Origin of the sequence: Nitrospina sp. P1_D6 (genome assembly GCF_052156615.1) — a bacterium.
Taxonomy (GTDB): Bacteria; Nitrospinota; Nitrospinia; order Nitrospinales; family Nitrospinaceae; genus Nitrospina.
The window spans coordinates 1-57,671 of record NZ_JBQKUN010000006.1 but is presented as its reverse complement, the minus strand read 5'-3'; the positions used below and the strand labels follow the sequence as shown (position 1 = coordinate 57,671).

Genomic DNA, 57,671 nt, shown 5'->3' with positions numbered 1-57,671 from the left:
CTTTAACTTATTCATTAAGGATTCAAGCCCCATGCTAAGACGAACGAATCTTATATCCGCCGCTCTGGCGACCGCCTTGATTTTGTTAACACAAGTCAACTCTTCCTGGGCAGGAGGCGAAGCGAAGTCGAACCAGTTCTGGTGGCCGGAGAAGTTGAACCTGCAGCCTCTTCGCCAGAATGCGACTCTGTCCAATCCCATGGGCGAGAACTTCAACTATGCGAAGGAGTTCAACAACCTTGACTTGAATGCGCTCAAGCGGGACATAGATGCGTTGCTCACCAACTCCCAGGACTGGTGGCCGGCGGACTACGGTCACTACGGACCGTTTTTCATTCGGATGGCCTGGCACAGCGCCGGCACGTACCGCCAGGCTGACGGCCGTGGCGGCGCGGGCGGGGGTCAACAGCGCTTCGAACCGACCAACAGCTGGCCGGACAACGCCAACCTGGACAAGGCGCGGCGGCTGCTTTGGCCGATCAAGCAAAAATACGGCCGGAAGATTTCATGGGCGGACCTGATGATCCTGTCCGGGAATGTTGCGCTGGAATCAATGGGCTTCAAGACCTACGGCTTCGCCGGGGGGCGTGTGGACGACTGGGAGCCGGAACTGATTTACTGGGGACCGGAAACCAAGTGGCTTGCGGACAAACGTTATAGCGGAGACCGGAAACTGGAGCAACCCCTTGCTGCGGTTCAGATGGGTCTGATCTACGTCAACCCCGAGGGGCCGAATGGAAAACCGGATCCGGTCGCCGCCGCCAAAGACATTCGCGATACGTTTGGCCGAATGGGGATGAACGATGAAGAGACGGTCGCCCTGATCGCAGGCGGACACACCTTCGGCAAAACCCATGGCGCTGCCGATCCGTCCAAATGCCTGGGTCCCGAACCCGCGGCCGCCGGCATCGAGATGCAGGGCCTCGGCTGGAAAAACAGCTGTGGACGCGGCAACGCCGGGGATACCATCACCAGCGGGCTGGAAGGTGCATGGTCCGTCAACCCGATCCAATGGACGACCCAGTACCTGGACAACCTGTTCTCCTTCGACTGGGTGCAGACGAAAAGCCCTGCCGGTGCGGTTCAGTGGATTCCCAAGGATGATTCCGTATCGGGTCTCGTGCCGGATGCCCACGATCCATCAAAAAGGCATGCTCCGATTATGTTCACGACAGACCTTTCCCTGAAATTCGATCCGGCTTACCGCCGTATCGCAAAACGTTTCCAGGAAAACCCCAAGGAATTTGAGGTTGCCTTTGCCAAGGCCTGGTACAAGCTGACCCATCGGGATATGGGACCGCGGGGACGCTATCTCGGTGAGCTGGTTCCGAAGGAGCAGCAAATATGGCAGGATCCCATTCCTGCGGTGGATCATGAATTGATCGACGCAGGGGATATTTCCAGACTGAAGGCCCGGATTCTCGAGTCGGGGTTGTCGATACCTGAACTGGTCAGGACCGCCTGGGCATCGGCCTCCACCTTCCGCGACACCGACAAACGCGGTGGGGCAAACGGGGCGCGCATTCGTCTTGTGCCGCAAAAGACTTGGGAAGTGAACAACCCGGAGGAACTGGCGAAAGTTTTGCAGGCCTTCGAGAAGATTCAACAGGATTTCAATGGTTCGCAAAAGGGAGGCAAACGGGTGTCCCTTGCGGACCTGATCGTGCTGGGCGGGGCGGCGGCCATCGAAAAGGCTGCAGGAAAGGCAGGTCACCCTGTGCAGGTTCCTTTCAAGCCGGGGCGGGCGGACGCCTTGCAGGCGCAGACGGATGTGAATGCGTTTGCGGTGCTTGAGCCGACCGCCGACGGGTTTCGCAATTTCTATGGTGAGGGCAACCCTTTATCGCCGGCAGAAATGCTGGTGGACCGGGCGGACCTGCTGAATTTGAGCGTTCCTGAAATGACCGTTCTGGTGGGCGGCATGCGGGGCCTCAATGCCAATGCCGGGCAATCGCGGCATGGTGTGTTTACCGACCGGCCCGGAACGTTGAACAACGATTTTTTCGTGAACCTGCTCGACATGTCCACCAAGTGGACCAAGTCGACCGGCTCCGAAGGAGTTTATGAAGGACGCGATCGCAAAACGGGCAAGCTCAAATGGACCGCCACTCCTGTTGATCTTGTTTTCGGATCGAATTCCGAGTTGCGGGCGGTAGCGGAATATTATGCATTCGAAGATTCGAATGCGGCGTTTGTGCTCGACTTTGTTGCTGCATGGACGAAGGTGATGAACCTCGATCGTTTTGACAAAAATGGACCCTTGAGGATCAGTCTTCGCAACTAGCCAGGTTTGGCATGAAACTAAAGTCGATCAATGAACCGGTGAAATCGAATGAACTCCGGACCTTCTACCGGCCAGCAAACCGGGTGTGATCTATATCCAGGGGCTACGGGGTTCAAACTCTCCCGATTTCACTGATGACTGGAAGGGCGGCATGTTTTGGCGATGATCCGATCATCTGCCGGAACCGCCGCCCTTTTTGTTTACGTTTTTTTACAAAGTGGGTTGAGATGCTCTCGTTTAAAATCTGATTGTCCGTTTGCCCGGCAAAGCCATTTTTAAATCATGTCTCAATGTCATTCGCCTGGTGAAGGTGTTTTCGTCCTTTCTCCTACAACTCAAATCAGAAAAAACGAATTGAAAATAATTTTTTGAATTAGGTGTTGACTAACGAATTCGATTTCGTGTATCGTGCTTCCTCTATTAAAAAATCGAAATTTTTCTAGCTAATGGTCACAGGTTAAATTATTAGAAAATTTGATTATTTCTAAGATGAGCACAAGAAAAATAGCTACCCCGTCGTGGACGTTCTTAACGAATCATGCGCACGTTCTTTTGTGCCTTGCCAAAAACCCGTCTGAACGCATACGGGACCTGGCGGATGAAGTTGGAATCACGGAACGTGCAGTTCAACGCATTATCGTAGAGCTGGAGGCGGACGGATACCTGGAGCACCATCGAGATGGAAGAAGAAACGTGTACAAGGTTTTCAGCCGCAAGCCTTTGCGGCATTCAATAGAAAAGCACCGGAAGGTCCAGGACCTGATCCGGTTGATCAATAAATAACATGACGCGAATTATCAATCCGGTAGTCGATCATTTTAGTGAGGTAGGCAAGAGCCGAATCCTGCTCAAATAATATTAATTATTGAACCTGAAAAGTTTTTCATAATTTGAAGGCTTTACCGGGCTAAGGACAATAATTACCCAATGACAATTCCAATACTTATTATTATCTTCCCGCTTCTGGCGGCAGTCCTCATCGGTTTCTTCGGCGAGCGCATGAAATCCAATGTGGCCAGGGTGGGGGTTGTCGCAACAACGAGCGCGTTTTTTATTTCAGTTTGGACTCTTTACCAGGTGAGCACCCAGGGGCCTGTTAATATCGCATTGTGGCCTTTGGATTCCGGTGGAGCCTCGGTATTCAAATTGGGTCTGCTGATCGATCGCCTCACGGCTGTCATGATGGTCTTGATCACCAGTGTCAGTACCGTCATTCATGTTTACTCGATCCGTTATCTGGAAGGCGACCCCGGTTATGTCCGGTTTTTCGCCCTGTTGAGTTTTATAACTTTTGTAATCCTTTCCCTTGTTTCCAGTTCAAACCTGTTCATGTTGTTTGTGTTCTGGTCTCTGTTGAGCTGGGCACTCTACCTTATTCTCGTATTTAATTATTCTCATCCGGATGCGAGGAAAAACGCGTTTAAGACTTTTATCGTGCATCGAGTCGGCGACGTATGCTTTCTATTCGGGATTTTCCTTGCTTACAGGTATTTCGGGACTCTTGAGTTTTCCGAGTTGTTCCGGGCGGCCAGGCAGACCCAAACGATTTCCCTGCTACCCGGAAACGTTCTTGATGTCAACGCGGTCTCTGTAATCAGTTTGCTCATTTTTGTGGGCGCTATGGCGAAGTCGGCGCAGTTTCCCCTGCATGTATGGTTGCCGGATACCATGGATTCACCCACGCCGGTTTCCGCCCTCATGCATGCGGGAATCGTAAACGCGGGCGGATTTCTATTGAACCGGCTTGCCCCTTTTTACGCTCTCTCGCCAACAACGCTTCATGTGGTTTTCCTGGTTGGGGTTTTGACGGTGCTGCTCGGGGCTTCCATGATGCTGGTCCAGAATGATATCAAGAAGACCCTGGGTTTTTCGACCATGGGGCAAATGGGCTACATGATCATGGAATGCGGGCTGGGCGCCTTTGCGCTGGCAATCTTTCATTTGATCGCCCATGGGCTCTTCAAGGCGACCCTGTTTTTACGGGCAGGGCAGGGCATTCATGATGCGCGGGAAGAACCCGAGTTTCCGCATGAGTCGGAGCACGAGCCGGTGAGGGCTCCCAACCAGTTGTCCTGGTATACGGGGTTGATCCTTACCCTGATCATGCCGCTTATCATTCTGATGCTGGCCCACGACGTTTTGAATGTCCCGTTGGAGGATGCCAATGGGACCGTCATCTTCCTCTTTTTCGCCTGGGTGACGGCCTCTCAGGCCATGTTCAGTTTGTACCGCATTTACCCGGTGGGTTCATGGGCTGTTGTCAGTGCGATGGTCGGCTCCCTGTTTTTCATTGTGTTCATATACCTATGGGCCGGTGAGGCGTTCACGCATTTTATTTATCATGAGCCGGGTATGGCTGCCGGGTTCTTCAAGGCGGCGGCATTCAATCCCAAAGTTTTTGACACAGTCGTATTGCTGGCCACGCTCCTCATCATTTTTGGTTGGGTTGTCATTTATACCAATTCCCGCGGCCAGTCCATTTTCGTCAAGAACTGGGTGCTCTCTATTCGCAACCATATGTACATCCTTTTGGTCAATCGGGTTTACCTGGACCTTTTCTATGCGCGGTGTGGCAGTCACCTGTTGCGATGGGCTCAAAAGGTAGCTCACCGTTTTTAAAATACAATCGGAAATCAAAATGATTTTAGATAATTTCATTTCAATAATACTGGTGCTGATCCCAGTGGTTCTGGGGGTGGTGTGGCAGGCTTCGCGCATTTCACCTGGCAGGCTCAAGATCATGGGGCTGGCAGTGGTTGTTTTTCTGGCTGGCGGAATGGTCTTGATGCAGTCTGCATTTGGCATGGAACCGCCGGTCCTCCTTTTGACAGGTGCGGTGCTGCTCTCCGGATTTTGTTCCATTCTGGGTCAGGGTGATACGGTCGAGCCTGCCAACGTGAGTGCTTCGATCCTGATTGTTTTGGGTCTGGGCCTGGGTGTCCTGTGTCACCAGGGGCTGGTGGGCAGGCTATTTCTAATCGGCCTTTTGGGATACGTCCTCACCACATTCAATCGTGGAAAAAGCAATTCGATCAGGGAAAAACTGGTCTTTCCCCATCTTGTGGTTGCGATCATCCTGGCCATCAGTTCCATTTTAATTGGGAACCTCCTGGGTTTGTTTGCGGGTCTTTTCCTTGCCGTGACCTTCCTGCCGCTGGCCCCATTTCATCTTCCCTTCGTGGCAGTGATTGAGAATGCGAAAGGGACTCTGTCCAGCTTTTGGATTGTCTTGTGGCTGGCCATCGGACTTTCAGAATTGAACGGGATCCATTCCCTCCTCACTCCTGAAATGCTTTCCGGGGTGAGCCTGCTTGCTTTGGCAAGCGCGGTTTATGCTTCCATGGCCTGTCTTGGCCAGCCGAAAAGCAACTTGTTTGTGGCCTCCGCCACTGTGGCTCATGTGGCCCTGGTCTGGGGGTTGCTGGACGTGTTTTCCAGTTTCCCTGAATGGGGAGTCTCCTTTGGGGTGGCCGTGGCCCTTTTGATGGGGGGCGTCATCCTCGCGTTTTCCTTTGTCCGCCAGCGTTATGGATGGAACATCCTGGGGAAACTTCCAGGTCTGGCCTCCCCCATGCCCCGGTTTGGCATGGTCATGGTTTTTCTCGTGAGTTTCGCCATGTTTCTCCCGCTGTTTTCAACTTTTTCCGGATTGAGGTTCATGGAAACAACGGCAACGCAGGGTGGGGGAATCGCCGTGCTGTTGATCACATTTCTTGTGGTCTGGTTGGGAGGGGGATGGTATTTCTCGCGGATGCTTCATCAAACTGCTTTTGGCAAGGTACGCCCGGACGTGCCCTATACGGACCTGCGAAAAGGAGAGTTTTTTGCGGTATCGGCTTTGTTAATTTTTGCAGCGTACAGTGGGATGATCCACTAGCACGCTGTTTTCAATAAATAATTTTTTGGAGGTCAGCTAGCCCAAGCCATGAATCGCCTTGAAGTCAAAGAAAAGGTTGCGCCAAGTGAATTGCAGCGGATGGAATTGCGTTCACTCGTTAATTTGGCGGGTGAAACGATCTCGTATTTCTGGCCGATGAAAACCTTCATCCACCACAATCCGCTTCATGGATTGGAGGAATTGTCCTTTGAAAAGGCGATCAAGGAGGGTGAACGGGTTTTTGGAGGCCGTGGTTATCTGTGCAATACAGAGTACCGGAATTACTTCAAAGAGGGCCGGATATCTGAAAAGGCGGTTAAGGATGCCTTGAAAGACGTGTCGCAGGATACGGTGATCGCAATTGGCGACCGGAAACTTTCCCATCAGGAAGTTTTAAAAACCCTCCTCATTCACGGCACCGGAAAAATCGCTCCGGATGTGAGTTCGGCGGTATTGAAGACCTCCCTGGACCAGCCAGGGGTGAGGAACCTCGTTGAAAAAATTCAGGAGTTAACAAAAAAGCGGCAGCAGGGATCGTTCCTGACCGAGCACGGATGCCAGGAGCAGGAGGATATTGGAACAAAGTACACCATGGGAGAATGGTGCGATCATTCCCTGGGGACCACCGTACAGGACCAGATAAACAATGAGTTCATCAAATGGTGTGCGGGGTTTCTCGATGAAGGGCATGCTTCTTGGCACATGCCGTGCCGCGAAAAAACTTTTTATAATGGATGGAAAGAATTAGCCCAGGATGAATCAACGGGTGCCATTCTGGGAATTTCAAATTGGCAGGCCAAAATCCGGGGGTTGCCGGACCGGCCTGAGGACTCCATTTTGGAAAGCTTGAATTTGATGAAGCTTCCCAAGGAATTGTGGAGTAACTATTTCACGTTGAAGTTGACCCGCATGTCCGGCTGGACCGGGTTCATCAAATGGCGGGCGGACCAGACGGACTATGAATGGCAGCAGTCTTTTCCCATCGACTTGGTCCAGTATATGGCTGTCCGCATGTTTTATGAGCGGGAATTTGTGGCACTGGCGTGTGAAGATAAACTGGGGATCCCCGGAAACTATGAAGCGATACAATCCTACCTGAAAAATCATTCCATTGGGTACGGCCTCTATAAGGAATTCCAATTGCGCGGCCTGCCGGATGAACTGGAAGGTAGCCTGAATGCGTCCCTGTTCATTCAGAATCCGTTGAGAATCGACGTTCTTGACCGGTGTGATCCGGAATTGATTGCAAAATGGGAACGAATCCGGCAACAGCAGGAAACGGATGTTCAAGCCCTCGTCATTTTGCACCTGGCCCGATCTCTGGCCCTTCCGGTTCAGGAATTTCTGAAAAGCACACCGGAGGCATTGACCACGTTGTTTGATTGGATCGAGGAGTTCCCGGAATCCCGGCACGGACCCATCTGGCTCGAGGCATTTGAATCCAGCTATCTCAAAGAATTTGTCAAACAGATTTCGCCCAATTTTAAAAAACTGGGCAAGGACGATTCGGCGGAGGAAAAAGCCCAGGAATCGAGGCCACTGGCCCAGGCGGTTTTTTGTATTGATGTTCGTTCCGAGGGTTTCAGGAGGCATCTTGAAGAAGTGGGTGGGAATGAAACGTTTGGATTCGCCGGTTTCTTTGGGGTCCCGATTTGTTATCAGGGATTTTCCAGCGAACAGCAAACGGATCAATGCCCGGTCCTTCTAAAACCAAAACACATCGTCAGGGAAATCCCCCGCGCCTACCAGGGCTGGGATGCAGAAAAAGCCCTGGTCCGGCAGAAACTCGCCAAGACCGGCAATGCGCTGCTTGAAGAACTCAAGGAGAACGTGATCACGCCCTATGTCATGGTGGAAGCGATTGGCTGGTTTTATGGTTTCAAGCTTTTCGGCCAAACCCTGCATCCCAAACTGTACAAGTCTTTTATATCGATGGTAAAAGACCCGTTTGACGTTCCCTTAAACACAACGCTGACCGTGGACAAGATCAGCCGCGAAGAAGCCCAGGAAATGGTCGCGTCCCAGCACCGGGCGGCCATTTATAAATTATTGATAGAGCGGTATGGCCGGAGAGGTGCCGCCGTTCCCCATGACCAGATTGAACGATTGCGGCAACTGGCAATGCAGGAAAATTCCGGCGAATCCAACGGAAATTCCGAATTGCTTCGGTTGTTGCGCTGGACAGAATACGACCTGGAGAAATTTATTCAGGTGCTCAGAAATGATTTCAATATTACCGAGCGGGACGTGGCCCATCGGATGCACCGAATCACACAGACCGGGTTTACGGTAACGGAGCAGGCCCATTTTGTGGAAACGGCCCTTAGAATCATGGGATTCACGAAAACATTTGCCCGGCTCGTCCTGCTCTGTGCGCATGGCAGCACATCCGACAACAATCCCTACGAATCCGCCCTGGATTGCGGGGCCTGCGGCGGCAACCACGGGGTCTCCAACGCCAGAACCCTGGCGGTCATGGCGAACAAGCCCCAGGTCCGGCAGATGCTGGCCGAAAAGGGCCTAGTGATTCCCCCGGATACGCATTTTCTTCCAGGTCAGCACGACACGACCACGGATGCGGTTAAACTGTTTGACTTGGAAGACGTTCCGGCAACCCATCGAAAGGATTTGCTCAGGCTTCAGAAAGACCTCAGGCAAGCAGGTGAAAACAACAGCCGGGAACGGCTGGGCCGCTTCCCGGACGAGCCCAAAAGGACAGGGGAGTTCCGAGCGCTGGATCTGACAAAGAAACGGAGCGTGGACTGGTCGCAGGTCCGGCCGGAATGGGGGCTTTCCGGGCATACGGCCTTCATTGCGGGGCGTCGCCTGTTGACCCAGGGGATCAATCTGGAAGGCCGGGCTTTTCTGCATTCCTATGACCACAGTCAGGACCCCAATGGAAAGTATCTGGAGATCATCATGACCGCCCCGATGATCGTCGGCAACTGGATCAACATGGAGCATTATTTTTCCACCGTGGATCCCGAGGTGTACGGGAGCGGCAGCAAGGTTTACCACAACGTGGTGGGCCGCCTGGGAGTCATGTATGGAACCCAAAGCGATCTATGTATTGGACTTCCCATCCAAACGGTTTATGATGGGGACAAACCCTATCATGAGCCCATGCGGCTATTCGCTGTGATTGAGGCTCCCCCGAAAAAAATCACGGACGTCATGGCGCGACATGAATTTCTTCAGGAAATGTTACGAAATCAATGGATTCATCTCGTTGCTCTGGATCCCGATAGCATGGAGTTTTTTCTCTTTCAATCGCCTGACGATTGGGAGCCAGTTCAATAAAAACCAATTTGTTTGGGAGGATTGAGGCATCATGAGTGGTATTGAACTTCATCCAATGAAAGAAATAAAAATCATTGTCGAGGGAGAGCATCTTCATTTTGTGACAGATGTCCTGGATCGCATTAAAGCCAGTGGTTATACGATTTTCAGCAACATTTCAGGAAAAGGGCATCACGGCTTTCATGAAGGCCATCTGATGTTCAATGACACCAGCAGTTTGCAGATGGTCCTCACCATCGTGCCGGAAGAGAAACTGGATCCCATTCTCTCTGCCCTCAAACCGTTTCTGGAGCGTCACTCAGGAGGGGTTTTCGTGCTGGAGGCCAGTGTGCTTCGAAGGGATCATTTTGCGCCCAAGGATTCATAGCGAATTTTGTGGACAACAACGAGAATATCCAGTCCCACCCGGGAATGAGTTCGAGCCGTTGCTTGTAGCCGGGAATCCGACTTTCCCGATGATGGCCTTCTGAGGCCTTTCCACAGAGAGACACCCTGCCCCCCTGTCCCCTCTTTTTCAGTCGCGAGTTTGCATGGACACATAGGTTGGTGGTTTATAGTAGCTGGAGTTCCGGAAGAGACATTTGATTTTCAGTGAAGTCCTTGATGTTGGGATCGGCGGTAACGATAACGAGCGTCCAAGGATGGTCTGGAGAGCAAAGGTTTTCGAGGATGAGCTTCCGGTTTTGATTCGGTACTTCATGCAATGCCCCTTCCAAAATCAACAGGGGCGGGCGTGTGATAATGGCTCTCGCGAGTAAAATCTGTACCCGGAGGCTGGGAGGAATGTCCTGACCCTCATCATAAACGGGGGTTTCCAGGCCATGGGGCAGTCTGTCCAGTTCACTCCTCAATTGCGTAACTTGTAAAGCCCATACCAAATCCTGGGAACTGATCCCGGGCCGTCCCATAGTGATGTTGTCCGTAATCGTCCCTTCAAACAGCGTAAAATACATATGGAACATTACGCTGCGGTGGGCGTAAACCTGACTTGGCGCAAGGCTTCTCACATCCATTTTGTTATACAAAACCGTACCATGTGAAACCGGTGCCAGGCCGGCCAGAATCCGGGAAACGCGATGACAGACGAATTCAGTGGGACAAATGACGGCCCACTTTTCTCCCGGCTGTGCTTCAAATGGAATGCTTTTGATATTGTTTTCCGTGCCAATAGCCCAACTCAAATCGTTGCATTGAAGGTGCAGCTGCTTGACGCTCGATTTCGGAATGATGAGCTCGGATCCGCCTTCAAGTTCATCCTGGGGTGAGGAGAACAGGTGCTCCAGTTCATGCAGTGCGGTAAAAAAATAAAAGATGACATAAAACCGCTTTATCACCTGCTCCATGTTGAGCAGCAGGCTGGCCACCACCACTTCCGCTGCAACCAGTTGCCCCACCGTCAGTTCATCCTGACTCAACAACCAACCCGCTGTTCCAAGCAATCCTGTATGGATCACAACCTGGAGTATGATGGAACCGATATATTGTCTCAGCAATGCGCGGAACCGGCTTTTTCGGGACTGTACGTACGCCGATGCCAAATGATCAGCGCGTTTCTGGATAATGGATGAGCAATCGATGGATTTGCAATGGAGAAGGTTTTCCGCAATATTTTGAAACCAGCGGAAGGTGGCGTATTTGGCGTCCGACATTTCCAGAGTGTCGCGCAGGCCGCCCTTGCCCAGCACCGCGATCACGACGATGGCTAAAACCAGGAAAATGTCGAAGATGATGAAATAGGGATGATACAGGACAAGAAGGATCATTCCGATGATTCCACTGACGAAAACGTTCGTGAGGTCCACGAATAAACTGGAAAAAGCCCGTTGGAGAAATACCAGTTCGAAAAACTGATTGATGTTGTAAGCGCGGAAATCATCCATCTTGAAGCGCGGCAATACCCTGGCGAGAGCCAGCGTCACACGGACAAACAATCGACGTTCGACAATATCCGTTGCATAAAACTGGAGGACACGGAAAACTCCGGCAAAAAGCAGGATCCCCGCCATGATGCCGACCAGTGTGGCGACCATGAAAGGGGTGACTGCGAAGGCAAATGTGTTGACCATTTCCTGGACGGTTAAAGGAATGATCAGGGAAAATACACCGACCGCCCCGGCATAAATGATCATGAACCAGAAAATTTTCCGGTCCTGTCTCAAAAACAGGCCGAGGCGATCCAGGTTTTCCCTCAGAGTTGGGACCCGATTGAGCATCTATTCGTTTTCCTCCGGTTCCTGAGTTTCATCAGGGTTCAAACCCTTTGCCCATTTTCCGGTAGCCCAATGGTAAAGCGCCAGGGCCTTCTGGTAATCGGACATCGCATTGATCCATTCTTTCTGTGCATTGAGGACGTTGCGCTCCCGGATATTCACGACAAGCAGGCTTGCCGTACCCAGTTCGAAACGCGTGCGCTCGCCCTTCTCCAGTTCCAGAGCGTAATCCAGGGATTGGCGTAGAACTTCCACTCTTTCACGTGCGCGGAGAAGGGAAGAGCGGGCATTGTCCACATCCATCTTGATTTTCTGAATCTGGTATCGTTGAAGCATTCTGAGACGCTCTCCTTCCCCCCGGACTTTGAGGAGGTCACCCCGGGCCTCGCGTTGCCGGAAAGGAATTGAAAGCTGGATTCCGAACCGGTATCCCAGACCCAGCACAAATTCACCGGGTTTTCTGGTGGGTGAGGCTTCCAATAGCAGTTCCGGCAGCATTTTGTTCTCGGCTACCTTCAAGTCGATCTGGTTGAATTCGGCCTCAAGGTCCACCTGTTTCACTTCAGGACGTTTGGAGAGGGCATCGGCACGATCCACTTCATACGATACCAATGCCAGGTCCGGATGCGCGGGAGGAAATTCGGGAGCGCTGAGATTATCGGGGACCACTACATCGTCATCCTTCCACATGAAAAGTGCCAGCTTGAACTGCTCCTTTTCCACACTTCGGCTGGCCTTGATCAGGTTGTTTTTTCTCTGCTGTGCTTCCTGGCGGGCATCAATGACGTCAAAAGGAGCCCTGGCTCCGGATTCCACCTGATCCATCAACTGGGTCACGCGTTCTTCGGCGACCTGCACCGCCTTTTTATTTATTGCCCGGATTTTCATAGCGGCCACCCAGTTCCAGTACTGGGTGGCGGCACCGAGGTACAGCTCCTGCCGGGTTTGCTGGATATCCAGCGTTGCCTGTCGGTCCGCCAGTGAGGTTTTTTCTATCTGCGCATTTTCAGGATTGTTGATGAAACCGCGAAGGAGCGGAATCACGATGCCCATCAAGGGTTGGTTGGTGGTATCGATCCCAAGGTCAGCGACCTCCACATCTCCGATTCCAGCGCGAAATCCAACAAACCCCTTAATGCCCCAGCGGTGCTGGAGTTCCAGAAAGGTATCATTGAACCCCACGCTTTTGGTGGTGCCATCCTTGGCAAGGCGTTCCAGTTCCCAGTCATTTACCAGTTTGGGTTCCACCTTCCCGAGGGCTTCCAGCAGTTTACCGCTGGCAATCATTCGCTTGGCCCGGGCTCTTTTCAGAAGAGGGTGTTCTTCTTCCAAACCTTCAAATATCGCCTCCATGGTCAAAATTGACCCGGATTCCAATTTCGGGGAAGTCAGTATGATATCGTCTGCCCACAAGGGGGAGACCGGAACCGCCGCCCCCAACATCCATATCAAAACCATCAGTTTCAGGTTTACGGGTTTACCAGCAAACGGGTTTTTAATGGTTCTGGAAATAAACCGGGATTGCCGTAATTCCATAACATTATTTCCTTGGCCTTCCTGCCTTGGGAAGGATGGTTTCTAAAAAGCGTTTGTTGTTTTGGACTTTATAATCGGGTGGAAAGAGATTGATTCTGCGCCAGATTTCGTACCACAGAGGCACACGATTCAACATGACCCAGCCTTTAACGTTGGTGCCGGGGCGCACCTGCCATTGTGGCGGCCAACGGCGCCGGTCGGTATCAGGCACCACCCACAAGCGGAAATCGCCATTGGAACTGACCGCCTTGTCAACCACCTTGATGCGCCCGTCATAGGTTCCCGCCATCAGTTCGGGCCAGGCTGGAAGCGGGATGGCCGGCACTCCCTGAAAGAGCAGACGGACATTGTGCCCCGCCCGGAGCAGGGGCGCATCGATGGAATTGGCCCACATTTCCACTGCGGGCGAATTGCTTTTGGGAACCAATGTGAACAACAGGTCACCTTCCTGGACGATTTCCCCCGGACCCAAAGCGGAAAGGCGGACAATGGTTCCCTCAAACGGAGCCACCACGTGTCCGGCCTGGTTTCTCTGGAAGGCGTTGGATCGTTTCAATTCAAGATCCGCAAGATCACTGGCGATCTTGGAAACGTGGCTCAGCACATACGCCCGTTTTGACCGGATATCCAGCAAGGTCTGGGTAAGCTCGGCCTGGATTTTTTCCCGGTCGAAAACAAGAGCCTGCCGGGCATTCCGGGCTTCCTTCAATACCGCCTCCGCCGCTTTCAGCTCCGCTTCCGTTTCCGTCATTTTCTGGATAGCAAGTTCGAGTTCCCGCCGCGACAGCAGACCCTTCTCCTCCAGTTTTCGGGACCGTGCCAGGTTCAGCCTGGCGGTTTCAACTGCGCCCCTGGCGGGTGGGATCAATTGTTCGATATTCTGGATTTTGTTCTCCGCTTCCGAGATTCTGGCTTCTGCTTTGGAAAGGGCGGCTTCGACGAGCAGGGCCATTTCTTCCGCTCGCCCCTCCAGGTGCCGGGCCTGCTCAAGGGAAGCGTTCCTTTGCTCTTCCAGTGCCCGGCGGGACTGGTCCAGGCGCTTGATGAGGTCCGGCGCCATGAAATTGGGATTGATGTCACCAAGTTTGAGGACAATCTGTCCTTTGGCCACATGGACCCCCTCGTTCGCTTTCCATTCCAGAATTCTTCCATTGATCCTGGAATGAATTTTCTGAGGACGTTGCTCCGGGAGGTAGGCGGAAAGTTGGCCTTGAACGGTAATGGTCTGGGTCCAGGGAACGAAAATGACAAAAGCGGCAAAAATAAGAAAGACCAATACGGTCACCCGGGCCCATCCCGCCAGCCGTTTGGGAACTTTGACTAAGGAAGGGGATTGCCTCTGGCCATCTTCCACCAGAATTTGCGGAGAAAAAGGTCCTGTTTCCAGACCCAGTCCTTCCGGGGAGCGGCGTGAATTCGTTCCAGAATTGCTCATGGCCATTCCTGACGAATAAGAAAACGGTTGGTTCTATACCAATAAAACCTCCGAATAAAAAGGAGGTTTTGCTTGAGTGTGATCGCTCCAGAAAGCAGGTGGGTTAAGTGCCAATGCTTTTATCCAAACCCGTTTAATTGAGGCCGGGGGATGAACAGGAAGCACCCTCTGCTGCGAAGCGATTCAAATAATGTGCCTTCAGTCGAATGCGTCTATTATAGTCCAATTGGATTAAGTAGTAAAAACTCAATATACAAAAAAATAATTCATATGTCCGGGTCCTTTCTTCTTTAGAGAGAAATCCTGTTTTGAGAACGCCCTTATAGATTTGTGGATGGCGATTTTCACAATTATGAAACATGTTTTCTTAAGTACCGCGACCAAAATTTGATTCGCCTTCAAGGGCTTTCAGAAAGTTGTGGGTTGGGACGATTATTTTGGGCAGACGGTGCCGCGGCACCGCAGGTATAGGGTTCCTCCGGGCAAAGGGTAGGTGGTCACCACCCGGTCATCTGGGAACTGGTATTCGCGTGCGAGCACGAAGGCATCCGTCCAACCCGGGCCGGGTTTTGTCAAGGGAGGCTTTGGAAATCCCAGGCTGTCGATGTGTGCCGTCACGCTGAGTCCGAGAGAGGAAGAGTCGACGACATACAGAGGATGGGATCCTGTAGTGGCCATCACCTGCCGCGCGGCGTTGGGGTAGGCATCCAGATGACCCTTCGTTTTGTACCAGAGAAAGGCACCGGTCGTGAACACCAGTTTCATGGCAACCATCACGCTGAAAAGAGGAACCATCCACTTGCGAAGAGGGAGTCCTTCCGGTTTCGACACCCACAGAGCAAACAACAGCGCGCACCACGGATAGAGGGGCAGGATGTAACGGATGTTGGTTGAGAGTGCAAAAAGGTAAGGAAGGTAATTCAAAAATACGAGCCACGCTACAATTTTTGCCAAAGAATTATCTTTTAAAGAGGGCAGGGTGCGGTTTTGAAATATCAACAAAACCATGATCGCACTTCCCGGTAGCAAGACGATAAAACTCTCGGTTAAAAAAGCAACCCGGTCCTTGAAATAAGTCCATGGAGAAAATGCGGACCCCCCACCGCTCAATTTGTCGATCAAGACCTTCAGCATGGCGGAATGAGTGCCGCCACCTTCAACCCAACCCCACCAGAAGAGGGGAACCAGCAACGCGAGCGCATGCATCAGAATCGAGAGGGGTGACCCTAACATCCTGCGCCCCGATTTTTCGAGGATAAAAACAGCACCAAGAGCAACGGCGTAAAAAACATATCCGGTCACCGCTTTGGTTAAAAACGATCCCGCCAACCCAAACGCAACGCCGATTAAAAATTCAACACGGTTTTCATGAACCGCCAAAATCAACGAGGCTACGGCGATAAAAACAAAAATTCCGAACAGCGGGTCGGCGTAAGCGAGCCAGCCGCGAAAAAACAGGACGTCGCCTGAAAAGAAAAACAGGACACTCATAAAAGCAAGTCGGCTGTTGCGATAAACTCGCGAGACAAATGCAAAGAGGAGACATCCCGTCCCCACCGTAGCCAGGGCGGCCACCAGACGCGATGCAACCAGGACGTTCTCCCACCCCGTAATGTGGGCGAGGGGAATCACCAGCCAGTTCATCAGAGGAGGGCGCGGATAGGGTTCCCCGTAAAAGGTGGGAGTCCGCCACTCGCTGCGATGTACCATTTCCATCGAAGTGATGGTATAAACCCCTTCCTCACCTGTGTAGGGCAGGAAAAGAGTTGGAAGAAAGCTCAATACAGCCAGGACCAGAATTATCCGGTAGCGTGATGTATCTGGAGAAACCTCTTGAGCTGGCATGTCCGGTCCCGGTCAGCTATTCAGGGTAATGTAAGTGATCACCACGTACCTCCCCAGTTTGCCGATCGTAACCAGCAGTAGAAACGTGGAAAGGTTCACGCGCAACACTCCCGCCGCGACGGTGAGGGGGTCGCCGATCACCGGGACCCACGCAAAGAGGAGGGAAGTGGTGCCATACTTTTGGTACCTTGCCAGTGCGGTATCAATTTCTCTTTTTGAAGTACTGGAAAAATTTCGTTTGAATAATTTGGTGCCTCCGTACCCCAGCCCGTAATTCACGACGGAACCCAGCACGTTGCCCAGGGTGGCAATGGCAACCAGAACCGAGGGTGTCAGGCCGTTCAACAGGAGGGCGCTCAGAACCACCTCGGAACTCAAAGGGAGAATCGTTGCCGCGAGAAACGCGGCGGTAAACATCCCCAGATAATTCCATTCTATAAGCGATTCCAAATGCGTACTCTTAAAATGAAAAATTGTGAAAAACGTTTGAATATCAGCTGGCAGAACACAAACCTGTTGAGAGAACCAATGGTACTGGAATTGAATTCGTTTTTGTAGAGCCTCCGGGTACTGAACCGGGGAAAACGGATTCGGCCCTTTTTAAAATGGAGAAATAATCCCAACAAGAAACAGTGGACTTTTGCGAGCGATGGACTACTATTGAAATGCCACCGGCTCCTTGAAATTGGCAGCGACAGTCACCCTTGTTCAAATGCGAACCTTTTTGGTGCTTGCATGTGGCTTCCACACCGGAATTGAAACGCTTCACTTTTGCCAACTGGCGCGGGGATATGGCCGGAGGCATTTCGGCCGGAATCGTGGGCATTCCCCTGGCGCTGGCATTTGGAGCCCAGTCGGGACTGGGTCCCGTGGCGGGATTCTATGGTGCCATCGCACTGAGCCTGGTCGCATCGGTATCTGGCGGTACGCCTACCCAGATCAGCGGACCCACCGGGCCCATGCTTGTCGTTGCCGCCCTTGTGGTCAGCGGGTCGATCGAACAGGCAGGAAGCCTGGAAGCTGCCCTTCCCACCATCATCGCAACCTTCTTTTTTTCAGGAGTGATGCAGGCCCTCTTCGGAGTTTTGAGGTTCGGCAAATACATCCGGTACATCCCTTATCCCGTGGTCTCCGGTTTCATGACGGGAATCGGGATCATCATCATTCTTCTCCAGATTTTTCCATTGGTGGGAAAAGAATCGCCAAAGGGAATCCACAACATATTGCTCGGGCTCCCTCAATTATTTACCGACTTCAATTTCGAGGCCGCGGGACTGGGTTTGGTCACGGTGGCCATCATTTTTCTTTTTCCCAAAATCACGCGCACTGTGCCGAATATTTTGTTGGCCCTGGTCACTGTTTCCGTGCTGGCGGTATGGACGGGTTTCAAAGTGGTCAACATCGGCGCCATTCCTTCACAGCTTCCGGAATTCAGGCTGGCCCTTCTTTTGAACTGGGAATTGATGAATCTGGAATTGATTTTTTATTCCGGAATCACCTTGGCCCTTCTGGGAAGCATCGATTCCCTGCTCACTTCGGTGATTGCCGACAACGTGACCAAAACCAAACATGACAGCAACCAGGAATTGATCGGCCAGGGACTGGGTAACATGGCTGCGGCATCCATTGGCGGCATCCCCGGGGCGGGGACCACCATGTCCACCCTCGTCAACACCAATTCGGGAGCGCGGACGCGGCTTTCCGGCGTGGTGCACGGCCTGTCCCTGATTCTGGTTCTGATGGTGGCCGGACCCTGGGTGTCCCGGATTCCCGTTCCGGTACTGGCGGGAATCCTGGTGACGGTGGGGATCGGCATCATCGACTACAAAGGCCTGAAGCACATCCGCCGGCTCCCACGCGAAGAGACGGCCGTCATGATTGCGGTATTATCGATGACCGTATTCGCGGACCTCATTCAGGCCGTGGCCCTGGGTATGATTCTATCCTCCATCCTGTTCATGAAAAAAATGGGGGACCTGGCCGAAACCCAGACGGAAGTCATGTCGTTGGGCTCCTATTCCAATTCGCAGGACTCGTCCCCCGATGAGAGCGTTTGCCTGACGTCCGAATTGTCCGACGCGGTTTTCATCAAGCGCCTGCGCGGTCCGCTTTTTTTTGGGTTTGCGATGACGTTTCAGGATATCGCCAAACAGTTCCAGGGGATTCGGATTGTCATTCTTAAAATGAAGGAAGTGCCGTTCATCGACCAGACCGGGCTGTTTGCCATGGAAGAGGTGGTCCTGGATTTGAAAAGTCGTGGGATCACCGTGTTCATTTGCGGCCTGCAGGATCAACCCCGGGACATGCTCATGAAAATAGACATGATTCCCAGTTTGGTTCCAGAACGCTTCCTGTTTTCGGACCTCGCCGGTTGTGTGGATTATCTCAGCCGTAGGAAATCCCTGAATTTCTCCGAGGACGATTGATTTTCCATTGTCCTCCGCTCTTCTTTGAGCGAAGCTGGTGGAGATTTTGAATTATGGTTTTAAAGGAATCTGATATTCAGGGAAAAAATCATGGCAGTCACCATCTACCACAATCCAAAATGCAGTAAATCGCGCGCGACGCTGGAGTTGCTGAAGGAAAAAGGCGTCGAGCCTCAAGTCATCGAATACCTTAAAACTCCACCGCCGGCAGACGAATTGAAAAACATTCTTGGAAAGCTCGGTTTGTCGCCGCGCGAGTTGATGCGAAAAAAAGAGGACGAATACGGGGAGTTGAATCTCGACAACCCCGGACTGACAGACGACGAACTGATTCAGGCGATGGCGCAGAATCCCATCCTCATCGAGCGCCCCATCGTGCTCGCAAACGGCAAAGCCGCGCTCGGACGTCCACCGGAGCAGGTTCTCGACATCCTGTAAGCGGATTGGAGGAAGGGGTTTTCACTCCCCTGGAGGGCTTTCGCTAAGGCGGGTCACCACGTTGAAACCGGGAATGGGTTCGTCGCGTTCCATGCGGACCACCGTTTCTTCAAACGCCAGGCAGGTGAAACCATTTTTTTCTGCAATGGATTCGATGTAAGACCGGGAATGGGCGTAGCGTCCGGTCGGGCGCAGGGCGAAATCGGTTTCATCAACCCGTTCTACCGAAAACAAAAACCACGCGCCAGCGGATGCGCGTTTCTGCACCGCCTGGAATAACGGATCCAGGTCACCGATGTACACCAGCACGTCCGCGGCAATGAACAGGTCGAATCTTTCCTGGGCCCGGTCCAGAAACTCGACCAGTCCTCCTTCATGCAACGCATCGTAGATATTTTTATCGCGGGCCTTTTGCAGCATCCTCGCGGAGAGGTCCACACCCGTCAACTTTTGGGTGCGTGATTTGAAGGCTTCTCCGGAAAGTCCGGTACCGCAACCCAGGTCGACAGCGCATTCAAAAACCTTATCCTCAGGAACTGAAGCGTCCAGCATCTGACGCAGTTCTTTGGGTGACTGGTATTTGAGGGAGAGGACCAACCTTTCCTCGAACTCCGGAGCCGCCTTGTCAAACAACCGGGAGACGTAATCTGCAGGCGCGGCCTGGGTGGTTGTGCCGCGCAGGGCGTCCATCATGTGCCGGGCCGTGTGATTTGCGGGATCGATCTCCAATACCGTTTCATAGGTCTCGCGCGCCCGGTCCATATCCATTTGCAGGTAATACATGTGGGCCAGGTTATTGTATGCCTTGGCAAACCTGGGATTGGCGTTCACCGCCTGCTGATAGCAGGCCAAAGCCTGTTCGGCATTTCCCTGCGCTTCATGCAGGTTGCCGAGATTGAAATGGGCATCCGCGAATCGGGGATTGATGTCCAGGGCGCGTTGGTAGGCATCCACCGCCTCTTTGATCTCCCCGCATTCCCGCAACATGATGCCAAGATTGTTCCAGGCGTGGGCGTAGGATGGATCGAGGAAGACCGTACGTTCGAATTGCCGGCGGGCTTCTTTCACGTCTCCCAGGGTGGAAAGGGCGTTTCCCAGGTTGAACGGATAATCCGGATCGGTGGGATCGATTGCTGCCGCTCGACGGAAGGCATCGACCGCCTGCGTATGGTGGCCCCATTCCAGTTCGACCAGCCCCAGGTTGAACCATGCCGGATCGAGGCGGTCGTTGATCCGCACGGCTTTTTGATATGCCTCCGCCGCTTCCTTCAGCCGTCCGCGTTCCCGCAGCACTTTTCCAAGGTTGTAGTGCGCTTCGGCAAAACCGTCGTCCACCGCCAGCGCGCGGCGAATGAAAGCCTCTGCTTCCGAAGGGTTGCCTTTCTGGAAGGCCAGCACTCCCAGAATATGCAGCGCGTCGAAATGGTTGGCGTCGAGTTCCAAAACCTGTTGAAGGCAATTCCGGGCATCTTCCAGGCGTTGGGTATTGAGTGCCTGCGCCGCTTCCTGAAGAAGCTGGTCAATACTGAGTTGAGGATTTTGCAAAACGTATCCTGTTTTGAAGTGTCATTCGCAAGAGTTCGAGTCCTATGTCACAAGACCTCTATTATTCGGATTTTTTGAATTATCACAAGGGAAACGAATCGAAGCCGGGACCCGGCTGGAAGACGGGGCAGGGTCCCTACCAAGAGGTGCGCCGGGACAGGCCACTTGCAGGTTCATTTAAAATGGGGGTGGTTAAAACCGGTTCACCACCACATGCCCCCCGGAAACAACCAGGTCCGGATATTCGAGGACTTTCAGGTCATGTGACGGGCTTCCCTTCACGGCGATGAGGTCCGCCGGCGCCCCCGGCTCCATAGTGCCGAGAAGCGGAATACCCAGGTGTTCCCCGGATTGGGACGTGGTGGCGCGAAGGATTTCCAGCGGGTCCTTTCCCGCCCATTGGATGAGGTAAAGCAGTTCCTGCCCGTCAATACCCCAGGGGATGTCCGGGTGTGCGATTTCCATCGAAAACCCGCCCTGCGCGGAGGAGGATCGGGTCTCCGTTGGGTTCCTGGGCGGATGCGAAAAGGGGAGCCGAAACAATCAATGCCAGGCACAGGACCTGCCTGATACCCCTCCCACACATTAATTTGGTCCAATGCCGGACTTTCATATTTCAAACTCCCCTTTTCGCGAAATTAAAATCAAAGCACGCCGCAGGTTAAAACTTGAGGCGCACGCCGCCGAAGATGCGGCGGTCGTCTCCCGCATAAAACGCCGCCTGGTTGAAGGGCGTCGGGGTGGCGATGGTGGAAAAGGTGGAGATGAAGTTTTTGTCCAGCAGGTTGCGTCCATTGGCGAACACGTCGATATTCTTGTTCACCGTGTAGCCCGCCGTGAACCCGAGTATGGCATAACCCGGAGCCTTCAACCGATTGGAGAAATCGACGTACGCACTGCTTGCCGCCTCCAGGGTCGGGGCGACGAACCATTTGTCCCCGTCCGTGTAGCGCAACTCCGCCTGGTAAAAATGGGGCGGCTGACCCGGCAGGGTGTTGTCGCCGTGCTGAACGTTGTCATCGAAATTGAAATCGCTGTAGGTGTACGCGTTGCGCCACTGCAGGCGGTCGCCCCCCTGCAGCAGGTTGCGGGCCAGCAGGAGGTCGAGGCCCGCTTCCACACCCTGGTGGATGGTGGAATCGGCATTGAAGGTGGAAACGGGGAACCCGGGTCCGGTTGTGAACTGAAGCAGTTCGTCATCCACCCACGCACGATAAAGGGCAATGTCCCATGCCACGCGTCCGTGTTGCCCGCGGCTTCCCACCTCGACGGTCCACGCTTTCTGTGCGGAGAGAGGGGCGAATCCCGCCGCGCCGCCCTGCGTCAGGTTGGAGAAATCAGGCGGTTCGTAACTGCGCGTGACGTTGGCGAAAAACTGGATGGTGGGGGTGTGGTGGTACATCACGCCCACGCGCGGGTTGAAGGTGGCGGTGGTCTGGGAATCGCTCTGCGCGGGCGCAAGCTTGTTTTCCGATTCGCGCCCGGCATAAATCACCTGGCCGCCCGTGACCAGCGCCCACTGGGGGTTGAAGTAAAAATGATTCTCGCCGTACAGCACCACCGTCTCCGCGGACTGATCCTGGTCGGAAGTCAGAGCGCCGCGCGCACCGCCGAAGTTCTGAAACACCAGTGCATTGGTGTAGCCGAACTGGGAAAGCACGCCGCCGCGGAATTCGTTTTTATATCCGCTCAGCGAGTAGGAGCCATGTGCCTGCGCGAACACACCGTAGTCGAGGCTGGTCTGGTCGATGATGCCGACGAACGACGTGATGGGATGAAACAGGGTTTTGTGATTGACATACGCGCCCACGTCCACGAACCTGCCGTTTCCCAGATCGAAGGTGGTTTTGTTGGACAGGCGCACGGAATTGATGTCCCGCTGCCAGTCCTGGGTGATGGCGGAGGGGTTGGCGTTTTCCGGATTGCTGAGAGCCTGGCCTAGGGTGACCGTTCCCGGCAACTCCTGTGCGATGACGTTGGTGCTCAGGTAAAAACGCGTCTCGACGGAGTCGGACAGGCGCAGACCGTAGTTGCTGTTGAACTTGACGTTCTCCTGCCTGGCATGGTCACGGAAGTCGTCGCTGGTGGTGGCCGTGACACTGACGAACAGGTCGGACCGGTTGAACTGGTAACCGGATTGCAGGTGCAGGCGGAAGGTCTGGTCGGCCCCGCCGTCGAACCGGTACATCTGCCCGGGGTGACTCTTGCCGTTTTTGGTGATCAGGTTGACCGCCCCGCCCAGCGTGATGCCGCCATACTGCAGGGCGTTACCTCCTTTATAAACCTCGATGCGTTGCAAGGCGAGGAAATCCATTTCCTGGAAATCGCCACTGCCGTCGGCCAGGTTGAATGGAATGCCATCCTGCAACAGCCGCAGGCCCACAAGATGAAAACCGCGTGCGAGACCAGACCCGCGAAGCGACAGCCTGACTTCCTCGCCAAACCGCTTCTGCGCGTACGCTCCCGGCACCAGGGCCAGCGTGTCTTCAAAGTTGAGGGTGTAGGTGTCCTCAAACGATTCCTCAGTGACCACGTTCACGCCGCCCGGCGCTTTCTTGATTTCCTTTTCCGCCTCTGCGTTGCTGGGGACGGTCAGCGTTCCCTTCGATTTTTCCTTTTTTCCAACAACCTCAATTTCTTTCAGCACGATTTCCTTGCTCTCTGCAAACACGGCGGGTGCAAAAAGAAAGAAACTCAAAACAGCGTTGATAAAGAATGGGATTACGAATTTCAATCTGCTGTCCACGGGAACCTCCTTTTGACTTCCTGGAACGGTTGGAACCGCGGCATCTGTGGCCCGATCGATTTTGCGCCGTACGCAAACAGGGGTGAATGCGTCACAGCCAAATTCAACGGGGCCGATCACAAACGGACGCCGGGTTCGGTCAAAAAATATTGATGGGTTCGGATGAAGTCAGGAGGATCGGGGAGGGGGGTCCAGCGGGTCGTGAGGGGGCATGGAATTATAGAAAGCGGTTTGCAGGGAGCCGGGCTCATTTTGGAGAAAGGGATTCCATTTAACCCCAATGGCAGCCCGTTCCACGGGAGGCAGGGATGAAAATCCGGTAACCACCGCGCGCGGGTGCTCTCCGCAATCGCGGCTGATCTGGCAGTCCACCGGATGTGCGCTCCCCGTCCGGTTTGCGTGCGGGCAGAGGATCAACAGGTGGTGTTCGTGTTGCGGACAATGGGGTTTCTGCGCGTTCGTGGAAGAGGCATGGGAAGCGAACGGATTCACCCCTTCATGCGCATGCGGGGCGGCCACGGTCTGCGCCGCAAACAGCAGCAACGCACCTCCCGCAAACAGAATGCCCGTCATGATTCGATTCAGCATGCGCAAATATTATGAAATAGCGGCCATAAAATCAACCCGCTTGTTCGATAACGGCTGACAGCCATTTCCCTGCCCATGAAGCCATGGAAATCCAGTCTCAATCCCAATCCATCTTGCCGGGAAGCGAATACATGACGGATTTGGAGGGGGAAGGGGTGGGCCGGCCCTCCGGTAAATGACGTGTTTTGAGGCCGTTTTCCCCGCCGGTTCGTCCGATTTCCCCTTTCAGGGCGGAATAATAGGGTTCGCTTATTGAGTTTGTTTGGGTTATAATGTTCCCTGCTAGTTGATTGAGCTGTTTGAGAATTGGCGGCGATGAGCTGAAAAGCTTTCTTTCTGGATCGAAACCTTCCCGGAACCTCTATTCCGGCGCGTTTCTGTTTCCCTTCCCTCTTGTTCTCCTCAAATTAACGCTATCACCCGAATCACCGGGTACGAAGCCGCATCTTCGGGCTTGCACTGAAGAGTCTGGAATCGTTGCGCCTTCTATTTCGAGCAACACTACCAAAGGATATTATTTTGAACACTGTATTGACCGCTCCCTCTGCCGAGGGATTTGCATCCCTCAACCTGATCCACCCCATTCTCCGCTCTCTTGAAGAGGAACAGTACCAGACGCCGACGCCGATTCAGGCGGAATCCATCCCGCATCTCCTGCAGGGCCGCGACCTGCTGGGCTGTGCCCAGACGGGTACGGGCAAAACCGCGGCTTTCGCATTGCCCCTGTTGCAGAGGCTGGCGGAATCCAACACCGTTCCCGGGCCCAAAGGGGCGCGGGCATTGATCCTGGCACCGACGCGCGAGCTTGCGGTGCAGATCGAAGAAAGTTTTCGGGTTTACGGACGTCATTTGAAACTCAGCCGGGCTCTGGTGTACGGCGGCGTCAAAACCTTTCACCAGATTCGCGCGCTCAAACGCGGCGTCGATGTGCTGGTCGCCACTCCCGGACGCCTCCTCGATTTGATGGAGCAGAGGGCGCTGCGCCTGGATAAAGTTGAAATTTTCGTGCTGGACGAAGCCGATCGCATGCTGGACATGGGTTTTTTGCCGGACGTGCGCCGGATTCATGCCGCGCTCCCGAAAAACCGGCAGACCATGCTGTTTTCGGCCACCCTGCCGCAGGAAGTGCGCCGGCTCATCTCCACGTTCCTGCACGATCCGGTTCACGTTTCCGTGTCCCCGCCTTCAACCACAGGAAAGAACATCGCGCAGAAAATCCTGTTTGTGGACAAGGAAAACAAGAAGGCTCTTCTCGAGTCCCTCTTGGGTGACGCCCAGATCGAGCGCGTGCTGGTGTTCACCCGCACCAAGCATGGTGCCAACCAGGTGGCGAAGAGACTGAACCAGACGCGCATCCGCGCTGAAGCCATCCACGGCAACAAGTCGCAACCCGCCCGTTTGCAGGCGCTGGAAAAATTCCGGTCCGGCAAAACGCGGGTGCTGGTGGCGACCGATATCGTGGCGCGGGGCCTGGATGTGGACGGCATCACCCACGTCATCAATTACGAGTTGCCCAAGGAAGCGGAAAGCTACGTTCACCGCATCGGCCGGACCGCGCGCGCGGGTGCGACAGGCATCGCGCTGTCGTTCTGCGATGCCGGGGAGCGGCCCTACCTGAGCCGCATTGAACGGGAGATCAAGAGCACCGTTGACGTGGATATGGATCATCCCTATCATTCCGCCAGCGTGGCGGCTCTGAAAGGGGCCCGCAATGGCCGAAGCGATAAATTCAACCGCTCGTACCGCGGTGAGAATGACGCACGGCCGCGCCGCAACGGCAACGGCAACGGAAGCAGAAGAAAACCGTTCCGGGCCCGTTCATCCCGCGCGGGTTAGTGTTAATATTTAAAGGTAAGCGCCGGACCCGGGTCCGGCGCGTTTCCTGATCCTTAAGGGAACAGGAATGGAGTGAACTTTTTACCAAGGAGGACCCCATCATCGAAGCCATCGTTCATCAGAATCAGGTCGATCGGGCGCTCAAGGTTCTGAAACGCCAGATCAGCAAAGAAGGTTTGTTCAAGGAACTCAAACGTCGCCGGTATTATGAAAAGCCGTCGGTCAAGAAAAAGCGAAAGATGAAGGAAGCGCAGAAAAAGAAACGCTCCGCCATGCGCCGCTCACGCCCTTCCTGGTAAAAAGGAAGGGTTTGCGGGGTTTGAGCCGGAATCCGTTCCCGAAGGCTGGCCAAACCCATGCCCCTGCGTAACACTCCATTACCGTCCGCTTACTCCCCCCCTGTAAGCAGAAAAGGGACATCCCTGTCCCTTAATTTAAACCGTGGCTTCCCTTTTCGGAAACTTTCGGTTGACACTTCCGTTATGTTTGTGTAGGTATATCGGGTCTTTTGACCTTTCTGGAAATGAGGGGACCATGCCTGTATTGAAGCCAATCCTCTTGTGCCTGCTGGGGGCGTGCTGGATCCTGCCTGCCTCCGGTGTGTTGGCGCAAAGTGCGGAATCTCAGAAGACTTTCCCCCCGCCCAAAGGATATGTATATAAGGAAAAGGGACTGGCCCGCGATGCAGAAATCACTTTAAACAAGAGTGGGGTTCTGCCTCGGTGGTTTTCCATGGAAGTTCAGCATCGGTCGCGCTACGAAACACTGGACCGCGCTTTCCGAAACGGCGCCACGGGAAGCGACCAGGTGTACGCCCTCCGCACTCTGGCTCAGGCGACGGTGCATCTGCCCCAGCAATTTAAAATTCAATTGGAGTTCCAGGATTCGCGCGGATACCTCAATGACTCAGGTTCGGTGGTCAACAACACGATCGTCAACGCGGCCGAACTGCTGGAAGCCAACCTGCAATGGCGTGGCGAGGACTTGTTTCAAAACGGAAGCCGCCTGCTGGTGCGTGCGGGCCGCATGACCATGGATTTCGGCAAGCGTCGCCTGGTGGCGCGCAATCGCTACCGAAACACCAAAAACGCGTTCACCGGAATCGATGCCATCTGGCAATCGAAGGACGGAGAGCAGGTGCGGGCCATGGTGACCATGCCGGTCAACCGCCTGCCTTCCAATGCCGGGCGACTGCTGGACAACGAAGTGGAATTCGACGAGGAGTCACCGGACACGATTTTCTGGGGACTCTTCCTCTCCACCCGGAATTCGCCTTGGGGTGACCGGGCGGAGGTGTACCTGTTCGGCCTGCATGAGGACGACGGAGACTTTGCCACCCGCAACCGTCAATTGTACACGCCGGGGTTTCGTTTGTTCCGCCCGGCAAAAGGCGGCCACTTCGATTACGAATGGGAGTCGGTGGTGCAGTTCGGGGAATCCCGTTCCAGCACGGCGCCCGGCAACACGGCGGACCTCGATCACTTCGCCTATTTCCTTCACGGGGAAGTGGGGTACAGTTTTGAAACGGCATGGTCACCGCGGCTGGTGCTGGCGTGGGATTACGCGAGCGGCGACTCCAATCCCGGCGACGGCAAAAACGGCACCTTCAACAGCCTGTTCGGCGCGAACGTGTTCGATTACGGCCCGACCATGATCCACCGTGCGTTCGTGCGGTCGAACGTCAACGGACCGGCAGTGAAACTGAACGTTCAGCCTCACCGCAACTTAAAAGCAACATTGCACTATCGCGCGTTCTGGCTGGCGTCGGACACCGATACGTGGGCGGGAAATTCCGGGTTGCGCGACACAACAGGACGCTCCGGTTCCTTTCTCGGACACCTGATTTATCTCTCCGCCGCGTGGCAGGCGACGTCCAACATATTCGTTCAGGCAGGGGTGGCGCACCGCGTGGACGGCGACTTTCAGGACGACGTGCCCGGCTCGCCTCGTCAGGGCAACAGCACCTATTCCTACGTCGCAACGACGTTTGCGTTTTAAATAAACAGCAAAGGCTGGAGCTTCATTCCGCAGGTTCGGGTTTGCCGGGAGCGGGCTCCTTTTTACCCGTGGCCTTTTCCGTGATCGTCTGCACCAGGCTGTAAAGAGAGGGAACCAGCAGGGTGCCGATGACAGCGGAAGCGACCATGCCGCCGAACACGATGATACCCAAAGATTGACGGCTGTTGGCGCCCGCGCCACTGGCCAGCACCAGCGGCAGAACCCCCAGCACGAAGGAGATCGCCGTCATCATCACCGCCCGGAAGCGCAGCCTGGCGGAAGTGATGGCCGCCTCGAACACCGGCGTGCCGCCTTCGCGCTGCACTTTCGCGAACTCCACGATGAGGATGGCGTTCTTCGATGCCATGCCGATCAGCATGACCAGCCCGATCTGCGCGTAAATGTCGAGGATGTGCCCGGTGGTTTTCATCGCCACCAGCGCACCCAGCACCGCTACCGGAACGGACAGGATGACGCCCCACGGAATCGACCAGCTTTCATACTGCGCGACCAGGAACAGGTAAACAAAAACCAGAGCCAGGGCGAAAATGATGGGGCCCTGCGAACCCGCCGCCACTTCCTGGTAGGACATGCCGGACCACTCGAATCCCATGCCCGCGGGCAGGGTGCGCGCGGCCAACTCCTCGACAGCAGCAATGGCCTGCCCGGTGCTGTAGCCGGGTGCGGGCGAGCCGTTGATCTTCGCAGCGCGGTACACATTGAACCGCGTGAGCGATTCCGGACCGAGGATGGGTGTGGTTGTCGTCAGCGTGCTGAGCGGCACCATGGCTCCCGCGGCGCTCCGCACGTAAATGCGGTTGATGTCCTCAGGGTGGTTGCGGTACTCACTTTCCGCCTGGATGATGACCCGGTAAACACGGCCGAATTTGTTGAAGTCGTTCACGTAGAACGAACCCAGCTGTGCCTGCAGGGTTTCGAAAATCTCCGCCACCGGAATGCCCAGCGCCTTGGCCTGCAGGCGGTCGACGTCCAGTTCGATCTGCGGCACCTCGGCGGTGAAGGTGCTGAACACGCGTTGCAGTCCGGGGGTCTGGTTGGCCTCGAAGACGAAGCCGCGCATGGCGGAGGACAGGTCCTGTGGCTCGCCGCCCCGCCGGTCCTGAAGCTGCATTTCGAATCCACTGGCGTTGCCGAGCGCGCGGATCGGCGGCGGGGTGAAGACGATGGACCGCGCCCCCGGCACCTGTGCCGTCAGTCCCCAGGCGCGTCCCACCAGTGCGTCGCTCGAAAGCTCCGGCGCGGTGCGTTCCTCCCACGGTTTGAGCACGCCGATGACGGTCCCGGAATTGGGTTTCGATCCGCTGATCAATCCCCGGCCAACCAGGGTCACCACATTCTCCACGCCGGGCATTTTCATGACCATGGATTCCACCTCCCGCAACAGGCTATCTGTCCGGTTCATCGAGGCGCCGTCCGGGAGCTGGGCGTCGATGAAGAACACCCCCTGGTCTTCCTGTGGGATGAATCCGGTCGCGGCGTTTTTGAATATCCAGTAACTGCCGCCGCCGATCATCAAAAGAACGAGTACGGTGAAGACGAAGCGGCGAACCAGGGCTTTCACAAAAAACAGGTACGCGTGCGACACCCCGCGGAACAGAAACTCGAACCAGCGCAGGGCGAACCACGGACGGGACGTCCGCTTCCGCAACATGGTGGCGCAGAGAGCGGGGCTCAGGGTGAGTGCGTTCAGGGAAGACAGTGACACGGCAAACGCGATGGTCACGGAGAACTGACGGTAAAGCTCGCCGCTGATCCCCGGAACGAAGGCGACCGGAACAAAAACCGCAAGCAGGACCAGCGTGGTGGCGATGACGGGGCCGAACACTTCCTTCATCCCCTGGCGCGTGGCTTCTTTCGGCTCCAGTCCCTCCTCCAGATGGCGTTGCACGTTTTCAACGACCACGATGGCGTCGTCCACCACCACGCCAATGGCCAGAACCAGCGCAAACAGCGTCAGGCTGTTGATGGAATACCCCATGGACAGGAGCAGGGGAAAGGTGCCGATCAGGGACACCGGAATGGCGAGCGCGGGAATCAGGGTGGCCCGCCAGTCCTGGATAAAAATGTAAACCACCAGCACCACGAGACCCAGCGCGATGAACAGGGTCTCCACCAGTTCCTTCAGCGAGTTGTCGATGAACCGGGTCGCGTCATAGGGGATGATGTATTGGACGTCCTGCGGAAAGTTTTCGGACAACTCGGCCATTTTTTCCCGGATCCGCTGGGCCACCTCCAGCGCGTTGGCGTCCGGCAACTGGTACACCGCGAAGTTGACGGTAGGCGATCCGTTGAGCCGGGAAAAGGTCTCGAACGTCTGCGAACTCATTTCGACGCGGGCGATGTCCTTCAAACGCACCACGGAACCGTCGGGCTTGGCGAGGATGATGATGTCCTCGAATTCGGAGACGTCGGAGAGCCGGCCTTTGGCGTGAATGGTGTACTGGAACTGCTGGTCCTGGGGCGCGGGCATCTGCCCCACCTGTCCCGCCGCGGCCTGGATGTTCTGGTCGCGTATGGCCTGGGTGACGTCGCTTGTGGTGACGCCCAGGTTCATCATATTGTCCGGGTCCATCCAGATGCGGATGGAATAGTTCAGCGCGCCAAATATGATGACGTCGCTCACGCCGGGCACCCGTGCCAGCACGTCCTTGATGTTGATGGTGATGAAGTTGCTCAGGAACAACTGGTCGTAGGTGCCTTTGGGAGAGGAAAACGCGATGATCTGCAAGAACTCCGGCGAGCGTTTGCGGACGGAGATGCCCGAACGCTGCACTTCATCCGGCAATGCCGGCGTGGCCAGGGAAATGCGGTTCTGCACGTTCACCGTCGCCATGTCGGGGTCGGTGCCGATTTCGAAGGTGACTTCCAGCGTGTAGGCGCCGCTGTCCGTGCTGGTCGAAGACATGTAGATCATGCCTTCGACGCCGTTGACCTGTTCCTCGATGGGCGCGGCCACGGTTTCTTCCAGAACGGCGGCGTTGGCGCCGGGATAGGAGGCGGTCACCACCACCACCGGCGGCGCGATGGGCGGGTACAAAGACACCGGCATCTGCGGCAGGGCCACGAGCCCGGCAATGACCAGCACGATCGAGATGACGAAAGCGAAGCGGGGCCGCTCGATGAAAAAGTTGCTGAACATCGTTCAGGCCCCTTCCTTGGTGTCGGCGGAAGGTTTGGATGCGATCTGGACCGTGGTTCCCGGCCGCACTTTCTGCAAGCCTTCGACGATCACCATCTCACCGACTTCCAGCCCTTCCTTGACGATCCATTTGACGCCTTCCTTTTCTCCCGTGGTGATGTTGCGTTTGTGCACGCGGTTTTCCGCATCGACCACCAGCACGAACTTGCCGGTCTGGTCCTGCTGGATGGCGGCCTGCGGAATCACCTTCTCGGTCCGCACCTCGTCGCGTTGTACGCGCACCCGGACGAACTGTCCCGGAAGCAGGATGCGCAGGGTGTGCGGAATCTCCGCTTGTCCCGGCAACACGTTTCTCGCCGGATTGGGAAACTTGGCACGGATGGTGATGGTGCCGGTCCGTTCATCCACCCGGTGGTCGACGAAATCCTCAACGCCCGCGTACGGGTATTCCGTGCCGTTGGGCAGAATGAGTTTGGGCGTGAAGGTGGTGGCCTTGCCGCGCTTGATCTGGTTCTGGAATTCCGTCAGAACCGTGCCGGAATCCACGGTGAACAGCGCGTACATGGGGTCCATCTGCACCAGGGTGGCGAGCGGTCCCGTATCCGGTTTCACCAGGTTGCCTTCATGCACATTGGCACGGCTGATGCGGCCACTGAAAGGAGCTCGGATTTCCGTGTAGCTCAGGTTCAGTTGCGCCTGTTCGAGGTTGGCTTTGGCCTGCATCAACGCCGCCTCGGCACGCTTGAAATCGCTTGAAGCCTTGTCGAGATCGGATTGCGACACGGCGCCCTTGCGCACGGACTCAACTCGTTTCAGGTAGGTCCTGGCGTTTTCCAGGGTCGCTTCCGCTTCGGAAACGAGGGCTTCCGCCGCTCTCACCGCGATTTGATAGGGCTCCTGTTCGATGATGAACAACAGGTCTCCCTTGCCGACGTCCTCGCCTTCCTTGAAATTTCTTTTTTCAAGAAACCCTTCCACCCGGGTGACGAGGTTGACGGTCCGGACCGAAGCGGTTCTACCCACCAGTTCGTGCGTGCGAACGATTTTCTGTTGTACCACCGGGGCCACCGTCACCATGGGCGGAGGTTGCTTGGGTTGCGGCGCGGCGGCGGTGTCGGGTTGCTGACATCCCGCAAACAGGCCTGTGGCGACCAGCAAAAATGTTTGTGTGAATTTCAAAACCGGGTTCACGTTTGTTCCCTTCGATTGATGAGTCCCTGTCAGGATTGAGGTTGTTCTTCCGGTGCGTCTGCCATCAGGGGTTTCCACCCACCCCCCAGCGCCTTGAACAGGCGGATCAGGTTCGACACCACGCGGCCTTCACTCACAGCCAGTTGATCCTGGAAACTGAACAGGGAACGTTCCGCTTCCAGCACGGCGATGAAATCCGACAAGCCCGCAACGTACAGTTCGCGCGATAACTCCACCGCGTTTTGGGCGGACTCAATGGATTTGAGGAGTGCCTGGCGCCGCACCTGTTCCTTGGCGTAATCGATCAGGGCGTTTTCCACGTCCTGAACCGCTGTGAGCACGGTGGCTTCGTACTGGATGAGCGCCTGCTCCTGGAGTTCATCTTCCACCTTGATGTTCTGGCGGATGCGCCCCGCACTGAACACGTTCCACGTCACTTGCGGCCCGATTGAAAACGCGGTGGCGGGTCCGCTCAAAAAGGTGGAGGCGGAAATCGATTCCAGCCCGATGGAACCCAGCAGGGTGAACCGGGGATACAACTCCGAGGTGGCGATGCCGATGCGTGCCGTCTGCGCGGCCAGCTCCCGTTCCGCCTGGCGGATGTCCGGCCGCCGCCGCAGTAAATCCGCAGGCACGCCGACGACGACGTCCATCGGCGTCACCGGCACCTGTTTGAATTCCTGCAATTCTTCATTGATGGCACCGGGGAATTCACCGAGCAGAACCGAAAGGCCGTTCTTCCCCTGCTCGATTCCGGTTTTGAGCGTGGGGATTTCCGCCCTGGTGTTTTCAAGGTTGTACTTGGCCTGCTCCAGCGTGAGCGTGGAAGTGAGCCCCGCCTGAAGACGGTCCTTCACAATCTGCAGCGTTTCTTCCTGCACCCGGCGGTTTTTTTCCGCGGCTTCCAGGCGCGCCTGAAAAGTGCGGATTTCGATGTAGTTCAATGCCACTTCGGCCACCAGCGTGACCAGCGTGTCGTTCAATTGTTCCTTACGCGCCTCCACCGAGGCTTCCGCCGCTTCCACCGAACGCTGGATGCGTCCGAACAGGTCGATTTCCCAGGTGGAATCGAAGCCCGCGGAATACATGTTGAATTCGCCGCCGCGACGAAACAGGTTTTCGCTGCTGGACCGCTGCCGCGCGGTACTGCCGACGGCGTCGATGGTGGGAAACCGGTCTGACTGCGCGATGCCTCGCCGGGCGCGCTCCTCCCGCACCCGCGACTGCGCCAGTTTCAAATCAAGGTTGTCCTTAACCGCTTTGTCCACCAGCTGACTGAGGAGAGGGTCTTCCAGCGTCTGCCACCATTCGGCGAGCATCTCCGGCGTCACCTGTTTCACCGGAACTTCCGGTTCCTTCACCGCTTCCTGTTTTTCCTTATCTTTTTGTTTTGTGGTTTCGAATTTTTGTTTTTCCACCCTGGTGTGGAAATCCGGAGGTACGGTGGTTTCGGGGGGTATGTAGTCCGGACCGACGGTGGTGCAGGCGGCGAACAGCAACCACACCGACCCGGCAAGAGCGCGCACTCCGGACGGGAAATCGGTGAGTGTACGGGATGAGATTCGCATAATCCTCGTTGTCAGGAGATCATGGCTCCGCGCATGGAAGCGGCGCCGGAAACCACGCCTTCCACCGGAAACGTCACCCGCTCGGATTCGTCCTGCAAAGCGATGATATAGATCAGCGGCAGAAAGTGTTCCGGTGTGGGAACGGACAAGCGCGCTGTTTCTCCCAGGTGGCTGAAATTCAGGATACTTTCATGATCGTCCCTGAGCAAGAACCCTTTGATCGAATCGTCAAATGAACTGGCCCAGGGATAAGGCGGTGTGCAGGGATTGGGATCGAAAAAGTCCAGGTTGTGAACGATGTTGCCGCTTCCCAGAATGAGGACACCTTCGCTTCTCAAGGGTTTCAGTTCGCGGCCGATCTCGTAATGCTGGCGCGGGGAGAGGTTCCGGTTGAGGCTCAATTGCACCACAGGCACATTGGCTTTCGGGAACATCCACGACAACACTCCCCACGTTCCGTGGTCGAGACCCCAGCTGTGATCGGGCAGGACTTCCGTGGTGGTGACCAGCGATTGGATGCGTTGAACCAGTTCCGGACTTCCGGGCGCCGGGTAGTCGATGTCGAACAGCGCCTGCGGGAAGTTGCCGAAGTCGTGAATGGTGCGCGGGTGTTCCATGGCGGTGGCGTAAGTGCCGTAGGTCTCCCAGTGCGCCGAGATGGAGAGGATCGCTTTCGGCCGCGCCAGGCTTCGGCCCAGAAGTTCCCAGCTCAGGGCGAACGGGTTCCTCTCGATGACGTTCATCGGGCTTCCATGCCCCAGAAACAGGGCGGGCATTTTGGAAGATTTGGGTTGAGTCAGTGTATTCATAACAAATTGGCGATTGAGATTTGTGTTTGGTCAAGTCCGGATTATTTGCATCAGAACGACAACATGAAGTCGTAATTGCCGGTCAGCACGTCCGGGCTTGCCTCCAAAGAGCGATACTCGACGATCAGGCTTTCCTGCTGTTCACGCGTGAGAGCGGAGTCTCTCAGGATCAGATCGCGCGCGTTCAACTTCTGTATGAGCTCGTTGTTGGGCACGGCCTCGCCCTTGAAATACAATTGCGTCACCAGTTGCGGAATGCCGGGTGCGGTGACCATGAAGTGCAGGTGCGGCGGCCGGTACCAGCCGTTTTCCATGTCCACCGGGTAGAACCCGGGCACCACGGTTTTGAAACTGTAACGGCCGTCTTCATCGGTGATGCAGCGCCCCCAGTACTGGAAGTGTTCGTCGTGCGTGCGCTCCACCCACTGTCCGGTTTCCGGATGTTTGAAGCGCGTCGCCTCGCGGTCGCCGCGGTGGTTGTAACGCCCGGAGGCGGCGGCGTTCCACAGGATGATCACCGCACCGGGTTGCGGCTTAGCTTCTCCCTGCCAGCGGAACAGAACCTGGCCCTCCAGGTGGATGACCTGGCCCGAAGCGGTTCCTTTGTGACCCTTGATGTGCGTGAGGTCGTTGTCGTTGGCTTCGCTGATAGGCAGACGGAAGTCGAGATTCTCGCGGATTTCATGAACCGCGTCGCCTTCGTCCGGAAAGAATGGCCCCAGCGTCTGCCTGGGGGTGGTCATCCGCATGGCCTGCGCCCAGGCGGAACCCGCAAGAAAGGATCCTGCGAGTCCGCCGAGCGCCCCCATCCCGGTCTTCAAAAAGTTGCGTCGCGAATACGAGTTTTCCGGGTTTTTCATCGTGCGCTCTCCTGCAGGGCGTGTTGCGGTGCGTAGGGTTCGGGATGAGCGATGGATCCGCTTTCGATTTCTTCCTGTTTGTGGAACTTTTTATTATGGAAGAAGGTTTTCGCGATCCAACCGTCCACGGAGTATTTGCCGCCGCCGGAGACCATGAGCGCCGCCGCCATGCCCATGGCGAGCAGATGGAATTCGAAACCTTCACCGGCCTGTTGGCCGGACCAGTTCATGAAGAACCCGTTGTCCCAGTGCGCCATGAACATCGCCCCCATCATGGTGGCGAAGATGCCGAAGGCGCTGAAACGCGTGAGGAACCCGGAGATCAGGCCCAGCGCACCGAAGAATTCGCCGGCGATGACCAGAAGCGCGATGACCATCGGGATGCCCATGGTCTGGGTGAAGAATCCCAGCGTGCCTTCCAGGCCGAAGCCGCCGAACCAGCCCAATAATTTCTGCGCGCCGTGCGGGAAGATGACCAGGCCCAGGAGAACACGGACGATCACAGGACCGGTCCGGTTTTCCGTTTCAAACATTTTCTGCATAATGGATTTGGCACTCATGATTTTTTTTCTCCTGTATGTCGAATTTATTATAAGCCTATCGGATAAAGTCTCAAAGTTATTCGGAGAACCGGGCAGGAGCCCCTCCCTACATCCTGCCCGATTCAATTTTTATTTTTGGTCTATGGATTCATGTATTCCAATTACAGCCTTTCATGACTTCCGTCGCAAAAGGGGCGGTTGCCGGATTGCTGGCACCCGCAGGCGTAGATGGTCTGGTCCTTGTCAAACTCGATGACGTAGGGTGTGAAATCCGTGCCCTGGTGCGACCCATCGCAGTACGGGCCGTTTTCCGATTTTCCGCAGGCACAGAACGCCTTGATTTCTCCCTTTTTGACTTCGATTTCAAACGGTTCCTTTTGCCAGCTCATGCCAGCCTCCTTGGTTTTCATTGTTGTTTTTTGTGATTTGGCTTCCACGTTGCAGTCGTCGTATGGGGAATGCTTTTCATTGCCAATAGCGGTCCATCAATCAACGCAAGCGGGATACCCCGTACATATCGAGGAGGTAACCGTTCAACGTGTTGAAATCGATCGTGGGTGCGGGAACTGGCGCGTTTTCAAAAAACCGGGCCTGTCCTCCGGTCAATGCCCGGCGGAACAGACTCCATTCCTTTGTTATTGAAGTGAAAGTGTTTTCCTCACCCGGGTTGCTGAAAAGCCGGCACACCGGGCCCGCTGATTTCGCATCGGGGCGAACCTTTTCCGATAACAGGCAGTGCAGCCCCGCCTTGTCCAGGACCAGGCCGTCCACCCCGGGGAGGTACGGGGTGAACGGGTTTTTCGCCTGGATGGAGGAGGTCGGATGCTCTGCGTTTGAGGAATCGAAATAGGATTCCCAATCTCCAAACTCCATCGGTCCCAGATGCGGGGCGCCGTGCAAAGCTGGAACAGGGGTGGCGAAGACAAGAAGCCATCCCAGAACCAGCATCATTTGGAGCAGCCCGTGACGTTTCATTGCGGAACGGGCTGACGATGAATTCGTGCGCTGGGTTTCCATGATCGGGTTCCTTTTAAAAAGTTGAAAACGGTTCAAAGCAAACTTGACTTGTATATAGCAAAAGACGGGCCAAAGCAGGCGGTTGGTTTATAAGAGCCTTATTTATAAAGATTTAAAGTTTTTTTGATCTGTTTCGGAGATTACGTAAATTTGTGTTTCAACGAAATATCGTTGTTACTCAACGGAAATCCGTTATAATGCAGCCATGAGCAATTCCGATTCCAACATCCTTCCATTCCGCAACATGCGCGAGCTTCTGCTGGCGATGCCGCAGGAGCGAAGCGTGAGTTCCCTGCTGGAACGGGTGGTGGAGAAAGCCGCGGAGGATCCCCTGTTGGCGTTGTCGCGTATCTGGCTGGTGCGTCCGGGCGACCGGTGCGACACCTGCCCCCTTCAGTCGCAGTGCCTCGACCAGACCCGGTGCCTGCACCTGGTGGCACAAAAGTACAGTGTGGGATTTGAACCGGAATCGGACGTTATGGAGGAGGACGATTACATCCGCATTCCCCTCGGTGTCGGCAAGGTGGGGCGTTCGGCGGTGACGGGTGAGATCGGGGACACGGAGTCGGTGGAAGAGGATTTTGACTTTGCGGTGTCGAAGCGGTGGGGAGAGCCACGCAAGGTGATCGGTCTCGCCGTTCTTCCGGTGGTGTTCCAGGGCAAGGTGCTGGGCGTTTGCGGTTACGTGCCGAGGGCGGAGGCGGAAGCGGAAGGCGAGGGCCTGTTCTGGGGCCGGCTGGTGGCGGACCATCTCGCCGTATCCATCACCAACGCCGAAGCGTTCGAGCGAATCGAGGAATTGAATCGCCAGCTCACCGACGACTACGAATACCTGACAGAGGAATTGGTCGAGATAAATGCATTCGGCGGCATCATCGGCCAGAGCGCGCCGCTCAAAACGGTTCTGCGGCAGATCGAGATGGTGGCGAAGACCGACGCCAACATCCTGATCACCGGCGAGTCCGGCACCGGCAAGGAGATGGTGGCGCGAGAGGTGCACAAGCGCAGTGCGCGCTGGAAGCGGCCGATGGTCAAAGTCAACTGCGCCTCGATTCCACGCGATTTATATGAAAGCGAATTCTTCGGCCACATCAAAGGCGCGTTCACCGGCGCGGTGCAGGACCGGAAGGGCCGGTTCGAGCTCGCCAACGGCGGCACGCTGTTCCTGGACGAGGTGGGTGAGATTCCGCTCGACGTGCAGAGCAAGCTGTTGCGTGTCCTGCAGGAAGGCGAATACGAACGCGTGGGCGACGAACGCACCCGCACCACCGATGTGCGCATCCTGGCCGCCACCAACCGCGACCTCAAACGCGAGGTGAAAGATGGCCGCTTTCGCGAGGATCTGTATTACCGGCTGAACGTGTTTCCCATCGAACTCCCGCCCCTGCGCGAACGGCGCGAGGACATTCCCCTGCTGGCCCGTCACTTCATCGAAGTCGCCTCGAAGCGGTTCAACCAGCCGATCAAACCACCGTCGCGGTCCGTCACCGCTTCGCTTGAAAAATACGACTGGCCGGGAAACATCCGTGAATTGCAGAATCTGGTGGAGCGCGCCGTCATCACCGCCACCGGCGGGCGTTTGAAGTTCGATCTGCCGGGAATGCACGAGTTGAAAGAAAACGCCGCGCGGACCGCGGGCGAACCCGCGGAAGGGGAGGTGGTTCCGGAGGCGGAGATGAGGCGGCGCGAAAAGGAAAACATCCTGCGTGCGCTCAAGCAGGCGGATGGCAAGATTTACGGCGACGATGGCGCGGCGAAGCTCCTCGGCGTCAAACCCACCACCCTGGCCACGCGCATCAAGTCGATGGGCCTTAAAAAGCAATACCTTCCGGAATGAGGTCCGGTTCCCTGCCAAGAGGACCCGGAATTCCTGTTTGGTGTTCTGCAGGTCCCTCTTTTTCCTTCCAAAAAACCGGTCCGTATTGCAAAGCAGTTGTTGGATTGCGGGCCAACCTGCGTTATAGTAGGCAACGGTTCACAAACCCAATCCGCTCATTTCCCAGAATTGATTGAAATGGTTCCCGTTATCCGGCTCCCGGCCGGAGAGGGAAAAGCAGGGAGCGCTCGGCTCCGGGGTGGGGTGTGAACGGTTTCTGACTTCCTGATTTTTCAACATATTTATAAGCCGAAAAAACAGTTGACAGAAACTGGATTTTTTTTAGTATTTGCCGGAATATCTCTGTAAAATCCATACTTTTCAACCAAAACACGACCTTAAAAATGGGGTAAACAAAGATGTCAGATAAACCAGATATTATATACACGAAAGTCGATGAAGCTCCTGAGTTGGCGAGCGGTTCGTTTCTGCCGATCATTCAGTCCTTCAGCAAAGTGGCTGGCCTGAAAGTCGGTACCATGGACATTTCGCTGGCAGGCCGCATCATCGCGCAGTTTCCAGAGCGGCTGAAGCCGGAACAGCAGCAGCCGGACGATCTCGCCATCCTGGGCGACATGGTCAAAGAGCCCACCTGCAACGTCATCAAACTGCCGAACATCAGCGCGTCCATTCCGCAGATCAAGGCTGCAGTGAAGGAATTGCAGGAGCAGGGTTACGACATCCCGGACTATCCGGACGAGCCCAAAACCGATGAGGAAAAAGACATCGTGGCCCGCTTTGACAAAGTCAAGGGCAGTGCGGTGAACCCGGTTCTTCGTCAGGGCAACTCCGACCGCCGCGCTTCGGCTTCGGTCAAGAACTTTGCCAAGAAAAACCCGCACCGCATGGGCAAGTGGTCCAAGGATTCCAAAACCGATGTTGCGCACATGACCAGTGGCGATTTCCGGTCGAATGAAAAATCCACCACCATCACCGCGGCGCAGGCCGGCAAGGCGAAACTCGAGTTCACCGATGGCAGCGGCAAGACCACGGTATTGAAGGAAAACATCACGCTGGATGAAGGCGACATTGTCGATGCCACCAAGATGAGCGCCAAGGCTCTTGACGCTTTCTTGAAGGCATCGAAAGAAGAAGCCAAAAAGCGCGGTGTTCTGTTCTCCCTTCACATGAAGGCGACGATGATGAAGGTTTCCGACCCGATCATCTTCGGCCACGGTGTGATGACTTATTTCGAGGACGTGTTCAAGAAGCATGGCGACACGTTCAAGGAACTGGGAGTCAACCCGTACAACGGTCTGGGCGATGTGCTGGCGCGCATCGAGAAACTCCCGGCCGACAAGAAAAAGGAAATCGAGGACGATATCCAGGCCAGCATGAAGGAAGGCCCGGATCTGGCAATGGTGGATTCCGACCGCGGCATCACCAACCTGCACGTGCCGAGCGATATCATCATCGACGCGTCCATGGCAGCGGCCATCCGCACCTCCGGCAAAATGTGGGGTCCGGACGGCAAGGAGTACGACACGCTGGCGGTGATTCCGGACAGCAGTTATGCTGGCATCTACCAGGCCTGCATCGAGTTCTGTAAGGAAAACGGCGAGTTCGACCCGTCCACCATGGGCAGTGTTCCCAACGTCGGCCTCATGGCGCAGAAGGCGCAGGAGTACGGCTCTCATGACAAAACCTTCGAGGCCAAGGAAGACGGCACCATCCGCCTCATCGATGCCAAGGGCAACACTCTGCACGAGCATCAGGTGGAGAAGGGCGACATCTTCCGCAGCTGTATCGTGAAAGACATCCCGATTCAGGACTGGGTGAAGCTGGCGGTCAACCGCTCCCGCGCGTCCAACACGCCGGTTGTGTTCTGGCTGGACAAGAACCGCCCGCACGATGCCGAGATCATCAAGAAGTTGAACGTGTATCTGAAGGATCACGACACCAACGGCCTCGACATCCAGGTCATGGCTCCGGTCGATGCGATGAAACACTCGCTGGCACGCGCCAAGCAGGGTCAGGACACCATCTCGGCAACGGGTAACGTGCTTCGCGATTACCTCACCGATCTGTTCCCGATCCTCGAGCTGGGTACCAGTGCGAAGATGCTGTCGATCGTTCCGCTCATCAATGGCGGCGGCCTGTTCGAGACCGGTGCCGGCGGTTCCGCGCCGAAACACGTTCAGCAGTTCCAGAAGGAAGGGCATCTCCGCTGGGATTCGCTGGGTGAGTTCCTGGCGCTGGCGGAGTCCCTGGCTCACCTCAGCAAGACCTTCGGCAACAAAAAAGCCCAGGTGCTGGCGGATGCGCTGGACCGCGCGACCGGAAAGCTGATGGAAAACAAGAAGAATCCGGGCCGCGAACTGGGTGAGTTGGACAACGCGGGCAGCCATGTTTACGAAGCGCTCTACTGGGCGCAGGAGCTGGCTGCTCAGAGCGACGATGCGGACCTCAAGGAACGGTTCACCCCCATCGCCAAGCAGATGGAGGAAAAGCTCGAAACCATCCTCAAGGAATTGCAGGATGCGAAGGGCAAGCCGGTGGACCTGGGCGGTTACTACCACCCGGATCCCAAGAAGGTGGCCGCGGCCATGCGCCCGAGCAAGACCTTCAACTCGATCCTGGATAGCATCTAAACGGATCGAACCGATCAGGTTGTTTCAGGAAAGCCCGGCCCTCGTGGCCGGGCTTTTTTCGTTTGAAAGGGTGCCGATCCGGGATTGGGGACTAAAAAATCGAAACAATCCAATTGGATTGATGGGGAGCGGCCCCTCCCTTCGTTTAAAAAAGATTTTTTACTTCAGCAAAGATTTCCCAGATTTTCTTCCAAAAAAAATAATAATTTTTCAAATGCACAGTAATTCAGCATTTTTGGGGCAGAGGCGAATAAGCCTAATGATTGCAGGCCGTACCGCCAGTGTGAAAAAAATTTAAGGCTTTTAAAAACAGCCTATATTGGCGTTATTTTAATTTTTTCTCTTCTTGGGCGAGTTAAACCTTTGATCTCATGATATAATCACCCCCTATCCTGAAAATATAAATAACCGGAAACAACAGCGAGGTATGTTTTGACTACAGCAAATCCAGAGCAATCTTTTGGGACGAATCCGACGCAAGTCCGAGAATCGGACCACTACCAGGAGGAGTATGTCAAAAGCTTCGTCGAAAAGTGGGACGAACTGATCGACTGGGAACAGCGCTGGAAAAGCGAAGGCGATTTTTTTATCGAACTCCTGCGGTCGCGCGGCATCAAACGGGTGCTGGACGTGGCCACCGGCACGGGATTCCATTCCGTTCGCCTGTTGAGCGCGGGGTTCGACGTGACTAGTGCCGATGGCAGTCCGGAAATGCTTGCCAAGGCGTTCAAAAATGCGCGCAATCGCGGTCTTATTCTGCGCACCGTGCAGGCCGACTGGCGCTGGCTGAACCGCACCATCCATGAACAGTTCGATGCGGTCATCTGCCTCGGCAACTCGTTCACGCATTTGTTTGCGGAACATGACCGGAGAAAGGCACTGGCGGAATTTTACGCCACGCTGAATCACGACGGCATCCTGATTATGGACCAGCGAAACTACGATTCCATTCTGGACCAGGGATTCTCCAGCAAGCACAAATACTATTATTGCGGGAAAAATGTTTCTGCCGAACCGGAGTACGTGGACGAAGGGCTCGCGCGGTTCCGTTACAACTTTCCCGACAATTCAACGTATCACCTGAACATGTTTCCCCTGCGCCGGAAATACTCCCGTCGCCTCATGCACGAGGTCGGGTTTCAGCACATCGAGACGTACGGGGATTTCAAGGGGACGTTCGACGCCCACGAACCCGACTTCCTGGTGCATGTTGCCGAGAAGGAATACCAGGAAGAAGACGAGGAAGATTAGACGGGTTCCCGCGATGCATACGAAGTAAGGCGTGGGCCTGACGCACTCACAGGGCAAATCCTTCGCTTTTCGCCGGATTTGTGAACCGCTCAACAAGGGGGCCGCCGATTTTGGCGGGCCCCTTTTTGTATTGCCGCAAAGCCATTGATTGTATGCCGACGTTGTATTTCACCCTGAACACACAGCACCTCCAACCCCTGGTCGCTCCCATCACGGAGGAGTGCAATATGATTCTGCACGCCGATTGCATCTGGGCCACGCCGGAGGAAGCCCCACCCACGCAGGAAGTCCGCCGCCGCATGAAACGGTCCGATGTGCTGGTTGTCGCCATCGGGTCTGCCGGTTCCGGTGCGCCGCAACTGAACGAACGCATGCGCGAGGAAATCGTCACCGCCGTCAACGGTGATTTGATCCTCATTCCGTTGCTCATCGACGACGCGCGCCTTCCCGGCAAGGATGAAGCGGGCGGTGTGTGGAAATGGCTGCTGAACATGAAAACGCACCGGTTGCGCACGGGGCGCTGGTCGGAAGACCTGAATGAAATTCTCGCGGAAATCGAAGCGGAATTGAACTTTCGCCGCGAGGTCATGGACAAGGTGAGGAAGGCGGGCCCGGGTCCTTTACCGGAGGTGAAAGACACGGAAGGCAACCCGCTGGAACCGCTGCGTATGGGATTGGAATTTTCCGGCGTGCAGGAATTGCGCCGCACCATCGATGCGGAACATTACAGCCTGGGCCGGGCAAGGCAAAGCGGTGACCGTCCGGCGGAAAAACAGGCGCTGGGTGCGCTCGGTCTCGCATACGCGCAGCTGGGTCAGACGCAACGGGCCATCGAGTGCTTTGAGCAACAGCTTTCCATCGTTCGCGAACTGAATGACGCGCGGGAGGAATGCGAACTGCTTGCGAGTCTGGGCGACGCCTATGCGGTGTCCGGAAACCTCGACCGCGCCAAAAAATATTATGAGGAGCAGTTGTGCCGCGCGGATGAATTGATCATCCCCGCCTTCATCGGCAGTGCGTACAATGGCCTCGGACACGTTTTCGTCAAGCGTGGAAAACTCGATCGGGCCATCGACTGTTACCGCAGGGCGCTGAAGCATTACCGCGATCTGGAAGATCACGACAAGGAACTGGAACTGCTGGTCGGCATCGGGCTCAACCAGGAAAAGGCCGGCGACCTTCAAAAGGCGGCGGAAACGTTGGAGCAGGCAAGGATGTCCGCGCGCTTCGTCGAAAACCGCAAAGAAGAAGCGCGCCTGAACGTGGACCTCGCGGAATTGTATAAATCGTTAAACGAACCCCGGCGTGCGCTCGATTGCCTGAGCGATGCCGAAGCCATTCTCAATCTGTTCGAGGGAAGTTGGACCGACCCCTGGAAATCCCGCATCGCGTCTTTGCGCAGTCAATTGAAAACCACGTGAAAGCGGTCCGGGAAAAGCAACTCCCAGTCTTCACATTTTGTAGGATTCCAGTTCTGTGATCAGTGGAAATTTATAAAAATTCTGTTGTAAGCTGAAAAATGGAAAACGTTTATTTCATTGCCGCTTGCACGGTTTTCAATACCCTTGATATTCTGATGCTTGAGTAATTTGACTGGGCTATTGGGGCGCAAAACGGTATCTTAATGGGTAGGGGAAATTGACTTTTGTCCCCGCGCCAAATGAAATATCGAATACAGAATCCTTCGTGAATTGCCGGAAGGTTCAAATCATTTGCTCCAATTCGGATTCAACGCCTGGTTCTTTCTCAGTGAAACGCAGTTCATTGCATTATCAATAAATTTAAACGGAGAGACGTATGACCACTCATGAACAAATTGTTGCCGCGTTTGAGCAATACATCGCCGAGAATGAAAGTTTCGAAAGTAAAAACATCAAAGCCGCCGCCGCGCGGGCACGCAAAGCGCTGGCCGAAGTCGGCAAGCTGGCAAAAGCCCGCCGCGCGGAAATCCAGGACAAGAAAAACAGCCTGGGCTGACCCTGAATCAACACGTCTTTCAAAAATAAATTCCGGCAACATGAATGAAAACGGATCCGGCCACCGCGGCCGGGTCCGTTTTTGTTTTCGGCGAGCGGTTGAAAGGCAGAATTACTTTTTGCGAAGGATGTGCGTGGCACTACCGAGAAAGGTTTCGGCGGACTCCATCAGCGTTTCGGAGAGCGTCGGGTGGGGATGGATGGAGCGCGCGAGGTCTTCCGCCACCGCCCCCATCTCGACGGCGAGCACGCCTTCGGAGATCAACTCCCCCGCGCCCGCTCCGCAGAGCCCCGCCCCCAGCACGCGGCCGGTCTTTGGTTGCAGGATGAGTTTGGTCACGCCTTCCGCCCGTCCCAGGCTCTGTGCGCGACCGGACGCGCCCCACGGAAACCTGGCGATCTCGACGTCGACGTTGTTTTCTTTCGCTTCGTTTTCTGTCAACCCGCACCACGCGATCTCCGGATCGGTGAACACCACCGCCGGAATGGCGCGCGGGTCCCATTCCGTTTTCTCTCCGGAAACCGCTTCCACCGCAACCCGGGCTTCATGCGCCGCCTTGTGCGCGAGCAAGGCGCCCCCTGTGACATCCCCTATGGCGTAAATGGAAGGCTCCGTGGTTTGGCGTCGGGCGTTCACCGGAAGGAATCCGTGTGGGTCGAGTTCGATGGACGTGGCATCGAGTCCCAGCCCATCGGTATTGTGTTGGCGGCCCACGGCGACCAAAACGCGATCGAATGTTTCCTCTCCTTTGCCGTCTTCGTTTTCGAGGACGGCGTGAACGGCTTCTTTATTTTCCTTGAGTGATGCAACCTTCGTGTTCAGGTGAATGGCTTCGAAATCGCCCGCCAGTTTTTTTTGAAGCGGACGCACCAGGTCGCGGTCCACGCCGGAAAGCAGGTCGCCCGTCATTTCCACCACCGTGACCCGGCTCCCCAGCGCTGCGTACACCGTGCCCATTTCCAGGCCGATGTAGCCGCCGCCAATCACCAGCAGGCGTTCGGGGATGTCTTCGATCTCGAGGGCGTTGGTGGAATCCATCACCCGTCCGCCCGGTTTCGGAAACCCCTTCGGCCAGGTGGGACGCGACCCGGTGGCGACGATGCAGTGGTTGAACTGCAATACCTCGTTGCCGACTTTAATTGAACGCGCGTCCTGAAACACCGCACGACCGTTGACGCGTTTCACTTTTCTTTGTTTGGACAACTGCGAGAGCCCGCCGGTCATCTGGTCTACGACTTTGTTCTTCCATTTGCGAAGAGCGGTGAGATCGATACGCGGCTCGCCGAAGTCGAGTCCCCATTCCTTCGCCTGCCGGGCCTCGCCGATGAGTCTGGCGATGTGCAGGAGGGTCTTGGAAGGAATGCACCCGACGTGCAGGCACACGCCGCCCGGGGCGTCGCGGTCATCGACCAGCGTCACGTCCATGCCCTTGTCGGCGGCGAGGAACGCCGCGGCGTAACCGCCGGGTCCGGCGCCGATCACGATCAATGGATGCTCAGCCATGATCTCATCCTTGGAGCAGGGTGCCGGTGAAGTTTTCCAGCCGTTCCGCCAGTGTGCGCGCAAATCGGGCCGCGTCTGCGCCGTCGATCAGTTTGTGATCGTACGACACGCAGAAGGGGAGGATGAGGCGCGGCTGGAATTTGCCGTCCTTGTAAACCGGTTGCATGCGGGTGCGGGAAAGGCCCACCACCGCCACCTCCGGCGGCAGGACCAGCGGGGTGAACCCGGTACCGCCGATGCCACCGAGGTTGGATACCGAGATATTGCCGCCGCGCAACTCTTCCAGCGACACCTTGCGGTTGCGCGCGCGTTCGGAGAGTTCCGTCAACTCGATGGCCAACTCCGCCACGCTTTTTTGATCCACGTTTTTGATGACGGGGACGATCAGGCCCGAAGGTGTGTCCACCGCGACGCCGATGTTGTAATACTTTTTGTAGTGGATGACCCCTGCGTTCAGGTCGACGCTGGCGTTGAACTGCGGGTGTTCCTTGAGCGCCGCCACCAGCGCTTCCAGCACCAGCACGGTGACCGTCAGCTTGCCGCCCTTTTTCTTGATGAACCCCGACTGCGCCTTGCGAAGAGCCTCGAGATCGGTGATGTCGGCTTCGTCGAACTGCGTGACCAAAGGCACCGCGTTCCACGCGCGCGTCAAATTGCTCGCGATCTTGCCGCGAAGCGAGGCGATGGGTTTGGTCTCGACCTCCCCCCACTGCGTGAAATCGGGAAACGGTTCCGGTTGGACGGCGGGTCCGGTGGAAGGCGCGGCCATTTTCTTTTTGGTGTGAGCCTTGACGTCCTCGAGGGTGATGCGTCCGCCGCGTGCCGAACCCGTGACTTGCCTGAGGTCCACCCCCAGTTCCCGTGCCAGCCTGCGTGCACCGGGTCCGGCGGGCTCGGGAATGGATTCGGCTTCCCGTTTCTTTGGAACGTCTTCCGCACTCTTCCTTTCTTCTTTCTTTTCCTCTGCCCTTTGATTTGCCGCTGAATGGTTCTCGGTTGGAGGGGGTGTTTTTTTCTGTGCGGTGTCTTCTTCCTTCGACACCTCTTTCTTTTTTTGACCCGTATCCTTTTTCTTTCTCTCCGGTTCCTTTTCTTTCTTCTCCGTTGGTTCGGGTTCCGGCTTGTCTCCTATTTCCTTGTTCTCCTTTCTGTCTTCCTCCTGTTTCGGTTTGGAGTCTTCCCCCGTTCCATCGGTGTCCACATCGAAAAGCGACTGGCCGACCTGGATGGTATCGCCTTCGGAAATTTTGACGGCGGTGATGCGCCCGGCCACCGGCGACGGCAACTCCAGGAGGGCTTTCTCCGTTTCCAGTTCGAGGAGCACCGAATCTTTCTTCACCTCCGAGCCTTCCTTCACGTGGATCTTCGCCACGTCGCCGGACTCGATGCCTTCGCCCAGTGCGGGCAGCTTGATGTCTTCGCTCATCAGTGTGTCCTTTGTCAGGAAGAAACGGGATCGGGTTTGTCGGGATCGATGTCCAGTTGATCGATCGCCTGTTTCACGCGCTTCATCGGGATCGCACCTTCGTTTGCCAATGCATGCAGGGTGGCGACCGCGATCGATTCCGCATCGACTTCAAAGAACCGGCGCAGGTCCTCACGCGAATCGCTTCGGCCGAACCCGTCGGTGCCAAGCGTTGTGTACGGTTTCGGCATCCATGGCGCGATCTGGTCCGGCACCAGTTTCATGTAATCGGTCACCGCGATGACGGGTCCATTCTCCTCCTTCAAAATCTCTGCCAAGTAAGGGGTGCGCGGTTTTTCGGTCGGGTGCAGGCGGTTCCACCGGTCCACCTCCAGGGCGTCGCGTCGCAGTTCCTTGTAGCTGGTGGCGCTCCACACGTCCGCCGACACCTGGAAATGTTCTTCCAGGATGCGCTGGGCGCGGAGCGCTTCCTGAAGCAGGCTGCCGCTGCCGAACAGGTGTGCCTTCGGCCAGTCCGGTTGACCCGTTCCCGGTTTGAATTTGTAAACACCCTTCAGTATGCCGTCCTCAACGCCTTCCGGCATTTCCGGCATGACCTGGTTTTCATTGTAGAGCGTGATGTAGTAGAACACGCTTTCCTGTTCCTGGTACATGCGGCGCAGTCCGTCCTGGATGATGACTGCGAGTTCGTAAGCGTAGGCCGGATCGTAGGTGATGAGGTTGGGTACGGTGGCTGCCAGCAGGTGGCTGTGCCCGTCCTCATGTTGCAGGCCCTCGCCGTTCAGCGTGGTGCGTCCGGACGTGCCGCCCAGGAGGAACCCGCGCGTCCGCATGTCCGCCGCCGCCCAGATGAGGTCGCCGATGCGCTGGAAGCCGAACATCGAATAGAAAATGAAAAACGGAATGGTATTGATGCCGTGCGTGGCGTAGGCGGTGCCTGCGGCGATGAAGGAGGAAATCGACCCTGCCTCGCTGATGCCTTCCTCCAGAATCTGCCCGTCCTGTGCCTCGCGGTAGTACAAAAGCTGGTCCATGTCCACCGGATCGTACAGCTGACCCTGGCTGGCGTAGATGCCGTACTGGCGGAACAGCGTTTCCATGCCGAAGGTGCGGGCTTCGTCCGGGATGATCGGCACGACCAGTTTGCCCAGATCCGGATTGCGGAGAAGCCGGGTGAGCATCTGCACGAAGGCCATGGTGCTCGACACCTCGCGTCCGTTCGATCCTTTAAAAAAATCCTCGAACTGATCGCGGCCGGGAACGGACAGGGGTTTGGCACGGACCTTTCTCTCCGGAAGGTACCCGCCCAGATGTTGCCTGCGCTCGTGGAGGTAGGTCAGCTCCTCGCTGTCATCGGCGGGTTTGTAGAATGGCGCATTGGCCACGTCCTCGTCGCCGATGGGGATGCCGAAACGCGTGCGGAAACTCAGCAGTTCACTTTCGTTCAGCTTTTTCGCCTGGTGCGTGATGTTCTTGCCTTCGCCCGCTTCGCCGAGGCCGTACCCCTTGATGGTTTTGGCGAGGATGACGGTGGGCGATCCGGTATGGTTCACCGCCGCATGGTAGGCGGCATACACCTTTTCCATGTCGTGGCCGCCGCGCCGCAGGGTTTCCAGTTTGTCGTCGGTGAGGTTTTCCACCATCTTCAGCAGGTCCGGGTGCGCGCCGAAAAAGTGTTCACGGATGAACTGGCCTTTCTCGACGACGTACTTCTGGTACCAGCCGTCCACCGCTTCCATCATTCTTTTTTTGAGCAGGCCTTTGTCGTCCTTGGCAAGCAGGGGATCCCAGTCCGTGCCCCAGATCAGTTTGATGACGTTCCACCCGGCCCCCCGGAACGCCGCTTCCAGTTCCTGGATGATCTTGCCGTTGCCGCGGACGGGCCCGTCCAGCCGTTGCAGGTTGCAGTTGATGACGAAGATCAGGTTGTCGAGTTTTTCACGCGAGGCGAGGGTGATGGCGCCCAGGCTTTCCGGCTCGTCGGTTTCTCCGTCGCCGAGAAACGCCCACACCTTGCTGTCTGCGGTGTCCTTGAGTCCGCGGTGATGCAGGTAACGGTTGAACCGTGCCTGGTAGATGGCCATGATCGGCGACAATCCCATCGACACCGTGGGGAACTCCCAGAAATCCGGCATGAGCCACGGGTGTGGATAGGAGGGCAGGCCCCCTTCCGGTTGCAGTTCGCGCCGGAAGCTTTCCAACTGCTTCTGCGTCAGGCGGCCTTCCAGAAACGCACGGGCGTAGATACCCGGGGCGGCGTGACCCTGAAAATAAACCTGGTCACCCGGTGCTCCGTTTCCGGGACCACGGAAAAAATGGTTGAATCCCATCTCCAGCAAGAGTGCAAGAGAGGCGTAGGTGGAAATGTGGCCGCCGATACCCGGAGAGGTGCGGTTGGCGCGCACCACCATCGCCATCGCGTTCCAGCGGACCAGGCTGCGGATGCGCCGCTCGAGTTCCGGGTCGCCGGGATAGGACGGCTGGTCTTCGGACGGGAGAGTGTTGATGTAAGGCGTGTTGGCGGTGAAGGGGAGGTGGTGGCCGGACTTCCTCATTTCGTCCTGCAGGCGGTGCAGGATGAAGTGGGCGCGCTCGGGTCCGACGTCGCGCAACAGGTAGTGGAGCGAGTCCACCCATTCCTGCGTTTCCGCCGGATCGGTGTCGTCCATGGGAATGTCCGCCCACTGCGTCATGCCCGCCTCCTCAGAGAGAGAATGTGCGCCGCCCGAAATTTCTGATCTGTTTCCAGATTACTTGATAACACCCAAGACCTCAACGGCGTATTCGGTCCCAAAAACTTCCTCACTGCTTGCGTCGTGCGTGGGGGCGGCTTTGCTTGCGTTGGATCCGGGGGACGACGATGCGCGCCGGGCGGTCGTAGAACACGTAGTTCCATCCCCAGTACAACAGCACCGACAGGCGATTGCGGAACCCGATCAGAAAAAAGATGTGCACTCCCAGCCACAACAGCCAACCGATGAACCCGTTCACCATAAACCGCCCGATGCGCGCGATGCCTGTATTGCGGCCAATGACGGCCATGGTGCCGCGGTCGTGGTAGCGAAACGGTTCCGGTTTTTTCGAGCGGATGCGCTTCAGAATCGAGCGCGCCACGTGGCGCCCTTCCTGCATGGCAGGGGAGGCCTGCATAGGCAGCTCTTTTTCTTTGTGCATGCAGGAGGCGATGTCACCGATGGCGTAGACGTGGTCCTGCTCTTTCAATCGTAAATACTCGTCCACCACCAGCCGGCTCTGCGCCGTGCGTTCGGCGGAAAGATTTTCCGCAAGAGGAGAGGGCTTAACCCCCGCGGTCCAGATCACGGTTTTGGTGTTCACCGTGGTGCCGCTGACGAGGGTGAGGAGATCGTGCTCGTACGCTTTCACGGGATCGTTGAGCCGGACTTCGACGCCGTAACGCTTCAGGGCGTCGCGCGCGATGTCCGTGGCATCGTCACAAAACCCGCCGAGCAGGCTTCCACTGGCCTCTATGAGGAGAATCCGAATGCGGTCGCGCGGAAGTTCCGGGTAGTCCTTCACCATAACGAGACGGACCAGTTCGCCCAGCGCGCCGGAATATTCCACCCCGGTCGGACCGCCGCCCACGCAGGCGAATGTCAGCCACGGTTCGATGTCCTCCTCTCCTCGCTCCAGCAGGCGCGAAGCCTGGTCGAAACAACGGATGATGTGGTTGCGCAATTCCAACGCTTCCGGCAGGTCCTTCAGTCCGTATGCCTGCTCCGCAAGGAGGTCGTTGCCGTAAAAATGAGTGGTGCTCCCCGAGGCGATGACCAGGTAGTCGTATTGGAAGTCGATTCCCTCCACGGTGTGCACCTGCATTGCCGTGAAGTCTATGCCGGTGACTTCGGTTTCATAAAACTTCACATTGTCGGAATGGCGGAACAGGGTACGCACGGGCATGGCGACATCCGTGGGGTTCAGGAGGGAGGTGGCCACCTGGTAGAGCAGGGGGGTGAAGACGTGGTGGTTTCTGCGGTCGAGAAGACACACATCCACGCGGTGGCCCGACAAGGCGCGGGCGCAGTTCAGGCCGCCAAACCCGGCGCCAATAATGACCACCTTCGGCGGGCCCGTGGGGGTGTGCGAAGATGACTTCATGTCTCCTCCATGAACAGGTGGAGCTTTTCCCCAGCCTAGAATAAATTGACGGGGGTTGCAATACGGAGATCGGCTGCCTGTTATTAATTATAGCCTGTTCGGGCAATAAAGGAAATGCGGTTGCTGTGCGGGTTTGATGAAGATGAAGCGGATGCAAAAGCGAAAATGCACCGGATTCATACGCGCAGAATTTCTTTGGATTTTAACGAAGGTTGTGGTTAAGTTTCGTGAACGGAATTTGGAACAAACGCGATGCGTGGGAAAAGGTTTTCTGGTTGTAAGATAATTCCGGTTTAATTTTTATTCACATAATCTGGTTTTATATGACCAATAAAAAGCAGAAAGAAAAATTCGCATTCATCGACTGGTTTGGTTTTATCATCGGTGTCGTTGTCACCAGTTTTCTAGTCTTCATTTTGATCTGGCCCCTCATCGACCCGACCCCCGAAAGATCCTCCACGCTGCAGGAAAATCTCGAGCGAGTGGCACCCAAAACAGATTAAAAGCGGCTGCAGTTCACACGAATTGGGCGGCCTGCGAAAAAAAAATTAAATGGATCGCCCAGAGGTCGACTTGTCTTGTTGCAATTGGGTCAGGTTGAGTCGTGCCTGTGAGTCACTATTTATAAGCCCTGGGGCTTCCTGAATGGATGTGTGCACTAATAACGCCTCCGGCTCTTCACTACCCTCTCTTTATTTCCTATTATGTGTAGTCTAAATGCTGATTACAGGGGGAAGGTTTTGGAGTAAATTAAAATTGGAAATGTCTGTATTCAGGGCTGTAGCCCTTTTTAGGTCAAAATTTTGAATCTGAAACATTCGCCAAAACCACAAGTGAACGATATTCATTTACCCTCTCCCATGGCAAAACGACGCGCCTCGAAACTGAGCCGTTTGGGAGTGGTTTATGCCCTCGGAATTTTGATTTTGATGGCGGACACCCAGATTCCTCTGGGAGTTGCCAGCGGGCTGCCTTTTGTGATTCTGGTTCTCATAGGGTTCCGTTCCCGGGAAAGCAAGGCGGTATGGACCGGCGCCATCGTGGGAACGGTTTTGACTTTTTTGGGGCTCTTTCTTTCTGCTCCAAGTGGGGACTGGTGGTTTGCTTTGATCAACCGCTGTCTCACGATTCTGATCATTTGGATGACCACCTATTTCTGCCTTATGGAATTGCAGTGGGCGGAAAAGTTTTTGAAGGCCGGTGAACTGGAAAAAGCATACAAACGCCTGCAGGAGGAAAGCTCTTACCTTCAATTGAATCGGGATATCGCATTCCAGACCAATATGAGCAAGACCCTGGAAGAGGCGATCGAATATTCGCTGGAAAGAATCTGCCGGGAGATCGACTGGGTGTTGGGTCACTTTTTCCGCTTCGAGGATAAAGAAAAAAAACTGTTACCAACGGGAATCTGGTTTTGTCAGAACCCGCACCGATACGAGGAATTCATCAAGGTCACCGAGGTAACAAAACTGGAGGCGGGCGAAGGCTTGCCGGGCCGGGTGCTTGCGGATTCCAGGCCCCATTGGATTCAGGATGTGGGGCAGGACACCAACTTTGCCCGTAACAAAATGGTGGAAAAGCTGGGAGTCAAAACGGGATTGGCGTTTCCGGTTTACATCGGCTCGAAGGTGGTGGGAGTCATGGAGTTTTTTTCCAACAAGGAGCTGGAGCCCAATGCCCGCCTGCTGGAAGTGATGGAGAGCATCGGTATCCTGCTTGGCCGCGTCATGGAACGGCAGAAAGTGGACCATGATAAAGGAGAATACAACAACCATCTGCGCCGGCTTTATCACCGTCTCGATTCCATTCGGGAAGAGGAGAGCAAACGGATTGCGAGGGAGGTGCACGACGAGTTGGGCCAGGTATTGACGGCAATCAAGCTGGACCTTTCCCGTATTCAGGCCAAGGTTCCACCGGAGAGAGTGGATATTTCGGAGGATGTGGAACTGATCACCGACCTGATCCAGAAAACAATCCAAACCGTCAAACGGATTTCGCTGGACCTGAGGCCTCCTGTTCTGGACCGCATGAGTTTGACGGAAGCCATCGAATGGCAGGGGAAATTGTTTCAAAGCCGCACGGGTATCGAGTTTGACCTGTCAACGCAACCGGATGTCATCAGCCTCGACACGCAGAGGTCCAGCACCATCTACCGGATCTTTCAGGAATGCCTCACCAATGTGATTCGCCACTCCGAGGCCAGCAAGGTGAATGTGGATCTCACGGATCGAGAAGGCCTGTTGACCATGAGGGTGTTCGATAATGGAAAAGGGCTCGTTCCGGAACAGATTAATGAAAACTTCTCACTCGGATTGCTTGGTATGAAGGAGCGCGCACAAATCTGGGGTGGGCAGGTTTACTTGAATGGACGAAAGAACGAGGGTACAACCATAACCATAGAGCTGAAGCATTGATGAATATTATGGAGCCTTCATTGAAAAATATAAAAATTCTTGTTGCGGACGACCATCCGATTTTCCGCCAGGGCATCCACCGTGCGTTTTCGGCCATCAAGGACATGGAAGTCGTGGAAGAAGCGGTCAATGGCGCCGAGATGCTGCAGAAGGCGCGTGAGACGAGGGTGGACCTTGTGCTTCTGGATATCACGATGGGGGGCGAATGGAGCCTGGAATACATGAAGCAGTTGAAGGAGGAATTTCCGGATTTGCCCGTCGTTGTGGTCAGCGTGTATCCGGAGGAGCATTTCGCCATGCGTTATCTCAAAGCCGGCGCATCGGGTTACGTCACCAAGGAAAGTCCGCTGGAAGTGCTCATCAATGCCATTCGCAAAGTCGCCTCCGGTGGAAAGTTTTTGAGTCCAGAATACATGGAGAAGCTCACATTCAACTTCAACGGCTTCGACAAGCAACCCCACGAATATTTGACGGACAGGGAATTTGAGGTGTTCTGCCTACTTTCCGGCGGCAAGTCACTCACTGAAATTGCGCAAAAGTTGTGTCTCAGCGTGAAAACCGTCAGCACTCACCGCACCCATATTTTGCAGAAGATGAATATGAAGACAAATTCTGAACTCACTCAGTACGCACTGTTAAACCGGCTTCTTTGAAGGCTCCCCCTGTAATCGGAAACACCCCTTCGTTCCTCCCCCTTTCACGGATTGCCAAGTCCTTTGTTATTAGGCAAAAGCAAAACTTCCCACAAAGTTTTGCCAGTATTTTCCTACAATTCCATAGGACCCAGTCCTTTTTCAAAAACAGCCAAATCCGATCCACCAATCAGGCTCGTCTGATTACCTTCCTTGCCGAAAACCCATAGAATCCCATTCGCTAGAAATAGTTTTGCTTAATAAGTTTGTTTTTCTCTTCCATTGCCTGGAGAAGTGAAAAAAATTTTGTGGCGCGCCGTTTTTGTAAAACCGCTGACGCCGCCATGGATGAAGTGAGAGCGGGATCGCCTTTGGTCCCGAAGTTTTGTTGGAAGAGGAAGAAGTAGATGGAAGCCCGCAGATCGGGCTCATTTTATCTCTAATGCAGGGAGGTTTGAATCTATGCGTTTGAATCGAAGGAAGTTCTTGCAGGTGAGTGCTGGTGTGGCTTCGGCCATGGCGCTTTCGAGCAAGAGGGTGGGAGCCCAGTTGAAACCCGTTGTGAAGGTTGGGAATCCCCTGGAGTCCTATCCGGACCGTCGTTGGGAAGAAGTTTATCGCGACCAATATAAGTACGAACGTTCGTTCACGTACTGCTGTTCACCGAACGACACCCATCAGTGTCGTGTGCGCGGTTTCGTACGTAACGGCATTCTGATGCGGATCGAGCAGAACTACGATCACCACAAGATTCGCGATCTGTACGGCAACCAGGCGGACGCAGCGTGGAACCCGCGCATGTGTCTCCGCGGCATGACGTTCCCGCGTCGTGTTTATGGACCGTACCGCAACAAGTATCCGATGTTGCGCGTTGGCTGGAAGCAGTGGGCCGACGACGGCTTTCCTTATCTGGACAAGGAGAACCGGGAAAAATATAAGTTCACCAGCCGGGGCACGGACGAGTTCGTCCGCGTGACCTGGGATGAAACCTTCACTTATCTGGCAAAAGGTCATGTGGCTATCGGTAAAGCCTACAGCGGTTCCCGCGGTGCCCAGCGCCTGAAGAACGAAGGTTATCAGCCTGAGATGATCGAAGCCATGGGCGGATCCGGTTCCCGCGCGATGAAGTATCGCGGTGGTATGGGCCTGCTGGGTGTTGTCGGTAAGTATGGTATCTACCGCCTCGCCAACATGATGGGTGTTCTGGATGCGATCATTCGCGGCCGCGGCCCGGGTCAGGTGCTGGGTGGACGCGCATGGTCCAACTACACCTGGCATGGTGACCAGGCTCCGGGTCATTCCTGGGTTCATGGCATGCAGACTTCCGACATCGACTTCGCCGACCACCGGTATGCGAAGCTGACCATTCAGTGGGGTAAGAACCTCATTGAGAACAAAATGCCGGAAGCTCACTGGTACACGGAAATCATGGAACGCGGCGGTACGCTGGTTACGGTTGCTCCGGAGTACAATCCTCCGGCAACCAAAGCCGACTACTGGATCCCGACCCGTGCGGGTCTGGCCGACATCTCCATTTTTCTCGGTATCGGTAAAATCATCATGGACGAGGGACTTGTTGACGCGGAGTATGTCAAGGAGTACACCGACATGCCGTTGCTGGTCCGCACGGACAACCTGATCCGGTTGCACCCGGAGGACTATATCCCCGGTTACAAAAACCAGCCCCTGCCTAAGGATGGTTTCACGACCAAGTGGATGAAGAACTATGACCGGGACAAGATGCCGGACTTCGTAGTTTGGGATGCCAACACCGACAAGCCGGTCGCCCTGACTCGCGAGGACATTGGCGCGAAGATGCGGAAGAAGAACATCGACCCGGCCCTGGACGGTGTTTATGACATCAAGCTGGTCAGCGGCAAGACCATCACCGTTATGCCGTTGTACGAGATGTACAAAATCCACCTGAAGGATTACGATCTGGATACGGTCAACCAGATCTGTCACGCTCCGAAGGATCTGGTTGTGCGTCTGGCACGCGACATCGGTACCATCAAGCCGGTTGAGATTCACTACGGTGAAGGTATCAACCATTACTTCCACGCCACCATGCACAACCGGGCGTCGTATATCCCGCTGTTGTTGACGGGTAACGTCGGACCGAAAGGTTCCGGTTCCCACACCTGGTCCGGTAACTACAAGGCCGGTAACTACCAGGGTTCTCACTGGTCGGGACCGGGCTTCGCGGCGATGGTTGCGGAAGATCCCTTCAACCCCGTTCTGGATGTAACCAAAAACGTGGGTTGGGAGAACATCAAGGGATATGCGAAAGGTGAAGAGCCCGGCTACTGGGCGCATCGTGACAAGGCTCTGATCGTTAATACCCCGCGGTATGGACGTAAGGTCTTCACGGGCCGCACCCATATGCCGACTCCAACCAAGCTCCTTTGGTTTGTAAACGTCAACGTCATCAATAACGCGAAGTGGTTCTACGAGATGGTGTTCAACACCAACAACAACGTAGACATGATCGTGGCTCAGGATATCGAGTTCACCGGTTCCTGTGAGTACTCGGATATCGTCCTCGCGGCGAACAGCTGGGCCGAGTTCGAGTCTTACGAGATCACTTCGGCGTGTTCGAACCCGTTCCATCAGATCTGGGGCGGCACCGGCATCAAACCGGTATTCGACACGATCGATGACAACCTGATCCACC

41 protein-coding genes are annotated in these 57,671 nt (G+C 55.5%); 20 read left to right on the top strand and 21 right to left on the bottom strand.

From position 1 onward, the window contains the following. Positions 1-31: 31 nt before the first annotated feature. The 6 genes from katG to ACTRXA_RS11290 all read left to right on the top strand — a co-directional run bounded on the left by katG (position 32) and on the right by ACTRXA_RS11290 (position 9,828). Positions 32-2,284 (top strand): catalase/peroxidase HPI, encoded by a 2,253-nt coding sequence (gene katG / locus ACTRXA_RS11315; RefSeq protein WP_442427301.1) that lies wholly within the window; start codon positions 32-34, stop codon positions 2,282-2,284. Positions 2,285-2,773: 489 nt separating this feature from the next. After that, positions 2,774-3,067, top strand: a complete 294-nt coding sequence (locus tag ACTRXA_RS11310) for a helix-turn-helix transcriptional regulator (RefSeq protein WP_442427300.1) — start codon at positions 2,774-2,776, stop codon at positions 3,065-3,067. A gap of 144 nt (positions 3,068-3,211) precedes the next feature. Then, positions 3,212-4,903, top strand: coding sequence for an NADH-quinone oxidoreductase subunit 5 family protein (locus tag ACTRXA_RS11305; RefSeq protein WP_442427299.1), 1,692 nt, complete (start codon positions 3,212-3,214; stop codon positions 4,901-4,903). Positions 4,904-4,922: 19 nt separating this feature from the next. Next, positions 4,923-6,161: a hypothetical protein gene (locus tag ACTRXA_RS11300; RefSeq protein ID WP_442427298.1), complete on the top strand. Its 1,239-nt coding sequence runs from the start codon at positions 4,923-4,925 to the stop codon at positions 6,159-6,161. Positions 6,162-6,266: 105 nt separating this feature from the next. Continuing rightward, positions 6,267-9,461, top strand: a complete 3,195-nt coding sequence (locus ACTRXA_RS11295; protein WP_442427297.1) for a DUF2309 domain-containing protein — start codon at positions 6,267-6,269, stop codon at positions 9,459-9,461. Positions 9,462-9,492: 31 nt separating this feature from the next. Continuing rightward, a complete protein-coding gene (locus ACTRXA_RS11290; RefSeq protein ID WP_442427296.1) occupies positions 9,493-9,828 on the top strand; it encodes a P-II family nitrogen regulator in 336 nt (111 codons plus the stop codon). A 184-nt stretch (positions 9,829-10,012) separates the two neighbouring features. Here the strand turns inward: ACTRXA_RS11290 and ACTRXA_RS11285 are convergent, their stop codons facing one another. The 5 genes from ACTRXA_RS11285 to ACTRXA_RS11265 form a co-directional block, all read right to left on the bottom strand. After that, the gene (locus tag ACTRXA_RS11285) at positions 10,013-11,674 is read right to left on the bottom strand and encodes an ABC transporter ATP-binding protein (protein ID WP_442427295.1); all 1,662 of its coding nucleotides are present in this window, start codon (positions 11,672-11,674) and stop codon (positions 10,013-10,015) included. Continuing rightward, positions 11,675-12,958 carry a TolC family protein gene (locus ACTRXA_RS11280; protein WP_442427294.1) on the bottom strand — a complete coding sequence of 428 codons (1,284 nt, stop codon included), beginning with the start codon at positions 12,956-12,958 and terminating at the stop codon, positions 11,675-11,677. Between the two features lie 253 nt (positions 12,959-13,211). Further along, positions 13,212-14,642: an HlyD family secretion protein gene (locus tag ACTRXA_RS11275; protein ID WP_442427293.1), complete on the bottom strand. Its 1,431-nt coding sequence runs from the start codon at positions 14,640-14,642 to the stop codon at positions 13,212-13,214. Between the two features lie 432 nt (positions 14,643-15,074). Beyond that, positions 15,075-16,487, bottom strand: a complete 1,413-nt coding sequence (locus tag ACTRXA_RS11270; RefSeq protein WP_442427292.1) for an ArnT family glycosyltransferase — start codon at positions 16,485-16,487, stop codon at positions 15,075-15,077. Between the two features lie 12 nt (positions 16,488-16,499). Further along, the gene (locus ACTRXA_RS11265; protein WP_442427291.1) at positions 16,500-16,904 is read right to left on the bottom strand and encodes a YqaA family protein; all 405 of its coding nucleotides are present in this window, start codon (positions 16,902-16,904) and stop codon (positions 16,500-16,502) included. Positions 16,905-17,224: 320 nt separating this feature from the next. On the opposite strand from ACTRXA_RS11265, the gene ACTRXA_RS11260 reads away from it, so the two are divergent. Next, a complete protein-coding gene (locus ACTRXA_RS11260) occupies positions 17,225-18,913 on the top strand; it encodes a SulP family inorganic anion transporter (protein WP_442427290.1) in 1,689 nt (562 codons plus the stop codon). A 90-nt stretch (positions 18,914-19,003) separates the two neighbouring features. Next, positions 19,004-19,351 (top strand): arsenate reductase (glutaredoxin), encoded by a 348-nt coding sequence (gene arsC, locus ACTRXA_RS11255; RefSeq protein WP_442427289.1) that lies wholly within the window; start codon positions 19,004-19,006, stop codon positions 19,349-19,351. Positions 19,352-19,372: 21 nt separating this feature from the next. On the opposite strand, the gene ACTRXA_RS11250 is transcribed toward arsC, so the two are convergent. The 4 genes from ACTRXA_RS11250 to ACTRXA_RS11235 form a co-directional block, all read right to left on the bottom strand. Next, complete coding sequence (locus ACTRXA_RS11250; protein ID WP_442427288.1) at positions 19,373-20,896, bottom strand: tetratricopeptide repeat protein; 1,524 nt, start codon at positions 20,894-20,896, stop codon at positions 19,373-19,375. Between the two features lie 192 nt (positions 20,897-21,088). Beyond that, positions 21,089-21,361 carry an amidohydrolase family protein gene (locus ACTRXA_RS11245; RefSeq protein ID WP_442427287.1) on the bottom strand — a complete coding sequence of 91 codons (273 nt, stop codon included), beginning with the start codon at positions 21,359-21,361 and terminating at the stop codon, positions 21,089-21,091. 196 nt (positions 21,362-21,557) lie between these two features. Beyond that, positions 21,558-23,642, bottom strand: coding sequence for a TonB-dependent receptor family protein (locus tag ACTRXA_RS11240; RefSeq protein ID WP_442427286.1), 2,085 nt, complete (start codon positions 23,640-23,642; stop codon positions 21,558-21,560). A gap of 168 nt (positions 23,643-23,810) precedes the next feature. Next, positions 23,811-24,230, bottom strand: coding sequence for a hypothetical protein (locus ACTRXA_RS11235; RefSeq protein WP_442427285.1), 420 nt, complete (start codon positions 24,228-24,230; stop codon positions 23,811-23,813). A gap of 519 nt (positions 24,231-24,749) precedes the next feature. On the opposite strand from ACTRXA_RS11235, the gene ACTRXA_RS11230 reads away from it, so the two are divergent. From ACTRXA_RS11230 to ACTRXA_RS11220, 3 genes are all read left to right on the top strand, one after another. Then, entirely contained in the window at positions 24,750-26,066 is a 1,317-nt protein-coding gene (locus tag ACTRXA_RS11230) for a DEAD/DEAH box helicase (RefSeq protein ID WP_442427284.1), read from the top strand. 101 nt (positions 26,067-26,167) lie between these two features. Further along, positions 26,168-26,365 carry a 30S ribosomal protein S21 gene (gene rpsU / locus ACTRXA_RS11225; RefSeq protein WP_042251432.1) on the top strand — a complete coding sequence of 66 codons (198 nt, stop codon included), beginning with the start codon at positions 26,168-26,170 and terminating at the stop codon, positions 26,363-26,365. 433 nt (positions 26,366-26,798) lie between these two features. After that, complete coding sequence (locus tag ACTRXA_RS11220) at positions 26,799-28,064, top strand: alginate export family protein (protein ID WP_442427283.1); 1,266 nt, start codon at positions 26,799-26,801, stop codon at positions 28,062-28,064. A 22-nt stretch (positions 28,065-28,086) separates the two neighbouring features. Here the strand turns inward: ACTRXA_RS11220 and ACTRXA_RS11215 are convergent, their stop codons facing one another. The 8 genes from ACTRXA_RS11215 to ACTRXA_RS11180 all read right to left on the bottom strand — a co-directional run bounded on the left by ACTRXA_RS11215 (position 28,087) and on the right by ACTRXA_RS11180 (position 37,211). Then, on the bottom strand, positions 28,087-31,224 hold the full coding sequence (locus ACTRXA_RS11215; protein WP_442427282.1) for an efflux RND transporter permease subunit: 3,138 nt from the start codon (positions 31,222-31,224) through the stop codon (positions 28,087-28,089). 3 nt (positions 31,225-31,227) lie between these two features. Beyond that, the gene (locus ACTRXA_RS11210; protein ID WP_442427281.1) at positions 31,228-32,415 is read right to left on the bottom strand and encodes an efflux RND transporter periplasmic adaptor subunit; all 1,188 of its coding nucleotides are present in this window, start codon (positions 32,413-32,415) and stop codon (positions 31,228-31,230) included. A gap of 29 nt (positions 32,416-32,444) precedes the next feature. Then, positions 32,445-33,983 (bottom strand): efflux transporter outer membrane subunit, encoded by a 1,539-nt coding sequence (locus tag ACTRXA_RS11205; protein ID WP_442427280.1) that lies wholly within the window; start codon positions 33,981-33,983, stop codon positions 32,445-32,447. Between the two features lie 11 nt (positions 33,984-33,994). Then, positions 33,995-34,792: a 4,5-DOPA dioxygenase extradiol gene (gene ygiD, locus ACTRXA_RS11200; RefSeq protein ID WP_442427279.1), complete on the bottom strand. Its 798-nt coding sequence runs from the start codon at positions 34,790-34,792 to the stop codon at positions 33,995-33,997. Positions 34,793-34,842: 50 nt separating this feature from the next. Further along, the gene (locus ACTRXA_RS11195) at positions 34,843-35,652 is read right to left on the bottom strand and encodes a dioxygenase family protein (protein ID WP_442427278.1); all 810 of its coding nucleotides are present in this window, start codon (positions 35,650-35,652) and stop codon (positions 34,843-34,845) included. After that, complete coding sequence (locus tag ACTRXA_RS11190) at positions 35,649-36,197, bottom strand: DoxX family protein (RefSeq protein ID WP_442427426.1); 549 nt, start codon at positions 36,195-36,197, stop codon at positions 35,649-35,651. Before ACTRXA_RS11190 ends, ACTRXA_RS11195 begins: the two co-directional genes overlap by 4 nt. Before the next feature lie 158 nt (positions 36,198-36,355). Further along, positions 36,356-36,583: a CDGSH iron-sulfur domain-containing protein gene (locus ACTRXA_RS11185; RefSeq protein WP_442427277.1), complete on the bottom strand. Its 228-nt coding sequence runs from the start codon at positions 36,581-36,583 to the stop codon at positions 36,356-36,358. 100 nt (positions 36,584-36,683) lie between these two features. Beyond that, positions 36,684-37,211, bottom strand: a complete 528-nt coding sequence (locus ACTRXA_RS11180; RefSeq protein WP_442427276.1) for a hypothetical protein — start codon at positions 37,209-37,211, stop codon at positions 36,684-36,686. 205 nt (positions 37,212-37,416) lie between these two features. Between ACTRXA_RS11180 and ACTRXA_RS11175 the strand changes: the two genes are divergently transcribed. The 5 genes from ACTRXA_RS11175 to ACTRXA_RS11155 all read left to right on the top strand — a co-directional run bounded on the left by ACTRXA_RS11175 (position 37,417) and on the right by ACTRXA_RS11155 (position 44,906). After that, positions 37,417-39,048, top strand: a complete 1,632-nt coding sequence (locus ACTRXA_RS11175) for a sigma 54-interacting transcriptional regulator (protein ID WP_442427275.1) — start codon at positions 37,417-37,419, stop codon at positions 39,046-39,048. Between the two features lie 398 nt (positions 39,049-39,446). Then, a complete protein-coding gene (locus ACTRXA_RS11170) occupies positions 39,447-41,678 on the top strand; it encodes an NADP-dependent isocitrate dehydrogenase (RefSeq protein WP_442427274.1) in 2,232 nt (743 codons plus the stop codon). A gap of 432 nt (positions 41,679-42,110) precedes the next feature. Next, on the top strand, positions 42,111-42,929 hold the full coding sequence (locus ACTRXA_RS11165; protein WP_442427273.1) for a glycine/sarcosine N-methyltransferase: 819 nt from the start codon (positions 42,111-42,113) through the stop codon (positions 42,927-42,929). A 227-nt stretch (positions 42,930-43,156) separates the two neighbouring features. Then, the gene (locus ACTRXA_RS11160) at positions 43,157-44,350 is read left to right on the top strand and encodes a tetratricopeptide repeat protein (protein WP_442427272.1); all 1,194 of its coding nucleotides are present in this window, start codon (positions 43,157-43,159) and stop codon (positions 44,348-44,350) included. Positions 44,351-44,726: 376 nt separating this feature from the next. After that, entirely contained in the window at positions 44,727-44,906 is a 180-nt protein-coding gene (locus tag ACTRXA_RS11155; protein ID WP_442427271.1) for a hypothetical protein, read from the top strand. Positions 44,907-45,017: 111 nt separating this feature from the next. Here the strand turns inward: ACTRXA_RS11155 and lpdA are convergent, their stop codons facing one another. The 4 genes from lpdA to ACTRXA_RS11135 form a co-directional block, all read right to left on the bottom strand. Further along, positions 45,018-46,409: a dihydrolipoyl dehydrogenase gene (gene lpdA / locus ACTRXA_RS11150; protein ID WP_442427270.1), complete on the bottom strand. Its 1,392-nt coding sequence runs from the start codon at positions 46,407-46,409 to the stop codon at positions 45,018-45,020. Positions 46,410-46,413: 4 nt separating this feature from the next. Continuing rightward, positions 46,414-47,835 carry a 2-oxo acid dehydrogenase subunit E2 gene (locus ACTRXA_RS11145; RefSeq protein ID WP_442427269.1) on the bottom strand — a complete coding sequence of 474 codons (1,422 nt, stop codon included), beginning with the start codon at positions 47,833-47,835 and terminating at the stop codon, positions 46,414-46,416. 14 nt (positions 47,836-47,849) lie between these two features. Further along, complete coding sequence (aceE, locus tag ACTRXA_RS11140) at positions 47,850-50,528, bottom strand: pyruvate dehydrogenase (acetyl-transferring), homodimeric type (protein ID WP_442427268.1); 2,679 nt, start codon at positions 50,526-50,528, stop codon at positions 47,850-47,852. A 109-nt stretch (positions 50,529-50,637) separates the two neighbouring features. Beyond that, positions 50,638-51,951 (bottom strand): NAD(P)/FAD-dependent oxidoreductase, encoded by a 1,314-nt coding sequence (locus tag ACTRXA_RS11135; RefSeq protein WP_442427267.1) that lies wholly within the window; start codon positions 51,949-51,951, stop codon positions 50,638-50,640. A 323-nt stretch (positions 51,952-52,274) separates the two neighbouring features. Between ACTRXA_RS11135 and ACTRXA_RS11130 the strand changes: the two genes are divergently transcribed. The 4 genes from ACTRXA_RS11130 to ACTRXA_RS11115 form a co-directional block, all read left to right on the top strand. Continuing rightward, positions 52,275-52,454, top strand: coding sequence for a hypothetical protein (locus ACTRXA_RS11130; RefSeq protein ID WP_442427266.1), 180 nt, complete (start codon positions 52,275-52,277; stop codon positions 52,452-52,454). 426 nt (positions 52,455-52,880) lie between these two features. Further along, positions 52,881-54,365, top strand: a complete 1,485-nt coding sequence (locus ACTRXA_RS11125; RefSeq protein WP_442427265.1) for a GAF domain-containing sensor histidine kinase — start codon at positions 52,881-52,883, stop codon at positions 54,363-54,365. Positions 54,366-54,385: 20 nt separating this feature from the next. Further along, entirely contained in the window at positions 54,386-55,018 is a 633-nt protein-coding gene (locus ACTRXA_RS11120) for a response regulator transcription factor (protein ID WP_442427264.1), read from the top strand. A gap of 471 nt (positions 55,019-55,489) precedes the next feature. Further along, a partial coding sequence (locus ACTRXA_RS11115) for a molybdopterin-dependent oxidoreductase (protein ID WP_442427263.1) occupies positions 55,490-57,671 on the top strand: 2,182 nt, incomplete at its 3' end.

Coding starts and splice junctions, on each gene's coding strand:
- ACTRXA_RS11130 (WP_442427266.1), top strand. CDS start 52,275: ATGACCAATAAAAAGCAGAAAGAAAAATTCGCATTCATCGACTGGTTT.
- ACTRXA_RS11275 (WP_442427293.1), bottom strand. CDS start 14,642: ATGAGCAATTCTGGAACGAATTCACGCCGCTCCCCGGAAGGACTGGGT.
- ygiD (WP_442427279.1), bottom strand. CDS start 34,792: ATGAATACACTGACTCAACCCAAATCTTCCAAAATGCCCGCCCTGTTT.
- ACTRXA_RS11310 (WP_442427300.1), top strand. CDS start 2,774: ATGAGCACAAGAAAAATAGCTACCCCGTCGTGGACGTTCTTAACGAAT.
- ACTRXA_RS11185 (WP_442427277.1), bottom strand. CDS start 36,583: ATGAGCTGGCAAAAGGAACCGTTTGAAATCGAAGTCAAAAAGGGAGAA.
- ACTRXA_RS11300 (WP_442427298.1), top strand. CDS start 4,923: ATGATTTTAGATAATTTCATTTCAATAATACTGGTGCTGATCCCAGTG.
- ACTRXA_RS11180 (WP_442427276.1), bottom strand. CDS start 37,211: ATGGAAACCCAGCGCACGAATTCATCGTCAGCCCGTTCCGCAATGAAA.
- ACTRXA_RS11220 (WP_442427283.1), top strand. CDS start 26,799: ATGGAAGTTCAGCATCGGTCGCGCTACGAAACACTGGACCGCGCTTTC.
- ACTRXA_RS11215 (WP_442427282.1), bottom strand. CDS start 31,224: ATGTTCAGCAACTTTTTCATCGAGCGGCCCCGCTTCGCTTTCGTCATC.
- ACTRXA_RS11235 (WP_442427285.1), bottom strand. CDS start 24,230: ATGCTGAATCGAATCATGACGGGCATTCTGTTTGCGGGAGGTGCGTTG.
- ACTRXA_RS11125 (WP_442427265.1), top strand. CDS start 52,881: ATGGCGGACACCCAGATTCCTCTGGGAGTTGCCAGCGGGCTGCCTTTT.
- ACTRXA_RS11195 (WP_442427278.1), bottom strand. CDS start 35,652: ATGAAAAACCCGGAAAACTCGTATTCGCGACGCAACTTTTTGAAGACC.
- ACTRXA_RS11270 (WP_442427292.1), bottom strand. CDS start 16,487: ATGCCAGCTCAAGAGGTTTCTCCAGATACATCACGCTACCGGATAATT.
- ACTRXA_RS11285 (WP_442427295.1), bottom strand. CDS start 11,674: ATGCTCAATCGGGTCCCAACTCTGAGGGAAAACCTGGATCGCCTCGGC.
- arsC (WP_442427289.1), top strand. CDS start 19,004: ATGGCAGTCACCATCTACCACAATCCAAAATGCAGTAAATCGCGCGCG.
- aceE (WP_442427268.1), bottom strand. CDS start 50,528: ATGACGCAGTGGGCGGACATTCCCATGGACGACACCGATCCGGCGGAA.
- ACTRXA_RS11145 (WP_442427269.1), bottom strand. CDS start 47,835: ATGAGCGAAGACATCAAGCTGCCCGCACTGGGCGAAGGCATCGAGTCC.
- ACTRXA_RS11160 (WP_442427272.1), top strand. CDS start 43,157: ATGATTCTGCACGCCGATTGCATCTGGGCCACGCCGGAGGAAGCCCCA.
- katG (WP_442427301.1), top strand. CDS start 32: ATGCTAAGACGAACGAATCTTATATCCGCCGCTCTGGCGACCGCCTTG.
- ACTRXA_RS11265 (WP_442427291.1), bottom strand. CDS start 16,904: ATGTTTACCGCCGCGTTTCTCGCGGCAACGATTCTCCCTTTGAGTTCC.
- ACTRXA_RS11175 (WP_442427275.1), top strand. CDS start 37,417: ATGAGCAATTCCGATTCCAACATCCTTCCATTCCGCAACATGCGCGAG.
- ACTRXA_RS11155 (WP_442427271.1), top strand. CDS start 44,727: ATGACCACTCATGAACAAATTGTTGCCGCGTTTGAGCAATACATCGCC.
- lpdA (WP_442427270.1), bottom strand. CDS start 46,409: ATGGCTGAGCATCCATTGATCGTGATCGGCGCCGGACCCGGCGGTTAC.
- ACTRXA_RS11205 (WP_442427280.1), bottom strand. CDS start 33,983: ATGCGAATCTCATCCCGTACACTCACCGATTTCCCGTCCGGAGTGCGC.
- ACTRXA_RS11280 (WP_442427294.1), bottom strand. CDS start 12,958: ATGATTGCCAGCGGTAAACTGCTGGAAGCCCTCGGGAAGGTGGAACCC.
- ACTRXA_RS11135 (WP_442427267.1), bottom strand. CDS start 51,951: ATGAAGTCATCTTCGCACACCCCCACGGGCCCGCCGAAGGTGGTCATT.
- ACTRXA_RS11290 (WP_442427296.1), top strand. CDS start 9,493: ATGAGTGGTATTGAACTTCATCCAATGAAAGAAATAAAAATCATTGTC.
- ACTRXA_RS11245 (WP_442427287.1), bottom strand. CDS start 21,361: ATGGAAATCGCACACCCGGACATCCCCTGGGGTATTGACGGGCAGGAA.
- ACTRXA_RS11305 (WP_442427299.1), top strand. CDS start 3,212: ATGACAATTCCAATACTTATTATTATCTTCCCGCTTCTGGCGGCAGTC.
- ACTRXA_RS11170 (WP_442427274.1), top strand. CDS start 39,447: ATGTCAGATAAACCAGATATTATATACACGAAAGTCGATGAAGCTCCT.